The 57,360-nt window shown below is 68.1% G+C and carries 52 protein-coding genes and 1 pseudogene (2 of these 53 running past the window's edge); 27 read left to right on the top strand and 26 right to left on the bottom strand.

What is annotated here, in order from left to right:
- From AC5Y30_RS08055 to AC5Y30_RS08045, 3 genes are all read right to left on the bottom strand, one after another.
- Positions 1–425: the beginning of a flavin-containing monooxygenase gene (locus tag AC5Y30_RS08055; protein ID WP_499917536.1), read on the bottom strand. Its footprint begins 1,432 nt before the window's first position; only the first 425 of its 1,857 coding nucleotides appear in the window; its start codon is at positions 423–425; its stop codon lies off the left edge, out of view.
- 63 nt (positions 426–488) lie between these two features.
- The gene (locus AC5Y30_RS08050; protein ID WP_499917535.1) at positions 489–1,865 is read right to left on the bottom strand and encodes an aromatic ring-hydroxylating oxygenase subunit alpha; all 1,377 of its coding nucleotides are present in this window, start codon (positions 1,863–1,865) and stop codon (positions 489–491) included.
- On the bottom strand, positions 1,865–2,728 hold the full coding sequence (locus AC5Y30_RS08045; protein ID WP_499917687.1) for an SDR family NAD(P)-dependent oxidoreductase: 864 nt from the start codon (positions 2,726–2,728) through the stop codon (positions 1,865–1,867). Before AC5Y30_RS08045 ends, AC5Y30_RS08050 begins: the two co-directional genes overlap by 1 nt.
- A gap of 219 nt (positions 2,729–2,947) precedes the next feature.
- Between AC5Y30_RS08045 and AC5Y30_RS08040 the strand changes: the two genes are divergently transcribed.
- The 5 genes from AC5Y30_RS08040 to AC5Y30_RS08020 are packed head-to-tail and all read left to right on the top strand — an operon-like array spanning position 2,948 to position 9,170.
- Positions 2,948–4,570: an SMP-30/gluconolactonase/LRE family protein gene (locus AC5Y30_RS08040; RefSeq protein WP_499917534.1), complete on the top strand. Its 1,623-nt coding sequence runs from the start codon at positions 2,948–2,950 to the stop codon at positions 4,568–4,570.
- Positions 4,570–5,310: a GntR family transcriptional regulator gene (locus AC5Y30_RS08035; protein ID WP_499917533.1), complete on the top strand. Its 741-nt coding sequence runs from the start codon at positions 4,570–4,572 to the stop codon at positions 5,308–5,310. The genes AC5Y30_RS08040 and AC5Y30_RS08035 overlap by 1 nt, the downstream gene beginning before the upstream one ends.
- Positions 5,307–6,926 (top strand): AMP-binding protein, encoded by a 1,620-nt coding sequence (locus AC5Y30_RS08030; protein WP_499917532.1) that lies wholly within the window; start codon positions 5,307–5,309, stop codon positions 6,924–6,926. Before AC5Y30_RS08035 ends, AC5Y30_RS08030 begins: the two co-directional genes overlap by 4 nt.
- Complete coding sequence (locus AC5Y30_RS08025; protein WP_499917531.1) at positions 6,919–7,701, top strand: SDR family NAD(P)-dependent oxidoreductase; 783 nt, start codon at positions 6,919–6,921, stop codon at positions 7,699–7,701. The genes AC5Y30_RS08030 and AC5Y30_RS08025 overlap by 8 nt, the downstream gene beginning before the upstream one ends.
- Positions 7,698–9,170 (top strand): AMP-binding protein, encoded by a 1,473-nt coding sequence (locus tag AC5Y30_RS08020; RefSeq protein ID WP_499917530.1) that lies wholly within the window; start codon positions 7,698–7,700, stop codon positions 9,168–9,170. Before AC5Y30_RS08025 ends, AC5Y30_RS08020 begins: the two co-directional genes overlap by 4 nt.
- A 15-nt stretch (positions 9,171–9,185) precedes the next feature.
- On the opposite strand, the gene AC5Y30_RS08015 is transcribed toward AC5Y30_RS08020, so the two are convergent.
- The gene (locus tag AC5Y30_RS08015) at positions 9,186–10,328 is read right to left on the bottom strand and encodes an NDMA-dependent alcohol dehydrogenase (RefSeq protein ID WP_499917686.1); all 1,143 of its coding nucleotides are present in this window, start codon (positions 10,326–10,328) and stop codon (positions 9,186–9,188) included.
- A gap of 14 nt (positions 10,329–10,342) precedes the next feature.
- Positions 10,343–10,813: an SRPBCC family protein gene (locus AC5Y30_RS08010; RefSeq protein WP_499917529.1), complete on the bottom strand. Its 471-nt coding sequence runs from the start codon at positions 10,811–10,813 to the stop codon at positions 10,343–10,345.
- Positions 10,814–10,877: 64 nt separating this feature from the next.
- Between AC5Y30_RS08010 and AC5Y30_RS08005 the strand changes: the two genes are divergently transcribed.
- Together AC5Y30_RS08005 and AC5Y30_RS08000 are read left to right on the top strand one after the other, a co-directional pair.
- Positions 10,878–11,249, top strand: a complete 372-nt coding sequence (locus AC5Y30_RS08005) for a nuclear transport factor 2 family protein (RefSeq protein ID WP_499917528.1) — start codon at positions 10,878–10,880, stop codon at positions 11,247–11,249.
- Positions 11,250–11,292: 43 nt separating this feature from the next.
- A complete protein-coding gene (locus AC5Y30_RS08000) occupies positions 11,293–11,517 on the top strand; it encodes a hypothetical protein (RefSeq protein WP_067122006.1) in 225 nt (74 codons plus the stop codon).
- 145 nt (positions 11,518–11,662) lie between these two features.
- On the opposite strand, the gene AC5Y30_RS07995 is transcribed toward AC5Y30_RS08000, so the two are convergent.
- Positions 11,663–12,433, bottom strand: coding sequence for an SDR family NAD(P)-dependent oxidoreductase (locus tag AC5Y30_RS07995; RefSeq protein WP_499917527.1), 771 nt, complete (start codon positions 12,431–12,433; stop codon positions 11,663–11,665).
- 157 nt (positions 12,434–12,590) lie between these two features.
- On the opposite strand from AC5Y30_RS07995, the gene AC5Y30_RS07990 reads away from it, so the two are divergent.
- A complete protein-coding gene (locus AC5Y30_RS07990) occupies positions 12,591–13,544 on the top strand; it encodes a sigma-70 family RNA polymerase sigma factor (protein ID WP_499917526.1) in 954 nt (317 codons plus the stop codon).
- A 159-nt stretch (positions 13,545–13,703) separates the two neighbouring features.
- Positions 13,704–18,554 (top strand): cation-translocating P-type ATPase, encoded by a 4,851-nt coding sequence (locus tag AC5Y30_RS07985; RefSeq protein ID WP_499917525.1) that lies wholly within the window; start codon positions 13,704–13,706, stop codon positions 18,552–18,554.
- Between the two features lie 3 nt (positions 18,555–18,557).
- On the opposite strand, the gene AC5Y30_RS07980 is transcribed toward AC5Y30_RS07985, so the two are convergent.
- The gene (locus tag AC5Y30_RS07980) at positions 18,558–20,126 is read right to left on the bottom strand and encodes an AMP-binding protein (RefSeq protein WP_499917524.1); all 1,569 of its coding nucleotides are present in this window, start codon (positions 20,124–20,126) and stop codon (positions 18,558–18,560) included.
- Positions 20,116–21,012: an SDR family NAD(P)-dependent oxidoreductase gene (locus AC5Y30_RS07975; protein WP_499917685.1), complete on the bottom strand. Its 897-nt coding sequence runs from the start codon at positions 21,010–21,012 to the stop codon at positions 20,116–20,118. Before AC5Y30_RS07975 ends, AC5Y30_RS07980 begins: the two co-directional genes overlap by 11 nt.
- Before the next feature lie 304 nt (positions 21,013–21,316).
- Here AC5Y30_RS07975 and AC5Y30_RS07970 point away from each other — a divergent pair, with 304 nt between their 5' ends.
- Positions 21,317–22,054, top strand: coding sequence for a cutinase family protein (locus AC5Y30_RS07970; protein WP_499917523.1), 738 nt, complete (start codon positions 21,317–21,319; stop codon positions 22,052–22,054).
- 9 nt (positions 22,055–22,063) lie between these two features.
- On the opposite strand, the gene AC5Y30_RS07965 is transcribed toward AC5Y30_RS07970, so the two are convergent.
- The 4 genes from AC5Y30_RS07965 to AC5Y30_RS07950 form a co-directional block, all read right to left on the bottom strand.
- Entirely contained in the window at positions 22,064–23,428 is a 1,365-nt protein-coding gene (locus AC5Y30_RS07965) for an aldehyde dehydrogenase family protein (RefSeq protein WP_499917684.1), read from the bottom strand.
- Positions 23,429–23,464: 36 nt separating this feature from the next.
- A complete protein-coding gene (locus tag AC5Y30_RS07960) occupies positions 23,465–24,568 on the bottom strand; it encodes a phenazine antibiotic biosynthesis protein (protein ID WP_499917522.1) in 1,104 nt (367 codons plus the stop codon).
- A 132-nt stretch (positions 24,569–24,700) separates the two neighbouring features.
- Positions 24,701–25,465, bottom strand: a complete 765-nt coding sequence (locus tag AC5Y30_RS07955) for an SDR family oxidoreductase (protein ID WP_499917521.1) — start codon at positions 25,463–25,465, stop codon at positions 24,701–24,703.
- Between the two features lie 144 nt (positions 25,466–25,609).
- Positions 25,610–26,569 (bottom strand): oxygenase MpaB family protein, encoded by a 960-nt coding sequence (locus AC5Y30_RS07950; protein ID WP_499917520.1) that lies wholly within the window; start codon positions 26,567–26,569, stop codon positions 25,610–25,612.
- A gap of 125 nt (positions 26,570–26,694) precedes the next feature.
- On the opposite strand from AC5Y30_RS07950, the gene AC5Y30_RS07945 reads away from it, so the two are divergent.
- The 3 genes from AC5Y30_RS07945 to AC5Y30_RS07935 all read left to right on the top strand — a co-directional run bounded on the left by AC5Y30_RS07945 (position 26,695) and on the right by AC5Y30_RS07935 (position 29,596).
- Positions 26,695–27,300 carry a TetR/AcrR family transcriptional regulator gene (locus AC5Y30_RS07945; RefSeq protein WP_499917519.1) on the top strand — a complete coding sequence of 202 codons (606 nt, stop codon included), beginning with the start codon at positions 26,695–26,697 and terminating at the stop codon, positions 27,298–27,300.
- Positions 27,301–27,340: 40 nt separating this feature from the next.
- Positions 27,341–28,717: a bifunctional lipase/adenylate cyclase LipJ gene (gene lipJ / locus AC5Y30_RS07940; protein WP_499917518.1), complete on the top strand. Its 1,377-nt coding sequence runs from the start codon at positions 27,341–27,343 to the stop codon at positions 28,715–28,717.
- A gap of 138 nt (positions 28,718–28,855) precedes the next feature.
- Positions 28,856–29,596, top strand: a complete 741-nt coding sequence (locus tag AC5Y30_RS07935; RefSeq protein ID WP_499917517.1) for a methyltransferase domain-containing protein — start codon at positions 28,856–28,858, stop codon at positions 29,594–29,596.
- Positions 29,597–29,630: 34 nt separating this feature from the next.
- Here the strand turns inward: AC5Y30_RS07935 and AC5Y30_RS07930 are convergent, their stop codons facing one another.
- Positions 29,631–30,080 (bottom strand): SRPBCC family protein, encoded by a 450-nt coding sequence (locus AC5Y30_RS07930; RefSeq protein WP_499917516.1) that lies wholly within the window; start codon positions 30,078–30,080, stop codon positions 29,631–29,633.
- 65 nt (positions 30,081–30,145) lie between these two features.
- Complete coding sequence (locus AC5Y30_RS07925; RefSeq protein ID WP_499917515.1) at positions 30,146–30,841, bottom strand: SDR family oxidoreductase; 696 nt, start codon at positions 30,839–30,841, stop codon at positions 30,146–30,148.
- 85 nt (positions 30,842–30,926) lie between these two features.
- On the opposite strand from AC5Y30_RS07925, the gene AC5Y30_RS07920 reads away from it, so the two are divergent.
- Complete coding sequence (locus tag AC5Y30_RS07920; protein ID WP_499917514.1) at positions 30,927–31,535, top strand: CGNR zinc finger domain-containing protein; 609 nt, start codon at positions 30,927–30,929, stop codon at positions 31,533–31,535.
- A gap of 43 nt (positions 31,536–31,578) precedes the next feature.
- Here the strand turns inward: AC5Y30_RS07920 and AC5Y30_RS07915 are convergent, their stop codons facing one another.
- The 5 genes from AC5Y30_RS07915 to AC5Y30_RS07895 form a co-directional block, all read right to left on the bottom strand.
- Positions 31,579–31,743, bottom strand: a complete 165-nt coding sequence (locus AC5Y30_RS07915; protein ID WP_499917513.1) for a hypothetical protein — start codon at positions 31,741–31,743, stop codon at positions 31,579–31,581.
- Between the two features lie 154 nt (positions 31,744–31,897).
- Positions 31,898–32,743, bottom strand: a complete 846-nt coding sequence (locus tag AC5Y30_RS07910; RefSeq protein ID WP_499917512.1) for an SDR family oxidoreductase — start codon at positions 32,741–32,743, stop codon at positions 31,898–31,900.
- Positions 32,744–32,804: 61 nt separating this feature from the next.
- Entirely contained in the window at positions 32,805–33,569 is a 765-nt protein-coding gene (locus AC5Y30_RS07905; RefSeq protein WP_499917511.1) for a DUF2127 domain-containing protein, read from the bottom strand.
- 51 nt (positions 33,570–33,620) lie between these two features.
- Entirely contained in the window at positions 33,621–35,009 is a 1,389-nt protein-coding gene (locus AC5Y30_RS07900) for an MmgE/PrpD family protein (protein ID WP_499917683.1), read from the bottom strand.
- A 79-nt stretch (positions 35,010–35,088) separates the two neighbouring features.
- Entirely contained in the window at positions 35,089–35,946 is an 858-nt protein-coding gene (locus tag AC5Y30_RS07895; protein WP_499917510.1) for a helix-turn-helix domain-containing protein, read from the bottom strand.
- A gap of 124 nt (positions 35,947–36,070) precedes the next feature.
- Between AC5Y30_RS07895 and AC5Y30_RS07890 the strand changes: the two genes are divergently transcribed.
- The 5 genes from AC5Y30_RS07890 to AC5Y30_RS07870 all read left to right on the top strand — a co-directional run bounded on the left by AC5Y30_RS07890 (position 36,071) and on the right by AC5Y30_RS07870 (position 40,787).
- Positions 36,071–37,114: a zinc-binding dehydrogenase gene (locus AC5Y30_RS07890; RefSeq protein ID WP_499917509.1), complete on the top strand. Its 1,044-nt coding sequence runs from the start codon at positions 36,071–36,073 to the stop codon at positions 37,112–37,114.
- Positions 37,111–37,524 carry a nuclear transport factor 2 family protein gene (locus AC5Y30_RS07885; RefSeq protein WP_499917508.1) on the top strand — a complete coding sequence of 138 codons (414 nt, stop codon included), beginning with the start codon at positions 37,111–37,113 and terminating at the stop codon, positions 37,522–37,524. The genes AC5Y30_RS07890 and AC5Y30_RS07885 overlap by 4 nt, the downstream gene beginning before the upstream one ends.
- On the top strand, positions 37,525–38,343 hold the full coding sequence (locus AC5Y30_RS07880; RefSeq protein WP_499917507.1) for an SDR family NAD(P)-dependent oxidoreductase: 819 nt from the start codon (positions 37,525–37,527) through the stop codon (positions 38,341–38,343).
- A 246-nt stretch (positions 38,344–38,589) separates the two neighbouring features.
- Complete coding sequence (locus AC5Y30_RS07875; RefSeq protein WP_499917506.1) at positions 38,590–39,891, top strand: sodium/calcium exchanger protein; 1,302 nt, start codon at positions 38,590–38,592, stop codon at positions 39,889–39,891.
- Between the two features lie 59 nt (positions 39,892–39,950).
- The gene (locus AC5Y30_RS07870; protein ID WP_499917505.1) at positions 39,951–40,787 is read left to right on the top strand and encodes an SDR family oxidoreductase; all 837 of its coding nucleotides are present in this window, start codon (positions 39,951–39,953) and stop codon (positions 40,785–40,787) included.
- Here AC5Y30_RS07870 and AC5Y30_RS07865 read toward each other — a convergent pair.
- From AC5Y30_RS07865 to AC5Y30_RS07840, 6 genes and pseudogenes are all read right to left on the bottom strand, one after another.
- Positions 40,784–42,559, bottom strand: coding sequence for a SulP family inorganic anion transporter (locus AC5Y30_RS07865; protein WP_499917504.1), 1,776 nt, complete (start codon positions 42,557–42,559; stop codon positions 40,784–40,786). The genes AC5Y30_RS07870 and AC5Y30_RS07865 overlap by 4 nt on opposite strands.
- Positions 42,560–42,576: 17 nt before the next feature.
- Positions 42,577–43,650: a sulfate ABC transporter substrate-binding protein gene (locus AC5Y30_RS07860; protein WP_499917682.1), complete on the bottom strand. Its 1,074-nt coding sequence runs from the start codon at positions 43,648–43,650 to the stop codon at positions 42,577–42,579.
- A 177-nt stretch (positions 43,651–43,827) separates the two neighbouring features.
- The gene (locus tag AC5Y30_RS07855; RefSeq protein WP_499917681.1) at positions 43,828–45,351 is read right to left on the bottom strand and encodes a flavin-containing monooxygenase; all 1,524 of its coding nucleotides are present in this window, start codon (positions 45,349–45,351) and stop codon (positions 43,828–43,830) included.
- 38 nt (positions 45,352–45,389) lie between these two features.
- A complete protein-coding gene (locus tag AC5Y30_RS07850) occupies positions 45,390–47,189 on the bottom strand; it encodes a flavin-containing monooxygenase (protein ID WP_499917503.1) in 1,800 nt (599 codons plus the stop codon).
- Positions 47,190–47,322: 133 nt separating this feature from the next.
- Positions 47,323–47,781, bottom strand: a pseudogene (locus tag AC5Y30_RS07845) (DUF417 family protein); the annotation flags it as partial.
- 69 nt (positions 47,782–47,850) lie between these two features.
- Positions 47,851–48,465 carry a TetR/AcrR family transcriptional regulator gene (locus tag AC5Y30_RS07840; protein ID WP_499917680.1) on the bottom strand — a complete coding sequence of 205 codons (615 nt, stop codon included), beginning with the start codon at positions 48,463–48,465 and terminating at the stop codon, positions 47,851–47,853.
- A gap of 160 nt (positions 48,466–48,625) precedes the next feature.
- On the opposite strand from AC5Y30_RS07840, the gene AC5Y30_RS07835 reads away from it, so the two are divergent.
- Complete coding sequence (locus tag AC5Y30_RS07835; RefSeq protein ID WP_499917502.1) at positions 48,626–49,186, top strand: pyridoxamine 5'-phosphate oxidase family protein; 561 nt, start codon at positions 48,626–48,628, stop codon at positions 49,184–49,186.
- Here AC5Y30_RS07835 and AC5Y30_RS07830 read toward each other — a convergent pair whose 3' ends face one another.
- Positions 49,187–49,657 (bottom strand): SRPBCC family protein, encoded by a 471-nt coding sequence (locus tag AC5Y30_RS07830; RefSeq protein ID WP_499917501.1) that lies wholly within the window; start codon positions 49,655–49,657, stop codon positions 49,187–49,189.
- A gap of 147 nt (positions 49,658–49,804) precedes the next feature.
- Between AC5Y30_RS07830 and AC5Y30_RS07825 the strand changes: the two genes are divergently transcribed.
- From AC5Y30_RS07825 to AC5Y30_RS07795, 7 genes are all read left to right on the top strand, one after another.
- Positions 49,805–50,626 carry a mycofactocin-coupled SDR family oxidoreductase gene (locus AC5Y30_RS07825; RefSeq protein WP_499917500.1) on the top strand — a complete coding sequence of 274 codons (822 nt, stop codon included), beginning with the start codon at positions 49,805–49,807 and terminating at the stop codon, positions 50,624–50,626.
- Between the two features lie 107 nt (positions 50,627–50,733).
- A complete protein-coding gene (locus tag AC5Y30_RS07820) occupies positions 50,734–50,946 on the top strand; it encodes a heavy-metal-associated domain-containing protein (protein ID WP_499917499.1) in 213 nt (70 codons plus the stop codon).
- Entirely contained in the window at positions 50,943–53,234 is a 2,292-nt protein-coding gene (locus tag AC5Y30_RS07815; RefSeq protein ID WP_499917498.1) for a heavy metal translocating P-type ATPase, read from the top strand. The genes AC5Y30_RS07820 and AC5Y30_RS07815 overlap by 4 nt, the downstream gene beginning before the upstream one ends.
- A gap of 171 nt (positions 53,235–53,405) precedes the next feature.
- Complete coding sequence (locus AC5Y30_RS07810) at positions 53,406–54,809, top strand: alpha/beta hydrolase (protein ID WP_499917497.1); 1,404 nt, start codon at positions 53,406–53,408, stop codon at positions 54,807–54,809.
- 258 nt (positions 54,810–55,067) lie between these two features.
- On the top strand, positions 55,068–55,877 hold the full coding sequence (locus AC5Y30_RS07805) for a polysaccharide deacetylase family protein (protein ID WP_499917496.1): 810 nt from the start codon (positions 55,068–55,070) through the stop codon (positions 55,875–55,877).
- A gap of 127 nt (positions 55,878–56,004) precedes the next feature.
- A complete protein-coding gene (locus AC5Y30_RS07800; protein WP_499917495.1) occupies positions 56,005–56,631 on the top strand; it encodes a TetR/AcrR family transcriptional regulator in 627 nt (208 codons plus the stop codon).
- A protein-coding gene (locus AC5Y30_RS07795; RefSeq protein WP_499917494.1) for a glycosyltransferase crosses the window boundary here: on the top strand, positions 56,628–57,360 show its 5' portion. The gene runs 389 nt beyond the window's last position; the window shows 733 of its 1,122 coding nt (coding positions 1–733); the start codon lies at positions 56,628–56,630; its stop codon lies off the right edge, out of view. The genes AC5Y30_RS07800 and AC5Y30_RS07795 overlap by 4 nt, the downstream gene beginning before the upstream one ends.

Here is a 57,360-nt window from a genome sequence, read left to right as displayed (position 1 = left end):
AACTTCTTGCTCGGCAGGAAATTGAGCTCCTCGAGCATCGGGATGTAGCAGTAGGAGTCATTGTCGCACTGGATGCCTGGGAAGCGGTTCCAATACCACACTCCGCCGAAGTCTCCGGCCATATCGATGATCCGAACATCCTGTACGCCGGCCTTTTTCAGGTAGGCACCGGACAACAATCCGGCGAACCCACCGCCGAGGACGGCCACCTCTAGGTCCTCGTTGATCGGCGCGCGGTCGGCGATCGGAGTGTACGGGTCTATCTCGTAGAAGTCCGCCAGGTCACCTTCGAGTTCGAGGTACTGCGCGCCGCCGTCGACGCGTAGGCGCTTGTCGCGCTCCTGGGCGTACTTGGCCCGCAGCGCGTCTATGTCGACGTCTTGCGCTACGTCGGTGGGCCCGCAGGGCTCGTCAGCGGTGGTCATGCGTCTCCTTCTGATAGTGCCGACCCGCGGCGCCCGGCGCCCGCGCCGCGCTTGCGATCGGCACTAAAGCTCCTGCGGTTCGCCGGTACCCATGTACTTCGACAGTTGATGATGGAGATTGACGGTGCTGCGCTCGCGGTACGGGTTGGGTTTGGTGCCCGGGAAGGCAAGAGACTTCATGCCCTGCTGCACGGCGGCCATGTTGGAGAAGTCCTGCGGTAGGACCGAGCGCCACCGGGGGTCTCCGACCGGCGTGTACTCCCACTCCGTCTGCGGCTCTTGGCCTTTCGGGTACAGCTCGAAGACGGACACCTCGAAGATGCACTTGTCCGGGTTGTAGCTGGGATGCGGCCGCGCGCCGTAGCACAGCGCGCTGGTCAGACCCTGGCCGATCTGGAAGTTCGGGAAGATCTGCCATGCGGTGCCGGCCTGCCCGAGTATGTCGGCGGGGATCGTCGGCCAGATCACCCCGCGGGCCTCGTCGTCGCGGCGTGCCGACGCCAGCCAGTGCTCGAGCACCTTGTCGGCCGGTGTCCCCTCGGGCAATTCGTCGACCAGCCGCCTGGCGGCATTCACCAGCGTCTGGGTGGTGGTGGCGTTGGTCTCCTCCATCGTGTACACCTGCATCTCCGCGGTCGACACCCGCGGATCGGCGCCGATGCCCAGGCGGATCTTGGACTTGGTGGCCTCCATGTCCTCGGGCGCGTCATAGCCGATATTGCTGTGCCTGCCTTGGGCTTTCGCCCAGCCCTTGAACTCACCGAACTTGTTGAACTCCGGATGGGTGGTGTAGACGTGGTAGGTCTCGTTGAAGGCCTCCAGCGCGACCTTCCAATTGCAGTCGAAGATGACCCATTTGCGCCACTTGTAGCGCATGTTCTCACACCCGAACGGGTCGAGGATCTTCGCGGCGGGAAACAGGAAGTCGGCCAGCGGCTCGCAGTCGGGGTCCATGTTGATCCACAGCCAGCCGCCCCACGTGTCGACTCGGACGGGTCGAAGGTGGGTGTTGTCGGGGGTGAGAGCGCCCTGCCAGTCCTGTTGTTCGCGGATATGCGTGCACGCGCCGTCCAGGCCGTAGGTCCAGCCGTGAAAACCACAGACGAACGACTTTCGGGTTCGCGCGCAGGCGTTCTTGGCTCCTTCGGGTGTGTCGATCAGCCGGCGGCCGCGGTGCATGCAGACGTTGTGGTGGGCGTGAAACTCGTTGTCACCGGTGCGCACAACGATGATCGAGTCGTCGAGGATGTCATAGGTAAGGTAACTGCCCACCTCGGGGAGCTCCTCGACGCGGCCGACCTGCTGCCAGACCTTGCGCCACAGCTTGTCGCGCTCGGCGCGGGCATAGTCCTCGGAGATGTAGGCCTCGACTCCGATCGTCATCGGCTGCGAGAGTTCTTCGGCCGCTTCGGGATTCGCGCCTTTCGCCGGGCGGGTCATCATAACCTCCTCATCGCCGCGCGGAAGGATTCGTCATGCAGGAACAGCGACGTGTTGTCGGCGCCGAGGTGACTCCACTTGAGGCCCAGGCCGCCGTCGACGAGCAGCGTCTGGCCGGTGATATAGCTCGACAGCTTCGAGAGCAGGAAGAGGATGGCACCGGCCTGCTCCTCGGGAAGCCCACGTCGGCCCATCGCGATCGCCTGGCGGTCGCGCTCGGGGTCCTCGTCGACATAGGTGCGCGAAGCCGCCGTTTCGGTGACGCCGGGCGCCACCGTGTTGACCCGAATTCCGGCCTGCGCCAACTCGAGTGCCATCGTGCGGGTCATCGCGGTGATCGCGGCCTTGGCCGTTCCGTAGGCGATGTGAAACGGCGCGGTGTTCATGCCGCTGATCGAGGAGATCGACACGATCGATCCCTGCCGGTGCTGGGCGACGAGTTCACGCGCGACGGCCTGGCTCATGAAGAACGCGGTGTCGAGGTTGTCGGCGAAGATCTTGCGCCAGTCCCCACGCGTCACCCGGGTGGACGGCATCCAGGTCGACGGCTCGGCGCCGCCGGCGACGTTGACCAGGCCGTACAACCCGCCGTCGGCTTGGCGCGTGTGGTCGATCACCGTGGCGATACCCTCGTCGGTCGACGCGTCGGCCGCGACAGGCACCACGGCCAGTCCCTGGTGTGCCAGCGGGGCGATGTGTTCGTCGAGGTTCTCCTTGGATCGGCTTACCGCGATCACGGTGGCTCCCGCCCGGGCGGTCATGGCCGCAACGGTCGTGCCGATGCCGCCCCCGCCGGCGCCGGAAACCACCACGACGCGGCCGTCGAGACCTAGAAGGTTGACGTGATCCTGGTGATCGGCCATGACCTGCTTTCCCCGCCGCCGCCGCGCCAGCGATCGCAACGAGCTCGATTTACTCATTTTGTCCGGACAAAATGTGGCATTCTGCCCGTTGGAGAACACTATTCCGATCCGAAGACTTCGCTGTCAAGGTCCGTTTGCGCGCCGATGACAGCTATTGTCTGGACTAAGAGGAATTGATAGCGTCCAGCCCAACCGGCTGACGGAAGGACCTCGGCGAGCATGTCCATCTCAAGGGCCATCCCAACGCTGCCCTCGCGGTATGCGCCGCCGCACCCCGTCGACGTGGCCGAGGGCTGGGAGCTCGAACGGGTCACCGCGCCCAGCCGGCTGTTCGGCGCCAATGGCCTGCGCACCGGCCCGGACGGGCGCATCTACATCGCCCAGGTGACCGGCAGTCAGATCAGCGCGCTCGATCACCGCACCGGGGACATCTTCACCGCGAGCCCCAAGGGCGGCGACATCGTGGCGCCCGACGACGTCGCGTTCGACGCCGGCGGCAACCTGTACGCGACCGAGGTGATGGACGGCCGGGTGAGCGTGCGTGACACCGGCGGCCGCACGCGAGTGCTGCGCGACGACGTGCCGTCAGCCAACGGCATCACCTTTCATGCGGGCCGGTTGTTCATCGGAGAATGCCGTGAGGGTGGGCGGCTGCTGGAATTCGACCTGGCGGGCGGGCCGCCGCGGGTGCTCCTGGAGAACGTGCCCTCGCCGAACGCGATGGAGGTCGGCCCGGACGGCCTGTTGTACTTCCCGGTGATGGGGGCCAACGAGATTTGGCGCATCGACCCTGATGGCGGCGAGCCGCACTGTGTGGCAACCGGTCTCGGTGTGCCCGACTCGGTCAAGTTCGACGCGCAGGGCTACATCGTCTCGACGCAGGTGGCCAGCGGGCAGGTGCTGCGCATCGATCCGCGCAGCGGCGATCAACGCGTGCTCGCCCAACTGAACCCCGGCCTGGACAACTGCACCTTCGTCGACGACCGGCTGTTCGTGTCCAACTTCACCGGCGAGATCACCGAGATCTCACCGGACGGCACAACGCGATCCGTGTTGGCGGGCGGCCTCAACTGGCCGATGGACCTGGCGATGGGCCACGACGGCCGGCTCTACATCGCCGACGGCACCTACTTCTACGTCGCCCAGCCAGATGGGTCCCTGCGCACCGCGGGAATGTTGTTCAGCCCCGGCTATCCCGGCTTCCTGCGCGGCCTCGCCGCGAGCGGGCCCGGCGAGTTCGTCGTCACCACGTCCGGCGGCCAGGTCGCCCGATACCGTCCGGAGGCGTGCGAAACCGAGGTATTGGCAGACGGTTTCGACCAGCTCTACGGTATCGCCTTGAGCGCGGGCGGTGTGGTGTTCGCCGAGCTGGGCACCGGACGGGTGCTGTCGCTGCAATCGGGCGGTGTTGAGGTGCTGGCGAAAGAGCTGCGTGAGCCCGTCGGGGTTGCGGTCGACGCGGGCGGGGCGTGTCTGGTGGCCGAGGCCGGAGCCGGCCGGGTGCTGCGGGTGAGCGGGTCAGGGATCGACACCGTGATCGCCGATCTGCGACGCCCGCAGGGCATTCTGGTCCGGGGCGGCGTGCTCTATATAGTCGATGCCGGCGCCAAAGAATTGGTCGAGTTCGATCTGACCACCAGCGCACGGCGGACGATTGCGGCCGGGCTGCCCGTCGGCCCCCCGCCGGGTGTCACGCCCAAACCGCTGCGCGGCATGCCACCGTTCTCCGGGCCGCAGGGTCCGTTCGCCGGCATCACCGCGTCGGCCGATGGGACGCTCTACCTCTCCGCCGACGGCGAGGGCAGCGTGCTGGCGGTGCGCGCGAGGCCGGACGGACCGTGATGCCGCAGGCGATCGCGGGCGACCACCGCTACCTCCAGATCGCGCGCACCCTGCGCAAGGAGATCGTCGACGGGGTTTACCCGGTGGGTTCGCAGTTGCCCACCGAGCACCAACTATGCGAGCGCTTCGCGGTCAGCCGCTACACCATCCGTGAGGCGCTGCGCCGGCTGCGCGAGGACAACTTGGTGGCTTCCCGGCCGCGCGCGGGCACCCGGGTGGTTCCCCGGCCGGCATCGAGTTCCTATGCGCAGGACGCGATGTCGATCGACGACCTCCTCGCGTTCGCGGCCGGCGCGCAGCTGACCATCGAATCCAACGCGATGGTGACGATCGACGACGACCTCGCCGAACTGACCGGCCTGGAGGTCGGCACCCAGTGGCTGTCGGTCCGCGGCTACCGGCAGGCCGAGGGCGCGCCGGTTCCGCTGTGCCGGACGGAGTACTACATCAACCGCAGTTTCGCGGCGGTGGGCAGGTTGCTGCAACGCCACGCCGGCCCGATATTTCCCTTGATCGAGGACCTTTTCGGGGTGAGCGTCGCCCAGTTGCACCAAGAGATCGCCGCCGTCCTGCTCGCACCGGAGTTGGCGGATGGTCTCGGTGCCGAAGCGGGCACGGCCGCGCTGCAGATGCGGCGCACATACACGACCTCCGACGGCGAGGTGGCCCAGGTGACGGTCAACACCCACCTGTCGTCGAGGTTCCGGTACGCGATGACGATGCGTCGCGTGGATGAATGACGGCGCCCCGAGATGAGGTCGTGGTGATCGCCCGGGCCAGCGGGGCGCATGCGGCGGAGGCATACCGGCGCGGGTGGTGGGTGCGCACGACGCTGGCCGATGCGCTCCGCGAGGCCGCATCCGAAACGCCCCACCGAACAGTTCTGGTGGACAACGACGTTCGTTTGGACTGCACCGCCCTGTACAACCGGGCCGGCGCGCTGGCCGGCGCGCTGCTGGCGCGCGTGCCGACAGGCAGCACCGTGTCGTTCATGTTGCCGAACTGGCACGAGAGCGCTGTCATTTACCTGGCCGCGACGCTCGCGGGGATGGTGGTGAACCCGATCCTGCCGTCGCTGCGCGACCACGATCTGCGGTACATCCTCGAAGACGCCGGCACCGCAGTGATTTTCGTTCCGAGGCATCACGGCGGCCATGACTACGCGGCGATGCTCGAGCGCGTGGCGGCCGCGATGAGCCGCGCGCCGGAGGTGGTGGTGCTGCGCGGTGACGCCGGGCCGCACACGCCGTATGCGGCCCTGGTGCAGGAGCCACCGCACGCCGCGACCCTTCCGGTGCTCGATCCCGATTCCGTGCGGATGATCCTCTACACGTCCGGCACCACGAGCCGGCCGAAAGGCGTCCTGCACAGCCACAATTCGATGCACGCGCTGATCCGTCAGATCCGCGACCACTGGATGATCACCCCGGGTGACACGTTCCTGGTGCCGTCGCCGGTCGCCCACATCGGCGGCTCGATCTACGCGTTCGAATGCCCGCTGCTGCTGGGCACCACCGCGGTGCTGATGGACCGGTGGGATGCGGGTAGGGCGGTCACCCTGATGGACTCGCAGCGGTGTACCCACATGGCGGGGGCGACGCCGTTCCTGCAGCAGCTGTTGTCCGCGGCCGGACGCGCCGGCACCCGGCTGCCCGACCTGAAGATGTTCATCTGTGGTGGCGCCTCGGTGTCGCCGTCGCTGATCCGCAGCGCCACAGCCTATTTCGACCGCGCCGTGGTCACCAGGGTGTACGGCTGCACGGAGGTGCCCGTCGCGACGATCGGTGCGCCCGGACCCGGGGAGGCCGGTTACGCCGCGGACACCGACGGCAGGCCCGGGATCGCCGAGATCAAGCTCGCCGCACACGACTCCGCGCCCGACGGCGACGGGGAGATCTGTGTTCGCGGCCCGCAGATGCTGCTGGGTTACCGCCACCCCGAGGACGACTCCTTCGATGCCGCAGGGTTTTTCCGCACCGGCGACCTGGGCCGCTGGGTCGACGACACGTACCTCGTGGTGACCGGCCGGGCCAAGGACGTCATCATCCGCAGCGGCGAGAACATCTCGGCCAAGGAGGTCGAGGACCTGCTCGCCGACCACCCCGGCATCGCCGAGATCGCGGTCGTCGGGCTGCCCGACGAGCGCACCGGAGAACGCGCCTGTGCGGTGATCGTGCCCGCCCGCGGCGCGCGCCCGGACGTCGCGAGCCTGCTCGACATGTTGGTGAGCAAGGGCGTGGCCAGATTCAAGGCCCCCGAACAGGTTGAGATCTGGGATGCCCTGCCGAAAAACGATGCGGGGAAGATACTCAAGCATCGGATCCGGGCGGCTCTGACACCGGCGAAGGATGGGTGATATGCAGGTCGCAATCGTCACGGGAGCAAGCAGCGGCATCGGCTTGGGTTGCGCCACAAAGCTCGCCGAGGCGGGCATGGCGGTTGTCGGCATCGGCCGCGACGAGGGGCGGCTGGCCGAGCTGGGCAGGGCCGTCGGTGATCCGGAGCGCGTCGCGACACTTGCCGTCGATCTCACGGACGACGATGCGCCGCGCCGCATCGTGGACCTCGCGGTGCGCCGGTGGGGTCACATCGACTTCCTGATCAACAATGCCGGAGTCGGCAGCCCCAAGCCGCTGCACGAAACCGACGACGAAACCCTGGACTACTTCTTGGGTTTGATGCTGCGCGCGCCGTTTCGGCTCGCCCGCGACGTGCTACCGCACATGGGGCCCGGGTCGGCGATCATCAATGTGACATCGACTTTCGCGGTCGTCGGTGGCCTGCGCGGCGGCGCCTATTCCGCCGCCAAGGGCGGACTCACGGCCCTGACCACCCACATCGCCTGCCAATACGGCGCGTCCGGCATCCGTTGCAACGCCGTCGCGCCCGGAGTGACGGTGACGCCGATGGTCGAGCAGCGCCTGGAGGATGAGCGTTTCCGCAAGATCAACACCGAAATGACGCCGCATCAGCGGCTGGGCCGCGTCGACGACATCGCCAGCACCGTCGCCTTCCTGTGCTCGCCGGGCGGCAGCTTCATCAACGGCCAAACGATCGTCGTCGACGGCGGCTGGAGCTCGACGAAATATCTTTCGGAGGCCGCGCTGGCGGCGCAGTGGATCGAGCGATGAATCTGTTCGCCCTGCTCGATCAGGCCGCGACCCGGTTTCCCGATCGCGGTGCGGTGTATCACGGAGATCGACTGGTGTGCACGTGGGATGAGTTGCGCGACCGCGCCTTACGTCTGGCCGCGTCGATCCGGCAACAGCATGGTGCGGGCGCGCGAATCGCCATCGCGACCCACAACCGTCCCGAGACCATCGAGTTGATGTTCGCGACCTGGGCCGCCGAGTGCGTCCTCGTCCCGATCAACTACAAGCTGCACCCGCGCGAGATGGCGCAGATCCTCGACGATGCGGGCGCGGCGCGGGTCTTCGCCTCGTCGGCCATCGGCACCGAGCTGGCGCCGGTCACCGCGACGACGACGGAAGCCATTGATTCCGAGGGCTATTCGCGGCGATTGGGCGTCGGCCCGGCACCTCCGCCGCGCACCGATCCGGCTGCGCTGGCGTGGCTGTTCTACACCAGCGGGACCACCGGCCGGGCCAAGGGTGCGATGCTGTCGCACCGCAACCTCATGGCGATGACGGTCGCGCACCTCGCTGACATCGACGCTCCGGACGAGGACTGCAGCCTGGTGCACGCGGCGCCGATGTCGCACGGCTCCGGACTCTACGTCCTGCCGTACGTGCTGCGCGCTGCCCGGCAGGTCGTGCCGGTGTCGGGGGGTTTCGACCCCGACGAATTCCTGGATCTGTGCGAACGTCACCCAGCCGCCAGCACTTTCCTGGCGCCGACGATGGTGCAGCGGCTGGTGGATACGGGCCGCGGCCGGCCGGCCAATCTGAAGGCGATCGTCTATGGCGGCGGTCCGATGTACTCCGAAGGCCTGCGCAAGGCGATCGCGGCATTCGGCCCGGTCTTCGCGCAGATTTACGGACAGGGCGAGTCGCCGATGACCATCACCGGGCTGCGCCGCGCCGATCACGAATCCGATGACGACGCGATTCTGGGGTCCGTCGGCTATGCGCGGTCGGGGATGGAGGTCGCCGTGCTGGCTGCGGATGGCCGCGTGGCGCCGCGCGGCGAGATCGGCGAAATCGTCTGCCGCGGAGACGCGGTCATGTCCGGCTATTGGCGCAATCCCGACGCCACGCGCGCGACCCTCAAAGAGGGCTGGCTGTACACGGGCGACATGGGCTCGTTCGGCGCGCGCGGTTTTCTCACGCTGCGGGATCGGTCGAAGGACGTCGTCATCAGCGGCGGGAGCAACATCTACCCCCGCGAGGTGGAGGAGGCTCTGCTCGAGCACCCCGATGTCGCCGAGGCTTGCGTGGTGGGCGCCCCCGATGCCGAATGGGGTGAGGTGGTGGTCGCGTTCATCGTGGGCGCGGCCGAGCCGGCCGCGCTGGACGCCCACCTGCTGCGCCGCATCGCGCGCTTCAAGCGGCCCAAGCGCTACGAATTCGTCGACGAGCTACCGAAAAACAGCTACGGCAAGGTGCTCAAGCGAGAGTTGCGGGCCGGCTTGGCGCAGTGAGACCGGTCGGCTCGGTCAGAGATCGGCGAAGTCAATGATTCCGCGAATGTTGCGGCCCTCGCGCAGATCCACGAACGCCTCGTTGATCTGGTCGAGTTGGTAGTGCCGGGTGACCAACTCGTCGAGTTTCAGCGCACCCGCCTGATACATCGACAACAGCAACGGCACGCTGGTGCGCGGATTCATCCCGCCGTAGAGCGCTCCCCGAAGCTGTTTGGCCGACAGCACCATCTCTTGCAGGATCAGCGGTACCACGGGTTCGGTGTACGGGGTGATGCCGGTGACCACGCATATCCCCCCTTTGCGAAGCAGCCGCATGGCCAAGGGGATCAGCTCCACGTGCAGCACGCCGGGCGTCACGACGACGCGGTCGGCCATGACGCCGGTGGTGATGTCGGCCACCAGCGATACGGCCTCCTCGGCGGAGGCCGCGGAGTGAGTGGCGCCGAAGATCTTGGCCGAATCGCGTTTGTATTCAACGGGATCCACCGCGACCACATAGGTTGCCCCGGCGGCTCGGGCCCCCTGCAGGGCGTTCATACCGACGCCGCCGGTGCCGATGACGACCACCGTGTCGCCCGGCTCGGTGCCCGCCGATATCGTTGCGGAGCCCCAGCCGGTGCTGACGCCGCACGACACGAGTGAGGCGGCGTGGAAGGGGATCGCGTCGTCGATCTTGATGACGGACTTTTCGGTGAGCACGGCATATTCGGCGAACGTGCCGAGCTGACCGTAAGCCATGAGGTCTTCGTCGCCGAGGTGCCGGCGACAGGTTCCGTCGGTCGGCATCTCCCTGGAGAACAGACTCGCGCCGTCGTCGCAGATGTAACTCTGACCGTTTACGCAGAACCGGCAACTCCCGCATGCGGGAATGAACGACATCGCCACATGGTCCCCCGGCCGCACCGACGTCACACCCGGGCCGATCTCTTCGACGACACCGGCGCCCTCGTGACCACCGAGCATCGGGAACCAGTCGGGCTCAGGGATACCCGTTGACGCACGTACCTCGGGGGTCGGCAGCACGTCGCCGGTGACGAGGTGGTCATCGGAGTGGCAGATGCCGGCAACGGCCATGCGTACCAAAACCTCACCGGCGCGGGGCGGATCGAGTGCAACCTCGCGGATCTCCCAATCCCTGCCGACCCCTTCCAGCACAGCGGCACGACACTTCATTGCGACCTCCCAGACTCGAAGTGACTCCTGATGCCGGCCAGCATCTTGACGTGCGCCTTGACCCCTTCGCGGATGGTCACGCCGGCCAGTAGCCGCGGGGCGGTTATGCCTATCCGCTCGGTGACTCGGGTGCCGCCGTCCGCCGGATCGAAACTCACCGTGCCGCGCAGCCGAACCCCGGGCGACTGATCGGCCTCGGTCAGCACGTCGCCGCGCGCGGGCACTCGCAGCCGGGCCCGATAGCTGGTGCGTATGGTCAACGGCCCCAATGGGATTCGGTCGACCACGCGGTAGGTCTGCTGGTAGCCGTCCGGGGTTGCGCTGCGGGACACCGTTTCCACGGACACGATCAGCGGGTGCACGAGCTTGATGTTGTCGAGGTCCACGTAGAAGTTGCGGACCGCCTCGGGCGGCGCGGGCACGTGTTCGGACAGCGTCCGTTCGGCGTGCACGGTCCACCAACTCATAAGAGGAACCTAGCCGGGCAACGATTCGGCGCTTACCGTGGACTCACGAGCGAGCGGAGAAGACATGGGCACCGAAGGCCAAGTGGTCGAACGCTACCTGGAATGCCTGGCGGCTCATGACTGGGACGGACTGGCCGACACCATCGCCGAGGAGGGCCTGACCCGGGAGGGGCCGTTCTGCGACGTGGTCGAGGGCAAGGCGCACTACGTCGCCTACCTGCGCAAGGTGTGCACCAATCTGCGGGGCCACCGGCTGGACGTGCGGCGGGTCTCGCGCGTGGATTCGCGGGTGTCGTTCGCCGAGCTGTCCGAGACATTCGAGATCGATGATGTCGCGAGCACGTGGCCCGAATGCATCCGGTTCGAGCAGAACGACGACGGGTTGATCTCTCACGTCAGCGTGTTCTTCAAGCAGCGGGGCGCCGCCGCGAAGTAGCGGTCTATTCCCTCATTTGCGGAATTGACCTAACGTGTCATGCATGGAGGCAGATGGAACTCCGGAGTCGGTGTCGGTCGAGAGCTTGCACTCGGGCGACCCGATCACCGATTGTGGTCAGCGGTACATAGTTCTCGAATCGAAATCCTTCAGCGACAGCTGCGTGGTGCTCGAGCTGGAATCCAGGGTGGATCACCAACTGCAGGTCATCGAGAAGTCGTTTCCTGCCGGGTATCAGGTCGGCAGGGCGAACCACCGAATCTTATAGCCTGAATCTCTGAGCCGAACATTGCGCGAGTAGCCGGTCGACGGCTACCGCGCTTTCGTGTTTTTGGGCCATGTACCAGCGCGGCTGAGAACACGAAATCCGCTGCGCCACTGAGTTTTCGCGCGGCGGCGGATGGCGTGGGTGGTCAGGACAGCGCCGCCAGGCCGGTGGAGCTGAGTAGGTACGCGCCGCCTTCGGCGGCGGCGCCAGTGGCGATCTCCAGGACCGACTTGCCCACCAGTTCGGCGGTGAGCGCGGGTCCGGCGGCCCGCAGGAACGAGTCCACGTCGACGCCTTGCCGTTCGGCGTAGGCGGCGACGGCGACCGCGCCGAGGTCGGTGGCCGGCGTCAGCCGCGGCAGCACGGCGGTGAAGCCGATCCCCAGCCCGGCGCGTTGCGCTTCCATGGCCGCATAGCCGGTGATGAACCTGACGGTCGCCTTCGCGCCCGCGTAGCCGCCGGACAGCGGTGATCCGTTCAGCGCGGCGCCGCTGGACATCACGATCACCGAGCTGCCCGGCGCCAGCGGGCGTCGCAGCGCTTCGCGGATCCAGTGAAATGCCTGCGCCACGTCCACGTTCCAGTTCGCGCTGAACGTCTCCCAGGTCTGATCCGGTAGCGGCGTCATCCGCGGCGTCGCCCCGGCGCACAGCACAAGTGTGCGCGGCCGGTACTGGTCGATGAGCCGACGGGCCGTCCCAGGTTCGGCGGCGTCGGCCACCTCCGGGGTGAACGCGTCGCCGAGCCGGGTGCGCACCTCTTCGAGTTGCGATCGGGTACGCGCAACGCCGACGACCTGTGCGCCCGCCGCCGACAGCGCACCGGCGATGGCACGGCCGAACCCGCGACCGGCTCCGGTGATGATCGCGGTGGTGCCGACGAGCCCGTCGGCATGGGCGGTGCGGGGCTGGTTCATGGTCTTCTCACTCTCGCTGGTGTGGCGGCCGTTGCCGCGTCTTCACTGATTCAGATACGAAGCCGCATCGGGATTCATCGCGCCCGGACCGATGAATTTCGGCGGCGCGACGTCTCTAAGGAAGTAGGTTTCGCCTCGCAGCCGAGAGGAGACGGTCGTGCCGGCGCAGGAGGATTTCGTCGAGCAGGCGGCGCCTTATCGGGCCGAGCTGATCGCGCATTGCTATCGCATGCTGGGCTCGGTGCACGACGCCGAGGATCTGGTCCAGGAGACGTATCTGCGGGGCTGGCGCGGCTATCCGGCCTTCGAGGAACGCGCGGCGTTGAAGACGTGGCTGTATCGCATCGCGACCACCGCCTGCCTCCGTGCGCTGGAGAGCCGCGCCCGCCGCGTGCTCCCGATGGGGGTGGGGGACGGCTCGCTCGACCCAGACACCGATTTCGACGCGAAGGCCGGCGCGCATGCCTGGCTCGAGCCCATTCCGGACTCGATGTTCACGAGCCCGGAGGACGGCCTCGCCGCCAAGCAGAGCGTGCGGCTCGCGGTGATGACCGCGCTACAGGAGCTGCCGGCGCGACAGCGCGCGGTGTTGATTCTGCGCGACGTCGTGCAGTTCAGTGCCGCCGAAGTCGCCGAGCTCCTCGACACCACACCGACAGCGGTCAACAGTTCGCTGCAGCGCGCCCGGGCACGGCTTGCCGAACTCTCCCCCGCCGAGGAAGACATCTCCGAGCCCGGCGATGCGCAGCGCCGCGAATTGCTCGACCGGTATTGCGCCGCATTCGAAAACGCGGACATGGCGGCGGTGACGGCGCTGCTGCAAGCCGACGTCAAACTCGAAATGCCGCCCATGCCAATATGGTTCACCGGCCGCGACGCGGTGCTGCGGTTCCTCGCCCGGCGGGCTCTGACCGAGCCCGGCGATATCGCGATGGTCCCGACGGCCGCGAATGCGCAACCCGCCGTTGCCGAGTACCGGCGCAGCGCCGACGGGTCAATGGCGGCCCATTCCATTCACGTCCTGACCACCGGCGCTACCGGGATCGCCGGCATCACCGTCTTCCTCGACCCCGGCTTGTTCAGCACGTTTGGTTTGTCGCCAACCCGGTAACCTTGGTCCAGGGACGTAATCGCACCCTTGCTCTCTAAGGGAGGCCGGACCTGCATCGTCATCGGCGTCGTCGCACGGTTTCACCTTCCCGCCCGCGTGTGGACAGCTCCTCCACACGTCAGGATCATTAGGCGCGTAGACGAAGTTGAAGGGTGACGAGTGAAAATTCCCGGCGTTTCCAGCGTCGTCGCCGGCGTAGCCGACGGAGCCGCGCAGGTAGTGCGGGCTGGTGTGTCCACCGCGGCGGAGGCCGTGGGCGCGCTGCAGACGCTGACCAATCCGGTCACGGAATTGGCCGGTCCGGTGGTTCAGTCGGTGGCTGAAACTACTGGCCGCGCCATCGGATTCGGCGGCTCCACCAACGGTTCGTCGGCCCGCGTCCTGCCCCCGGTGCGCTGGCAGAGCGGACGACGGGTGCATCTGGACCTCGACCCGCTGCTGCCGTTCCCGCGGTGGGACGAGTACGCGGCCGTCGTCGAAGAGCCGGTTCGCCGGATCGCCGGCGTGGCCAAGGCCCATGTCGAGGGCTCGCTGGGCCGATTGGTGGTCGAATTCACCAACGACGCGGACCCCGGCACCGTCCTGGACGAGGTGCGGGAGGCGGTTGTCACCCTGGCCGACGACATCGCTCCGGCAACCTCGGTGTCGTCGCCGCTGTCCGCGCCCTTCGCCGACCCGGGTAACCCGCTGGCGGTTCTGGTGCCCCTGACTGCCGCCGCCCTGGACATCGTCGCGGTGAGTGGCGCGGTCACCGGCTGGGTGACCCGCCTGCCCGCCGCACCCAAGACCACCCGGGCCGCGGCCGCCCTGATCAACCATCAGCCGCGCATGGTGGCGATCCTGGAATCGCGACTGGGCCGGGTGGGCACCGATATCGCGCTTGCCGCCACGACGGCCGCAGCTTACGGGCTGACCCAGGCGATCGGCACTCCGCTGCTCGACCTGACCCAACGCACCCTGCAAATCTCGGAGGCCACCGCCCACCGCCGGGTGTGGCGGGACCGCGAGCCGGCGTTGGCCTCGCCTCAGCGGCCGCAAGCTCCGGTGGTGCCCGTCATCTCATCCGCCGGTGCCAAGTCCCATGAGCCGCGGCACAGCTGGGCGGCCGCCGCGGCCGGTGAGGCTTCGCACGTGGTGGTTGGCGGGTCCATCGACGTCGCGATCGACGCCGGGAAGGGGTCCATGGCGGGCCCCGTCGAGAGCTATGTCGACTCCGCGGCCAACGGCGCGCTGATCGCCGCGGCGAGCGCGCTGGTCGCGGGGGGCGGTACGGAGGACGCGGCCGGCGCGATCGAAGCCGCTGTACCGCGGGCGGCGCACATGGGCCGGCAGGCGTTCGCGGCGGTGTTGGGCCGCGGGCTCGCCAACTCCGGGCAACTGGTCCTCGACCCTGGCGCGCTGCGCCGGCTGGACCGCGTGAAGGTGGTCGTCATCGACGGGGCCGCGCTGCGCGGCGATCATCGTGCCGTCTTGCGCGTGCGCGGCGACGCGCCCGGCTGGGACGACGACCGCGTCTACGAGGTCGCCGACGCGCTGCTGCACGGTGAGGAGGCGCCCGAGCCCGACCCGGACGAACTCCCGGCCACCGGTGCGCGCCTGAGATGGGTTTCGTCGGAGGGCAGGCCGTCGGGCAAGCCCGCGGAGGGTCTGGAAAACGCCGACCTGATCGTCGACGGCGAATGCGTGGGCAGCGTCGCCGTCGGCTGGGAGGTCGACCCCTACGCGATTCCGCTGTTCCAGACCGCGAACCGGACGGGTGCGCGGGTGGTCTTACGCCACGTCGCCGGCACCGAGGACCTCTCCGCCAGCGTCGGCGCATCGCATCCGCCGGGCACGCCGCTGCTGAACGTGGTCCGCGAGCTGCGAGTCGATCGCGGACCCGTCCTGCTGATCACCGCCCTGCACCGCGACTTCGCGTCGACCGACACCCTCGCCGCGCTCGCGATCGCCGACGTCGGTGTGGCCCTTGACGATCCGCGCGCCGCCACGGCGTGGACCGCAGACATCATCACCGGCACCGACCTGGCCGACGCGGTGCGGATCCTGTCGGCGATCCCGGTGGCGCGGTCGGCCAGCGAATCGGCCGTGCACCTTGCCCAGGGCGGCACCACGCTGGCCGGGCTGCTGCTCGTCACCGGCGAAGAACAAGCACCCACGAATCCCGTGAGCTTTCGCCGATGGCTCAACCCGGTCAACGCGGCCGCGGCCACCGCGCTGGTGGCGGGGACCCTGTCGGCAACCCGGGTGCTGCGCCTGCCCGATCCCACCCCCCAGCCGCTCACCGCCTGGCATGCGTTGGATCCCGAGATCGTCTACTCGCGGCTGGCCGGCGGTTCCCGGCCCCTGGCGGTCGAAACCGAGCCGTCATGGCGGCGTCGTCTCGACGACCTGTCGTACAGCCCGGCGCTGGCGCCACTGCGGGGTCCGCTGCTCAACGCGGCCAGGCTGGCGTCCGCCACGCGGGCCGAACTCGCCGACCCGCTGACCCCGATCCTGGCCGTCGGGGCCGCGGCGTCGGCGATCGTCGGCAGCAACATCGACGCGCTGCTGGTCGCCGGCGTCATGACCGTCAACGCGATAACCGGTGGGGCGCAACGGTTACGGGCCGAGGCCGCGGCCGCCGAGCTGTTCGCCGAGCAGGATCAGCTGGTGCGCCGGGTCGTCGTTCCTGGTGTCGCGACGACCAAACGCCGTCTGGAAGCCGCGCGGCACGCCACCCGCACCGTCACGGTGTCCGCCAAGTCGTTGCGGCCCGGCGACGTCATCGACCTGACCGCACCCGAGGTGGTGCCGGCCGACGCCCGCGTGCTGGTGGCCGAAGACCTCGAGGTCGACGAGTCCCTGCTCACCGGCGAATCGCTGCCGGTGGACAAGCAGGAGGACCCCGTCGCGGTCAACGACCCGGACCGCGCCAGCATGCTGTTCGAGGGCAGCACCATCGTCGCGGGGCGGGCCCGGGGCATCGTCGTGGCGACCGGCGTCGGCACCGCCGCGCACCGCGCGATCTCGGCGGTCGCGGACGTAGAGACGTCGGCCGGAATCCAGGCCCGGCTGCGGGAGCTGACCAGCAAGGTGCTGCCGCTGACGCTCGCCGGCGGTGCAACGGTGTCGGCGTTGGCGTTGCTGCGCCGCGCGACGCTGCGCCAGGCGGTGGCCGACGGCGTCGCGATCGCGGTGGCCGCGGTCCCCGAGGGGCTGCCGCTGGTGGCGACCCTTTCTCAGCTCTCGGCCGCCCAGCGGCTGACGGCGCGCGGGGCCCTGGTCCGCGCGCCACGTTCCATCGAGGCGCTGGGCCGCGTCGACACCATCTGCTTCGACAAGACCGGCACGCTGACCGAGAACCGGCTACGGGTGGTGTGCGCCGTGCCCGACGATGTCGATCCGCACGACCCGTTCCCGAAGCTGACCGACCCGGAATCCGCCGGTCTGCTGCGCGCCGCCGCACGCGCGTCCGCCCAGCCGCAGGAAGGCCAGGGGCATGCGCATGCCACCGACGAGGCGATCCTCACCGCCGCGAGTTCGCTGAACGGCCAAGGTGATTCGGACTGGGCGATGCTCGCCGAGGTGCCGTTCGAGTCCAGTCGCGGCTTCGCCGCCGCGATCGGCACGGTCGGCCACGACGGCACTACCAATGGTCACCCCGCCGACGCGCCGGTGCTGGTCCTCAAGGGAGCTCCGGAAGTCATCCTGCCGCGCTGCAAGTTCGCCGACCCGAAAGCCGACCAGGCGCGGGCCGAGGCGGTGGTGCACGGCTTGGCCGAGCAGGGCTTGCGGGTGCTCGCGGTGGCGCAGCGCGGCTGGAAGCACGAGACCGACGACGATGACACCGACGCCGACGCCGTGGACGCCGCGGCGCAGAACCTCGAGCTGCTCGGTTACGTCGGTTTGGCCGACACCGCGCGGGCATCGGCGCGCCCGTTGATCGAAGCGCTGGTGGACGCCGGCCGCGAGGTGGTGCTGATCACCGGCGACCATCCCGTCACCGCGCGGGCGATCGCCCGGCAGCTGGGCCTGCCCGCCGACGCGCAGGTGGTGACCGGCGCCGAACTCGCCGGCCTCGACGAGGACGCGTGCGCCCGGCTGGTCGCCGACGTGCAGGTGTTCGCCCGGGTCAGCCCGGAACAGAAGGTGCAGATCGTGGCCGCCCTGCAGCGCTGCGGGCGCGTGACCGCGATGGTCGGTGACGGCGCCAACGACGCCGCCGCCATCCGGATGGCCGACGTCGGCATCGGGGTGAGCGGTCGCGGATCGTCGGCCGCTCGCGGGGCCGCCGACATCGTGTTGACCGACGAGGATCTGGGCGTCCTGATGGACGCCCTGGTCGAGGGCCGCAGCATGTGGAGCGGCGTTCGCGACGCCGTCACCATTCTGGTGGGCGGCAACGTCGGCGAGGTGCTGTTCACGATCATCGGGACCGCCTTCGGCCAGGGCCGCGCCCCGGTGGGGACCCGTCAGCTCCTGCTGGTCAACCTGCTCACCGACATGTTCCCCGCGCTCGCGGTGGCGGTCACGTCGCAGTACGTCGAGCCCGACGAAGCCGAGTACGAATCCGCCGAAGCCGCCGACGAGGCGCGCCGCCTGCACCGCCGCGAGGTGCTGACCGGGCCCACGCCCTCCCTCGATGCCCCGCTGATGCGCCAGATCGTCACCCGCGGCGCCGTCACCGCCGCCGGCGCAACGGCCGCCTGGGCTATCGGGCGATGGACGCCGGGTACCGAACGCCGCACCGCGACAATGGGTTTGACCGCGCTCGTGACGACGCAGCTGGCGCAGACGCTGCTGACCCGCCGGCACAGCCCGCTCGTCGTGGCGACCGCCCTGGGCAGCGCCGGCGTCCTGGTCGGCATCGTGCAGACCCCGGGGCTCAGCCAGTTCTTCGGGTGCACGCCGCTGGGGCCGGTGGCCTGGTCCGGTGTGCTGGGCTCGACGGCGGGTGCCACCGCGATTTCGGCGCTGGCACCCAACTGGCTGGCCAAGCAGGTCGCCGCTTTGGAGCCCGGCGAGGAGTAAAAGTCAGCGGGGCAGTTCTTTGCGCAGCACCTTGCCGGCGGGGTTGCGCGGGATGCTGTCGACGATGTTGATGTCGCGCGGCTGTTCGAAGCGAGAGACCCGGCCCTTCAGGTACTCGCGCAGCTCCGCCTCATCGATCTCGCCGCCGGACTGCGCGACCACGAACGCGGCCAACCGCTGCCCGAAGCGTTCGTCCGGGACACCGATGACCACGCTGTCGGCGATGGCGGGGTGCTGGGCGAGCGCGTTCTCCACCGCACGTGGATAGACGTTCTCGCCGCCGGAGATGATCATGTCGTCTTCGCGGCCGACGATGAACAGCCGGCCCGCGTTGTCCAGATAGCCCATGTCGCCGGTGCTGGTCATGCCGTCGATCACGGCTTTTGCCGCTCCGTCGGTATAGCCCTCGCTGGTCAATTCGCCGCCGACGAAGATCCGCCCGGTGACCCGCGGGCCCACCGGCTTGTCGTTCTTGTTGAAGATGCGCACAGGGCACCCCACGACGGGTCTTCCCACGGTTTCGGGAGCTTCGCGCAGATCCGCCGGCGTGGCCAGCGCACCGATGCCGACCTCGGTGGAGCCGTAGCCGTTGTAGAGGATGTCGCCGTAGGCGTCCATGAATCGCTGACCCAGGCTGGGGTCGAGGCGGTCGCCGCTGGAAATCACGGTCCGCAAGTAGGGCAGCGGGTTTCGCGCCCGCACCTGCTCGGGCAGGTCCAGGATGCGGGCGAGTACGACGGGCACCGCGGTGAAGGCGTCGGCGCGGTGCAGCGACGCCTGGGCCAGCGCGGCTTCGGCGTCGAACTCCCGACGTGTCAGAACGGTGCCCCCGAGCGCGAGTGTCAGCATCAGCATGCCCAGCCCCAGCCCGTGAAACATGGGCATTGCCACCGAAACTCGTGAGCCTGTGCGTAACCGGGTGCGATCGAGGATCGTCACCCACACACCCACCGCCGAGCGCAGCTGCGGTGTGCGCGGCACCCCTTTGGGTTTCCCGGTGGTGCCCGACGTCAGCAGTACGATGCGGCCGGGTGCGGCCACGTCGGGCCTGGGCGCGCCGTCGTCGGTGCCGACGCTCGCCGGGTCGACGGTGACAACCGATTCATCCGCGGCGCGGACCCGCTCGGCGAACTCGTCGCCGTCGACGACCACAATCGAAATGCGGTGAGCCTGCACCGCGGCCGCCAGCGCATCGCTGCGGAACTCCGTGCTCATCGGCACGACGTCGGCGCCCAGCAGGGCGGCGGCGAAAACGCCCGCCACGAAACGGCGTCCGTTGCGGCACATCACTCCAACCGCCTGTCCGGGTGCGACACCATCGGCGGACAACCGCCGAGCCAGCGACTCGGTCAGCTGCTGCAGCTGCCGATAGCTCAGCGCGCCGTCGTCGTCGACGATCGCCGTCCGGTCGGGCCAACGCGCGGTCGTCACAGCCAACAGCGTGTAGGGATTCGTGCCGCCCCGGCGCGCCTCGCGGAGCAGCCGGAAACCCGCAAGGGGCGGCGGCGGATTGAGCAGACCGGAGTGCAGCAGGGCCCGGGCGGCGGTGGTCACCACGCGGTCATTGGTCATCGTCGGCCTCGTCGTTGTCGGGCTCGCTGAAGAGCCGGCGGTGCCATAGCCGGGCGGCGTAGTCGGCCGGGCCGGCCAGTAGCACGGAGGCCAGCTCGGCTGGCAGCACCCAGGGCGGTTCGATGGTGCGCGGCCGCTCGATGATCGCTTTGGCGATGGCGTCGGCGGCTTGGTCGGGCGACATTCCGGGAAGGCGGCCCAAAAGTGGGGTGGGCGCGATCATCCTGGTTCGGACCAGCGCGAAATAGACCGTGCTCACATCGACACCGTCGGTGTGCAGCTCCGGGGCCACACTGCGCAGCCACCGGTCGAAGGCGCCCTTCGACGCCTGATAGGCACCCCATTGCGGGCCCGGCGCCACCCGCACGGCGACACTCGACACGTTCACGATGTGCCCACTGCCGTTGCCGCGCATGGCCGGTAGCAGCCCCAGCAGCAGCCACACCGGTCCCAGGTAGTTGATGTCGATGGTGCGCTGGAAGTCGTGCGGCCGGTCGTACTGCTCATGCAGCGAGCGGCGCAGTGACTTGCCGGCGTTGCTCACCACGATGTCGAGCGGGCCGTGCTCCTCGGTGATCTGTTTGGTCAGGCTGCTCACCGCGGATTCGTCGGTGAGGTCGGCCGGATAGGCGACCGCTTTGCCCCCGCCGGCGTTGATCGACGACGTGACGTCGCGGAGCCGTTCCTCGGACCGGGCGACCACCAGGACGGTCGCCCCGGCGGCGGCCAGGCTGCGTGCGGTCGCCTCGCCGATGCCGTAGGAGGCGCCGGTCACCAAGACGGTCTTGCCGAAGACGGTGCGGCGCAACTTATCGGGGTCCGACACCCGCGCCGGGTTGGCCACGCGGTCCGTGACCGCGTTCAGGGCCTGCGCTATCGCGTTCAACTTCGCCGCCGCATCCACTCGAGCCGCTTGCCGAGGGCGGCTGTTGCTTCACCGCGCCCCGAGCTCGTAACCACAAGTAGCAGACCACATTGCATCGTGGGCCCGCGCTCCGGCCCGGCCGTGACGGCTCCGGCGGCGGCCAGCGATGACGATGGCCCGTCGGGGATGCGATCGGCGGCGCCGGATGCGCGCCGCGCACAACCGATCTCAGCCCGTCCGCATCCGCGGCGGTTATTTTATGAGAACACGTTAATTTCGGTGTTTCCTGTGTTTAAGCGGCGTGTCGGCTGGGCACAATGGCGGCATGATTGCGCGTCACATCGTTCGTTTCCTCGGTTCAGCAGTAGTTCTCGCAGCGTCGGGCGTGGCCGTTTCGGCCGTGTCCACGTCGATCGTCCCCTCCGCCTCGGCCCAGTGTCCGGACGTGCAAGTGGTGTTCGCCCGCGGCACCGGCGAAGCACCCGGCGTCGGCCCCACCGGCCAAGCCTTCGTCGACTCCCTGCGCCAGCGCGTGGGCGGACGCTCCTTCGACGTCTACCCGGTCAACTACCCCGCCAGCGACCAATGGGACACCGGCATCGACGGCGTCAGAGACGCAGGCGCCCATGTCAATTCGATGGCCCACGACTGCCCCAACACCAAGATGGTGCTCGGCGGCTACTCCCAGGGCGCGGCCGTGATGGGCTTTGTCACCTCCGCCGCCGTACCCGAAGGCATCGACCCCAACACCGTGCCCAAACCGCTGTCCCCCGACGTCGCCAGCCACGTTTCCTCGGTCGTGCTCTTCGGCATGCCCAACGTGCGTGCGATGAACTTCCTGGGCGAACCCCCCGTGGTCATCGGCCCGCTCTACCAAGACAAGACCGTCAAGGTGTGCGCCACCGAAGACCCCGTCTGCTCCGACGGCATGAACTTCTCCGCCCACGACACCTACGCCGACGACGGCGCCATGATCGACAAAGGCGTCTCCTTCGCCTCCAGCCACCTCGGTATGGGCGGGCCGGCTCCGGTCGCGTCGCCGCACGGCGGCTTCGGCGAATAACATCGCCGGTCAGTCCCTGATGAAGCCCTTGTTGCGCATCAGGGCGTCGGCCAGAAAGCCGTCGTGCGGAATCTGCGGTGCCTGGAACCACGTCGGATGGTGCCCGCAGTAGACGTTGCCGACGGTGGGCTCGGCGACCAGGTCGTCGATCAGCGTCTCGTCGCCGGTGATCGCGGCGACGACCAGCGAATGCCGCAACGGAGCCCAGCCGGCCTGGCGCGACCATGCCGACACCCACACACACGGGAAGGGCAGCTCGAGGTTGAGTTTGTCCACATCGGGTTGGGTCATCAGATGGACGGCCGGGCGCAGCACGGCGTAGCCGTCGCCGAGGTCGGCGACCACCTGATCGGCGCCGAGCAGCGGGGTTGACCCAGCGGCTCTGGCCGCCAGGAAGTTCGCGAGCGCGCGCGCCTTCTCGACCGGCTGGGTGGGCAGGCTCGCCCGCTCGTCGTCGCTGGGCAGCGGTTCGATCGTCGCCAATCGTTCGGCGATCGCTCGGGCCAGCGCCGTGGGATCGCCTTCGTAGAGCACCGCGGTGGTGTTGACGCACGCCATGCCGCCGTGACTGGCGATCGAATCGACGATGAGGTCGAGATAGTCGCGCCAGTCCCGGTCGGCGGTGATCGCGATCTTGCTGCGGCCCGGCCCGTTCACGATCACCGCCGGATCACCGGCATACTTGTCCACCACCTCCTGGCCGCCGTACACCATCGCGAGGTCGGCGCGCCGGATGAGTTCGTCCGCACCGGCATGGTCGGTGGGCAGATAGGCGGCGTCCTCGGCGCGAAAGCCCGCCTGGCGCAGCGCGCACACCAGCCGATGCGCCGTGAGCGGCTCGCGCCGCGACGGGCGCACCGCGACCCGGTAGCCCAGCGCCAGCGCCTGGGGCCACAGCCCGTGGACGCCCGGACCGTTTCCGGCCGCGTGCACGCCGAACACCTCGCCCCGGCGCACCCACAGCGCACCGCCCCCGCGGGTGCGCTCCTCGCGCCAGTCCAGCGCCGCACCCAAAGGCTGAGCCGGCCGGACGGCATCGAAAGCTTCGGTGACGGCGTCGGCCACATCGCTCGCCGCGGCCCGGGTGATCGCGATCGGCATGCCCGAAATCCGGCCGGCCAACCCGACGTAGGCCTCGAAATCCAGACCGGCGATCACGCCGTTGACAAATATCTCGGCGGCGCGGGCCAGCGCGGCCGCGCGCTGGGCGACCGGAAGCGGTGCGACGTTGCGCTGCGCGCCCAGCGTCTGCGAAACGTAGAGCGGCGGAACCATACTCATCTCGGCGACCGGGGTTCCCGCGGTCGTGGTGATGACCTGGCGTTTGCGGGTTCGATATTCGCCGTCCGGGCCGAGTGCGTCCAGGTTCACCAAATCGGTTGCGGGGCAACCGTGTTCGACGGCCACGCTTCAGTACACGCCTTCGATGACGGCCTCGCCCTCAAATGTGGTCACCGGTCGCACCTCGCTGACCGAATCGCTGAGGTCGCCCGCGGGTCCGGGCATCCTGATCGCCAGGTCGCGCTCCAGATTGTTCGGGATGAACATGCCCTTGCTGACGTGGTTCATCACCACCTGGCCGCGCTGCCCGTACGGCACGCGTTGCCCGGTGTCGGGATCGACCACCCAGAACACCACATACGGGGTGCGGGGGTCGAAGACGAACGCGTCGCCGTCGACGATGCGGGTGACCGCCTGCGACAGCACCATGGTGCTGCCGAACGCCATGACGACCGTCGTATTCGGGAAGATGCCGCGCAACAGGTCGAGCGTGTCGGCGTCCACATGCGCGCCGCTGAGCAAAAGGTAACGGATCTTGTCGTTGACCAGGTCGACGATCCGATCGTTGCGGGCGATCGCCTCCAGCAGCGGCGGGGTGGTGTGCAGGTTCGCGACATTCTGCGTCCGCAACACGAAGGCGGCCTGTTCGACGACGTGGTCGACGTAGGCCGCCACCTCGCCGGCGGCGCCGCGGGCGGCGATCTTCTTGACCCAGCGGGGATCGATGTCGATCGCGTGAAAAACCGCGCCCAGTCGCTGCGACACCAGCCGGGAGAAGTAGCCGACACCGTGCGGCCCACTCGGCATCAGGCAGAGAAAGCCCTGCCCCCGCCGAAACCCGCGCGCCGCGAAGTCCTCGGTTTGCCATTCGACGACCTGTGCGACCCAATCCGGCATCTGCACAGTGCGTTTCGGGGCTCCGGTGGTGCCGCCGGATTCGAAAATCTGGGGCAGCGGCGGCGCAGCTCCTTCGGCCGCGTAACCGCGAGGAATGAGGTCCTCCACGGCAACACTGCGCAATTCGTTGATCAGGTTGGGAAACAGCCGAAGGTCGGCGAAGGTGTTGATGTCGGTCAGCGGGTCGAAGCCCAGTGTGTGGGCGGCCCTCAACCAGAACGGCGAACCGGTGTCGTCGCCGAAATGCCAGGCGATCGCCGCGCGCAAATAGGCGTCGGCATCATCGACCGGTGCCGCGCGCGGGACGTCCAACAGCGAGAAGTCGACATCGGCCATGTCCTCGATCCTGTCCCATCATGGACCGGTATGCCAACGACACGGGGCGTCTGGTCAGGCGCGCGTGCCACCGTATCGCCTTATTTCACAGGGAGTTTCATCTGTGTGCACGCGATGTTCAGCGCGCTGCCCCTACGTGCCGAGCATCGCTGTGATCGTCTCGTTGAAACGGGGATAGATGTCGTCGTAGGTGCCGTCGCGCTCGGCGAACCGGAACATCTTGACGCGCTCCACCACGATCTCCTTGGCCTGCGGCTTGGTCTGCAGCAGGGTCATCGTCTCGGTGATGTAGTCCTCCAGCGGCATCGCCCGGGGATCGAATCCCCGCTCGCCCTGCAGGGCGGTCTGCACGTGCGGGGGAATGATCTCGATCACCTGCACCGAGGTGTCCCGCAGCTGGAACCGCAGCGATTCGGTGTAGGAGTGCAGCGCCGCCTTGGCGGCGCAGTAGGTCGGGGTGAGCGCGCTGGGCATGAAGGCCAACCCGGACGTCACGTTGAGGATCGTGGCGTGCCGCTTGCGCAGCAGCGCCGGCAGCAGCGCCGACGTCAGCCGGATGGGGCCCAGCAGATTGATGGCGATGCTCTGCTCGGCCAGGCCGACGCTGCTGCCGGTCAGGTCCTCGACCCGCTGAATCCCGGCGTTGTTGATCACCACGTTGAGGTCCGGGTAGTGGTCGGTCAGCTCGGTGGCGAACCGCCGGATGTCGGCGGGGTCGCCCTGGTCGAGCGACAGGGTCTGAATGCCCGGGTTGGCCTCCGCCACGGCACGTAGGTGGTTGCTGCGCCGGCCGGCGATGATGACCTGGTTGCCCAATCGGTGGAAAGATTCCGCCAGGCCGCGGCCGATGCCGCTGCCGCCGCCGGTGACCAGAACGGTGTTGCCCGTCATCTGCATCGCGGTTCTCCTTCGGGGTCGCCCTGCCATCGGCCAGCTCGACCGGCCACTCGGCCGACAGAGCGGAATGCCCCAATGCGGAGCCGGCTAACCACGATGCCCTATCCGCCCGCGCGCTGTCACGAAAAACGCGACCCGATTCGGTTACGCGGCCGGTTGGTTGTGCAGCCGGCGCGGATCGACGCCCGCGCGGTGCCACCCCGCGGCGGCCCAGCTCGTGTAGAGCACCCGGACGGGCAGCCGGTTGAGCAGCGGGTTGAGCGCTCGAATCGCCGCGGCGATGCGCTGGAAACGCTTCTCCTTCTTGGCATTCCACTGCAGCTGGCACACCTCGCGCATCTGCGGCGGCAGCGTTCCGACCACGATCAGCCGGGTATAGGCGTTCAGCGGCGCCGACAGGACCTTCCAGACCGGCTTGGGAATCCGGCGCGGACCCGGTATGCCCTTGCGGATGTAGCCGGTGCCGTACAGCACGGTCTTGTGCGGGACGAACCGGTCGAGCATCTCGTCCCAGTAGGCCAGAAAGTCGTCGTAGGTCTGCGGTTGTCCCCGGTCGCTGACGCCGTACAGGCTGTACCAGAGCTTGCCCTCGGTGAAGATCTGTTCCTTCTCGGCGCGCGACAGCCGGCGGATGAATGTGTCGGCGTTGTAGATGACCTGGTCGACGAAGCTGGCGTGCGCCCAGTAGAACAGCTCCGGGTTCAGCGCGTGATATCTCGATCCGTCGCTGACCGTGCCCTTGATCGTCTTGTGGAAGTCGCGCACCTTGCGGCCCCATTCGTGGGGCTCGTCTGAGTAGACGGTGTTCATCAGGGGCGGCGCGGTCCGCTTGGCCCGGCCCAGCGTGTCGCTGAAGATCACGGAGTGGTCCAGCACGCCCTGGGCGAGCTGTTCGATGCAGTTCTCCACCCCGGCGGTGCGTTGGAACCCGAACAACTGAGTCCGGACGTCGCCATAGAACTTCCAGATCAACGAGTCCGGCCCCAGCCGCGTCGCGGCGTCGGCGACCTCGTCGTCGACGGGCATGGGCATCGCCTCGCGAACGCCGGTGTCGAAACGCGAGCCGGCGGTCGCCGCGGCCCACCCGTCGTTCTGGGCGGTCATGCCCACCTCCTTGTCGCCCGGCGCTGTGCTGGCGTGGCGCGTCGTGGAACGCCGACACAAAAGTGTATCTTTGTTCCAAGGCTAGCATTCTGTGTACCGCGAGATTGCCGTGAAGGTCGTGATACATGCAGAACCGCAGCCTTGAGCGCAATTTCGACGAAACCACCGATCTCGACCGCACCATCCTGGACACCGCGCGAAGCGTGTTCGAGACCTACGGGGTGCGCCGCGCCAACATCGACGACGTCGCCGCCCGGGCCGGGGTCAGCCGCAGCACCATCTACCGGCGCTTTCCGACCAAGGAGAAGCTGTTCGCCCAGGTGGTCAGGCGCGAGGCCGGACTGTTCTTCAGCACCCTGGATCAAGCGACCGCCGGCTGTGACCCGCAACAGGCTGTGGTCGAGGCCTTCGCGCTCGGGGTGCGGCTGGTCCAGGATTCACCGCTGTACTCGCGGATCGCCGACAGCGAACCCGAACTCTTCGGCATGTTTTCCCGGTCGCATGCCTTCCCGATTCGCCAGTTCGCCGACGGAATCGCCCATACCCTTCGGCGTTGCGGGGCCGACCTACCCGAGCCGGACCTGGACAACGTCGCCGATATCCTGCTTCGCGTCGCCCTCGGCATCATCGTCTTTCCCACCGACCGGCTCGACACCTCGGACCCGGCCGCGGTGCGCGAGTACGCCGCCCGCTATCTGGTTCCGATCATCAGCCGGGAGCAGGCCCGCTAACGGCGCTCACATTGTCGGCGTCCTGAACTAGCCTTGACCCGTGGCTGGGAGTTCTGCGGCTCCGCGGACCCGGTACGCCAGTTGCGGCGAGATCGACATCGCCTATCAGGTCTTCGGCGATGGCCCGATCGACCTGCTCATGCTGCCGGGCCCGCTGATCCCGATCGACTGTGTCGACCTCGAGCCCTCGATGTATCGGTTCCATCGACGGCTGGCCTCCTTCTGCCGGGTGATCCGCTTCGATCAGCGCGGCATCGGCCTGTCGTCCCGGATTCCCTCGCTGGACATGCTCGGCCCGGAATCGTGGGCGCAGGATGCCCTCGCGGTGATGAACGCGGTCGGTTGCGAGCGAGCTACCGTCTTCGCCCCGGGTTTCACCACGCTGGCCGGGGTGGTTCTCGCGGCCGACCACTCCGACCGAGTGAGCAGTCTTGTCATAGCCAACGGTGCGGCACGCACCCTGCGGGGCCCCGACTACCCCATCGGCGCTGAGCTCGACGCCGCCGATCGCTTCACGTCGATCGGGATGGAGCCCGACGCCGTCGAGCAGGGCTTCGACATGCTCGGCATCATCGCCCCCAGCGTCGCGCACGACGACGCATTCCGCTCGTGGTGGGACATGGCCGGTAACCGGGCCGCGTCACCCAGCATGGCGCGGGCGTTCATCAACAAGGTCAGGCAGGGCGACGTCCGCGACCGGCTGCCCCGGATCACCGTGCCGACCCTGATCCTGCACCGCGACAATCCCGGCTTCAGCCCCGTCGAGCACGCGCGCTACCTCGCCGAGCGCATCCCCGGCGCGCGCCTGGTCGAGTGCCCCGGCGGCGACACCCTGTACTGGGTCGGCGATACCGCGCCCATGCTGGACGAGATCGAGGAGTTCATCACCGGCGTGCGTGGCGGATCCGACGCGGAGCGCCTGCTCACCACCATCGTGTTCACCGACATCGTCGGCTCCACCGAGCGCGCCGCGATGCTCGGCGACCACCGCTGGCGCGACCTGCTGGACAACCACGACACGATCGTGCGTCACGAACTGCAGCGGTTCAGCGGACGCGAAGTCAACACGGCCGGAGACGGATTCGTCGCGACGTTCAGCAGCCCGAGCGCGGCGATCGCCTGCGCGGACGCCATCGTGGACGCCGTTCGCGTTCTGGGCATCGAGGTGCGGGTCGGCATTCACGCGGGCGAAGTCGAGATGCGCGGTGCGGACGTCGCAGGCATGGCCGTCCACATCGGCGCGCGGGTGGCGGCGCTCGCGGGGCCCAGTGAGGTACTGGTGTCATCCACGCTGCGCGACATCGTCACCGGGTCGCGGCACCGGTTCGGCGACCGCGGTGAGACCGCGCTCAAGGGCGTCCCCGGTTACTGGCGGCTATACGCCCTGGTCCGCGAGCACGCCGTCGCCCACCGGTAACCCACCCGCCAAATCGCGGCGGTCGAAGTGTCACCGGCCCCGGCGTAGGCTGCGGGCGGGGACTTACCGGAGCCGACGCTACGCGGCTTTCCATTCGATTTCTGGCGTCTGGCTTGGCATTTGATCGAAGGAGTACGCATGAACGACGTGCACATCTCGCTGCCTCCCGCTCTGCGGCGAGCGCTGGACCTGCTGATCGACCCGCCGGCCGATCCAGACGTGGGCCACGGTTATCTGAACCTGCTCGGCGCCGGCAACGACGGCCCAGTCGAGAAGAACACCGGCCCCATCCAGGCGGCCTGGGCATCGCCGATCGGATCGATGCTCTACGACAACGCCCAAGCGCTTTCCCGGCGCTGGATCAGCGCGTGGCAACTGCCGCTGGAGTGGTTGGACGTCCCGCAGGGCGGTATCGCGCTGGACGTCGGTTCGGGTCCGGGCAATGTCACCGCGTCGCTGGCGCGTGCCGCCGGACCGAACGGGCTGGCCCTCGGCGTCGATATCTCCGAGCCGATGCTGGCCCGCGCCGTGCGCAACGAGGCCGGGCCGCAGGTCGGCTTCATCAAGGCCGACGCACAACGACTTCCGCTGCGCGACAGCACTATTGACGTGGCGGTGTCGACCGCGGTGTTGCAATTGGTGCCGGATCCGGCGGCCGCCCTTGCCGAGATCGCGCGGGTGCTGCGGCCTGGCGGCAGGCTGGCCGTGATGGTCCCGACCGCCGGGCGCCTGGCCCGCTATTGGCAGCTGCTGCCCAATGTCGGGGCGCACGCGTTCGACGACGACGAAATCGGCGATGCCTTGGAAGACAACGGTTTTGCGAGCGTACGGGTGAAGAACCTGGGCACGTTCCAGTGGGTCCGCGGTAAGAAAGGCTGATCCGCCGGGCTTTTCCGACGGCCGCGGGCCGGTCCTATTCCGGCGATTGCGCCAGGACGGCGAGCTTGTCCATCGACTCGCGCAACATGTCGGGCGTCGTCGCACGGGCTCGTTCGATGCGGGTGGGGTCGTTGAGCGCCGTCCAATCGTACGTGTGGGTCACGGTGGTCAGCGTGGGGTTGATCTGGCTGACCTCCCAGCGCCACCGGTGGCCGGGCGGCTGCTTCTTGGGTTCCGCCGGGCACCAAGCGATTTTGCTGCATTCGACGAATTCGACGACGTGGTTTTCGCGCACCGCGCCATTGGTCAGGGTCGTGGTGAACACGTCACCGACTTGGTGGACGCGCTGCCCCGGAGCGGCCGAGGCGAGGTTGTCGTTGCCGTCCCAGCTCGGCTGCCGAGCCGGGTCGGCGATGAGTTCGAAAATGCGAGCCGCGCTGGCCGAGATGACGCGGGTGGCGCTCACGATGCGTTCCTCTTCCATGCCGCTATCCAAACACGTCGGCGGGTCCGCCGGTTGGTGACTGTGGGCCGGGCCGCAGCGGCGGTTCACCCCATCCGCGGCAGCGCCTCAATCGGCCCGGACAGCGCCGCCTTGACGTAGCGGGTGTCGTCGTCGGCCAGCACCTCGGTGGCGTCCCCCTCGATGCCGTCGACGATCGCGCGCGCCACCTGGCGCGGGTCGTTCTTGGGTGCGTCGAAGCCGGAGGTCATCTCGGTGTCGGTGAAGCTCAGGTGCGCGGAAGTAACCAGGGTGCCTTGTTTTTCGAGTTCGATACGCAGCGAATTCGTCGTGGACCACAGCGCGGCCTTGGAATCTCCGTATCCCCCGGATCCGGGCATCCAGGACAGGATCGAGGCGATGTCGACCAGCGCCCCGCCGCCGTTGTCGGCAAGTATCGGCGCGAACGCCTTGGCCACCCGCAGCGCGCCGAAGTAGTTCGTCTCGAAGACCGCTCGCACCTCGTCGATGTCACTGCTGAGCAGGCTTCGGGCGCCGAGCACACCGGCATTGTTGATCACGATGTCGGCGTCCGGCGCCGCGGCCGCCAGGGTGGCCACCGATTCCGGTTCGGTGACGTCCAATTCGACGCTGACGACGCACGGATCCTGGCTGGGCTTGGGCGCCCGCGCTGTGGCGTAGACCTTGGCCGCGCCTCGTTCCAACAACTCGGCCACGATGGCCTTGCCGAGTCCGCGCTGTCCACCGGTGACAACCACCGTCGACCCCTTGACGTTCACCATGTGCCTACTCCCTTGACTGAATCAAAACTGTTTTGCTTACGTCACGGTACTGGCCGCATGTGACATAGGCAAGTAATATTTGGGTATGTCTTCGCCGTGGGGTGCGTCACAGCGATACGGGTGCGCCGCGGCGCCCGGCGGCCTGGGCCTGGTCCAGGACTTCCTCAACACGAGGGCCATCGACGGGTATGGACCGGACCTGCTGGCCGACCCGATCCTCGCCCGCGACTGGGCCGCCGCCGCGGTGCGAGCGTGGTCGTGCGCGCGCGGCGTGACCCTGCACCCCCCGAAGCTGGGCGATGCGGATCTGGCCAGGCTTCGCGGCTTGCGGGCCACCGTCGAGCAGCTGGTGGCCGGCCAACCGCCGAGTGGGCCGGGCGCCGGCGGCATTACCGCTTCCGTCACGCTGTCCGATTCGGGCGAGGTGCTGCTGGAACCCAGCGCCAGCGGCTGGCGCTGGCTGGCGTCGGCGTTGTGGGCCGAGGTGCTGCTGAGCCAGCAGGCCGGCACCTGGCGGCGGCTCAAGCGATGCCACAACCACCGGTGCGGATCGACGTTCTACGACCGTTCGAAAAACAACAGCGGGGTCTGGCACGACGCCAAAACGTGCGGTAACGCCGTCAATCTGCGCGCCTCCCGGGCGCGGCGGCGGGAACGCGATCGGGCGGCGCAGTCGGCCGTTCCGCCGGATTAGGCGGGCATCGGCGATAAAGCCCGGCGGGACGTCGATGCGCCCGTCAGCAGCGTTCGACGCCTTTGGGCATCAGGCGCGGACCCGTGGCCGCCGGTCGCCGCGAGCTTCTGAGCACCGCGTGCACTACGTGGGAGGCGCGCGTCTTCAGCGGCGCGACCACGTCGAAAGTGGCGGGAGCCTGGCTGACCCAGGCCGGAAGTGTGGCCACAATGTGTTCCTTTGTTCTTTCGGCATGTGCGCCGACTCAGTCAATTGCACCGCAGCGGATTTACGGCGGCGCCGCGCCGCGGTAAACGTCACGAAAAGCCCGGTTGTGGCGTACGGCACATTCGTGACGCAACGAAGGGCACGCAACAGTGCGTCTAGTGAAAACCCTTGAACCGGCGCAGATAACCCGGCAATCGGTGTGCCGGTACCGCCTTTGGCCAGTCATCGGGGCGGAAATACGCGTCGGTACCGCCGTCCACGAATACTACACTGCCGCAGAGAAAGTCGGCGGCGTCCGACAGCATGAAACACATCCAGTCCGCCATGTGTCCCGCGTCTCCGAAGCCCCCGAGGGGGACCGGGAACGACCGGACGGCCTTGGCTTGCCTCGGATTCGACAGCTGTTCCTGCAGAAGCGGCGTCATGATCGCACCGGGAGACAATGCGTTCAGTCGCACCCCCGACCCTGCCCACTCCGGAAGCACGGCGTGTCGCCGCACCCAACGGCTGACCGCGATCTTGGATGCCCCGTACATCATCGTCGGCGCCGCAGGACCCAACAGCCGCACGGTCCGCACCGCCCTATCGGCATCGTGGGCAAGCAGCGCCCTGACCGCCCGGCGCGGCACCGCGGGAACCGTCGTCGTCGAATTACTGGCTACGACAACGGCCTTCGCGCGTTCGGCGGCGGCCAGCGCGGCGCGCCAGGCGGCGAGCAGTTCGACGACACCGAAGTAATTGACCGCAGCGATCTGGCGGATGCGGTCGCGACCGGGGCCCGGACCCAGGCCGGCCGCGAGCACGGCACCGTCGAGCCGGTTGCCCGAGGCCGTCAGGACGCGGTCGGCCGCCGCTTTGCGTCCATCGGGTGTCGACAGGTCGGCGACGATATCGGCGTCCTTGATGTCGACACCGATGATCTTGTGCCCGCTGTCCCGAAGGCGCGCGGCGGTCTCGCGTCCCATCCCGGAAGCCGACCCGGTGATGGCATAGGTGCCCATTGATTCCTCCGTTCCGACGGGCAGTATGCCTGTCACTTCGGCGGGCCTGCCGGGTGCGGGGTCAGTTCGCCGCGGCGGCCTTCTCGACGTCGAGCAGTTGCTCGCCGCGCCGTTCCTCGTCGTAGGCCTTGCGCCCGCCCCGCAGCCCGAACAGCCGTTTCGAGACCAGCAGGTAGATCACCGCGGCGACGTTGATGGCGAAGGTCACCGCCCGGGTCATGGTGATGCCCTTGGCCAGGTCGTGGATCTCGAGCGGCAAGAAGACCGAGGTGGCTATCACCGCGAAGTATTCGCCCCACCGCTTCAGCAGCCAGAGGCCGACCCCCTCGACGACCTCGATCAGCGCGTATCCCACCAGCGCCAGGGTCAGCAGGGCCAGGGTGGACGGCTTGGCGGCCAGCGCCTTCTCCAGTTCGTGCACGATGGTCATCTGATCGACCTTGAATCCGGCGGCGCGGAAGATCGGCAGGTCGCGATCGAGGGTGGCCTGGATGGCGCCGCGCGCCCCGCGGAACTTCCACACCGCGTAAGCGGCTAATCCGATCACCACCGCCCGCAACAAGCGTTCCACCGCCAAGGCACGGATGATGATGGCCTGGCGTAAGGCCTTGCCGCGCATGATCATCGGCGCGTCTTCGGCGCGGCCGCGGCCGTGCGGTTCGCCCACGGTGAATTCGCCGCACCGCAGGCAGCGCCACACTTCGCCCAGTCCGGTGCTGCCGCTCAACCGGTCGGCCAGCGACTTCTCGTCCGGTGCATAGGTGGCGTGCCCAGCCACGGCGCAGGTGACCAGCTCCCACCGATTGTGGCGGTGTTCTTTGCCCATGGCCGGATCATTCATGGCCGACGGTCGGCCACGCAAGGGGGCGCGCGGACGTCAGAAACGCGGCTTGCTGCGAGCGCACCGGGCGGTGGGAGGCACCGACCCGAGGAGTCCGGTGAGTTCGGCGATTCCGATCTCGTCGAGACGCGCGACGGCGGCGACGATGTCATCGCGCAGCGACTCGTCGCAGAAGGGTTCGGCGAGCCAGGCGAACTTGTCCACGACGCGTTCCCAGGACATCGGGCGGGTGGGCGATCCCTCGTAATCCGACTGCTCGCGGCTGAACTCTCGCCCGTCGCTGGTAATCACGTGCACCCGCGCCGCGGTGCGTTGCGGATAGTCGGCGGTCAGGTCGTCGGCCGCCTCGACCCGCACCCGCGACAACAGGTCTTGGACGTCAGCCCGCGAAACCCGGCTATTCTCAAGCTGTTCGGGGCCGACTCCCCCGTCGAGCAGCGCGGCCGCGGTCAGGTACTTGAGGTTGTAGTCTGCCTGCTCCTTGGTGATCGGGTGTTGCTTGTCGCCATACGCGCCCCCACCGGCGAAGTCGTACGCCCCCTGAAAGACCTCGAGGACCACCCGGTCGACATCCGCACCGCGCAAACCGTTTTCGCTGCGAACGGCCAGGACCGCGTCGATGACGACCTGGCCGTGGATGAGCGAGCAGTACTGCTTCAGGTAGGTCTGCTCGACACAGGTGAGGCCGCGGTCGGCCGGGTGGAGATCGATGGGCTGATCGAACAACTGCACCAATCCGTGCGGGCCTTCGAACAGCGACCTGGGTCCGGTGATCCCGCGCGCGGCGAGCATCGTCGTGTACACGGCGCGCATGCCGGTGCTGGCAGGCGAGATGCCCTTCCAGTTTGACACCGGTTCGGCATGGACCGTCGCCAGCGAAACGTTGTCGGCCGCCGCGGCCGCGATGGCGTTCGCGGTCTGTCCGGCGCTCAGCCCCAGCAGCTTCGCGCTGCCCGCCGCGACCGACATCGCCAGCTGCAGCGCGTGGTTGAGGCCGCGCGCCATCACGGGAACCTGTGCGCTGAAACGGCATTGGATCTCATAGGCGACCGCGAGCGCCAGCAGGAAGTCGGCTCCGCTGGCGCCGGTGTGCTCGGCCACGGCCAGCAAGGCGCCGAGGTTGTCGGCGGGGTGGCAGAGCCCGCCGACGGTGAGGTAGGTGTCGAGCAGATCGGGGTAACGCACCAGCACCGCGTTGAAGAAGGCGGCCTGGTCCACCGATGCTCGCCCCCCGCCGACCAGCGTGGCCGTCGGGGCGCCACCGAACGCTGCGGTGTGGTCGCGGATCGTCGGGACGAGCTCGCCGTCCAGCGAGCCCACGGCGCACGCGATGCTGTCCAGGACATTGCGTTTCAACAGTTCGCGCGGCCGCCCGCTCAGATCCCCCTGCCGCGCGCCGACGACGAAATCGGCCAACTCGTCCACAACGTAGTTATGTGCCACCACTTTTCGCCTCCCAGGCGAGGCTACCCCGACGCACGCCCCCGTTCCTGTGTGTGATGCGCTACACGGCGGTATCGGTCTGTGGCCGCGACCCGCTGAGGGCGGCGGTCTCGTCGGTCAGGTGTTTGCCGATGTCGCGGATCTGTCGCGCGGTCAGCGCGCACAGCGGGTGCACGGCCACCATCAGGGCGACGCGGGCCCGGTCGTCGAAAACCGGCGCGGCGATGGTCACCACGGGCTGCTTGCGCCGGCCCGGGTTGTCATCGGACAGAAATCCGATGGTGGTGAACTCGACCAGCAGCTGATCCATGATGTGCCGCACCGGGGTCGGCATTTCGCTGCTGTCCAGCGTGCCGACCACCTGCACCGCCTGCGCGAGCGCCGGAGTCGTCCAGTCGACGTCGAACCCTCGATCCCGGGTGTGCGCCAACACCTGCTCCAGGCGCTGAGTGCGGTCGGCGTTGTCGCCCGCGCCCCGCCGGACCCACGCGCGTTGCTCCTCCTCGGTGTCCCAGGCCGCCATGGCCACCCCGAACGGCGGCGCGTACGGAATGCGGTCACCCGGTATCCCCGACGGCTGCGTGGCCGGCTCGCCCTCGAAGGCGGTGACCACCAGGGAATCACCGAACTTTTCGACCACCGAACAGGCGTAGTCGACCTCGCGGGACAGCCGCAGCGCCGCGGACCGCGCCGCATGCGCGAGCGGGCGGGCGGTGTCCGTGCGGGCGGCCACCACGGCGAGTGCGGGACCGAGCGCGAACGTCTTCGCGATCGGATCGCGGCTCGCCCATCCGCGGTCGCACAACGTTTTCAGGATCGCGTGCGCGGTCGCCTGGGTGAGATCCAGCTCGCGCACGACGTCGGAGAAGCGCAGCCGCGAATTTCCGGACCGCGCCAGCAGCTCGACGACATCGAGCACGCGGGCGGTCGGCGCTGACGTCGAACCGCGAATTGCTTGACTCCTCTACCACTCCGTTTTTACAGTTGTACGAACATTCGAGATCTTATATCGATTATCCGAGAAAGCTAGTTCATTGCGCGCTGTGGTATTGCGAGACGGCCGGTTGCAGGTCCGTGCGATACCGGACCCGAAGCCCGGGCCGGGTGAGCTGTTGCTGCGCACGTTGAGCACCGCGATCTGCGTGTCCGACGTGCATTTCATGGATCATCCCGAGCTCGCCATCGACGACCCGACCGGCCGCTCGCTGTACGACACCGAGCGCGACATCGTGCTCGGCCACGAATTCGTCGGCGAGGTCGTCGGACACGGGCCCGGCTGCACCGACCAGTTCGCCGTCGGTACGCGCGTGACGGCCATGCCGGTGCGCCTGGTCGACGGCGGCGCCGGCGGAATGCGCATCATCGGTCAGCATCCCGAAGCCCAAGGCAGTTTCGCTGAGCTGCTGGTGGTTTCGGAAGTGGCGGCCAAGCCGGTCCCCGGCGACGTGTCCAACGATGCCGTCGCATTGACCGACGCGTTCGCGGTCGGCGAGTTCTACGTGCGCTCGGCGCAACTGAACCACGGCGAGATTCCCATCGTCATCGGTGCGGGAGCGATCGGGCTCTCGGCCGTCGCGGCGCTGGCCGGCCGCGGCATCGAGCCCATCGTCGTCGCCGACTTTCACGCCGACCGGCGCGAACTAGCCCGAGACCGGTTCGGCGCGCACGTGCTGGTCGACCCGGGCGAGAAGTCCCCGTTCGACGCGTTCAACGAGGTGCGCGCGCAGCGCGGATTGCCCGGGCCGGCAGTCGTATTCGAATGCGTGGGCGTGTCCGGACTGATCCAGGAGTTGGTCGAATCCGCCGAACTGGGCACCCGCATCTACTGCGCGGGCGGCTGGTACACCGGCGACACCCTCGACATCACCACCGCCACCCGCCAGGGTGTGACCATTCAGTTCGGCGGCGGTCCGCACCCCCAGGACTGGTACGGCACGCTCGACGCCATCGTCGCGGGCCGACTGGATCCGCTGCCGAGCGTCGGCAAGATCATCGGCCTCGACGAGGTGCCCGATGCCCTCGATCAGGCCCGCAGGTCCGACGGCCCGCCCCGGATCGTCGTCCGTCCGAATGGAGACGTCACGTGAGCGAACGCGATGACCGGCAAGACATCTCCGAACTGCTGGTGCGCTATGCCACCGGGATCGACCGGCGCGACTGGCCGCTGTTTCGCACCGTCTTCACCGACGACTGCCGACTGGACTACGGCGAGATCGGCACCTGGAATGGCGTCGACGCCGTCGCCGACTTCATGGAGCAGGTGCACGCCCTGGCGGGGCACACGTTGCATCGCCTGACCAACCAGGCCATCACGCTCGACGGCGACAAGGCCACGGCACGCACCTATATCGACGGCTTGATCATGGCTAGCGACAACAACTCTGGCGTCAATGCGATCGGTTTCTATGACGATGACCTGGTGCGCACGCCGACGGGCTGGCGCATCGCCCGCCGGCGCTACACCCAGGTTCGTATCGCCACGGTCGGGGGCGAGTAGATGACTTTCGCGACGAAATACGGGCCATGGGCACTGGTGGCCGGCGCCTCGGATGGCGTGGGCGCGGCGTTCGCCGAAGGCCTCGCCGAGCGCGGCGTCAACGTGGTTCTGCTGGCCCGCAGGCAAGCCGTGCTCGACCGCGTCGCGGCCGACATCGAGGCCAAGACGCCGATGCAAACCCGCACTGTCACAATTGATCTCGCGCAGCCCGGTGCCGCCGCGGCGGTGGCCGCGGCAACCGGTGACCTGGAGATCGGCATGCTGGTGTACTGCGCCGGAGCCGACCCGAATTTCGCACCGTTCCTTGCCAATCCGATCGAAGCCGTCGAGGCGATGGTGCGACGCAACTGCATGGTGCCCATGCAGTTGTGCCATCACTTCGCGCCCGCGATGGTGGAGCGAGGCAGCGGCGGCATCGTCATCTTCGGGTCGGGCGCCGGGCTGGCCGGCGGACCGAACATGGTCGCCTACGGCGCCTCGAAGGCGTTCGACATGGTCTTCGCCGAGGCGCTGTGGGCCGAATTGCACGACAAGGGCGTCGACGTCCTGGGCCTCATCCTGGGCAAGACCAACACACCGGCGTTGCGCGAACTCGAATACAGCCGCGGCCTGATCGGCTCCCCCGACGAGGTCCCGCCGGACGCGGCGGCCGTGCCTGACGTCATCGCCGAGGCCTTCGAGAACCTCGGCAACGGCCCCACCCTGATGGTGGGCGACACCATGCGCGCCGCAGCGCAGTTGCTGGCATCGCTGAGCCGCAATCAGGCCGTTGAGCTGTTCGCCCAGGCCGCCGCCGCTGCCATGGGACCGGACGCCTAGGGCGAAACGGCGGAACCGCGATGGTTCGCTGCGCGTCCTACTAGATGGCAGCGAGGTTTGCCAAAGTTCGAAATCAGGGCAGCCTAACTCTTGCTTTCCCAGTCCCCTGTGCAGCAAATATGGGCTTGCACGCACTGTTCTCACGGCCGACCCGCTGCGTTGCTGAGCGTGTAGGCCGCGCGTACTTTGGGTAACCGGATCGCCACGGCATCGAGCCGAACTAACCACCGATCAGCAGCGCGAAGGATGACGATGCTCGCCATAGACAGGCCCGCAGCGACCGTGTCGACGACGCGCTGGCGCCGCCGCACCCTGACCCGCTCGGGGTTGATCACCGGCGCGTTCGTCGTCCCAGCCGTGGTCGTCCGCATCGCCGGACTGCACACCGGCGCGGTGCTCGCCCTGCTGATCTTCGGAGCGGCAGTGGTGGCGGCCAGCTTCTTGCTGGCCTGGGCGGCCGAGGCGGCGCAAATCGATGTCTCCGGCGGGCTGGCGACGGCGCTGCTCGCCCTGATCGCGGTGCTGCCCGAATACGCCGTCGACCTGTACTACGCCTACGTGTCCGGCCACAACGCGGATTACACGCAATACGCCGCCGCCAACATGACCGGATCCAATCGGTTGCTGATGGGCCTGGGTTGGCCCGTCGTGGTGCTGGTGGGCATCATGGTCGCGCGCAAGACCGGGTCGGCGAAGCCCACCGGTCTGACGCTGGAGCCAGCAAACCGGGTCGAACTCGGATTTCTGTCGATCGCCGGCGTCCTCGCGTTCGCGATCCCGGCGAGTGGCCAGATCCATCTCGGGCTGGGGCTGGCGTTGCTGGCCTGGTTCGGGTTCTACCTCTACAAGATCAGCCACGGCGAGGTCGAAGAGCCCGACCTGATCGGCACCGCCGCCGCGTTGGGCGACCTGCCCGACGGCCGGCGGCGCGTCACCGTAATCGGCCTGTTCTTGGTTTCGGGCGCGGTGATCCTGCTGTGCGCCAAGCCGTTCGCCGACAACCTGGTCGCCGCCGGCGCCCAACTCGGCATCAACCGCTTCCTGCTGGTGCAGTGGCTGGCCCCGCTGGCCTCCGAGGCACCGGAGTTCATCATCGCGACCATCTTCGCCGCCCGGGGCAAGGGCACGGCCGCCATCGCCACGCTGCTGTCCTCCAAGGTCAACCAGTGGACCCTGCTGATCGGGTCACTGCCGCTCGCCCACCTGCTGGGCGGGGGCGGGGTCTCCCTGCAATTGGATTCCCGCCAGGTGGAGGAGGTGCTGCTGACCGCCACCCAAACGATGATGGGGGTGGCGCTGATCCTGGCGCTGCGGTTCCACCGGTTCGCCGCTTGCGCACTGCTCGGGCTCTTCGTCGTCCAGTTCCCGATCTTCTCGACACAGGGGCGGCTGCTGCTCTGCGCCGTCTACGTCGCGGTGGCCGTCGTCGGGCTGGTCGTCAACCGCCGCCACGTGGTCGCCACTCTCCGGGCGCCGTTCTTCGGGACGGCCATTCGGCACAGCGGTCACCCACATCACGAACCTGGAGATTCAGCCCACCCGCGGTAGCTGCCGCTGCACGGTCACCCGCCCGCGCCCGAAAACACACTGCGTATACGGTCCCAGGTATGAATCGAGTGTCGGTGATCACAGGCGGGGCGGGCGGCATGGGTCTGGCCACGGCGAAAATCGTCGGTCGCGACCACACCGTGGTGCTCTGCGACGTCAGGCAGGACCGGTTGGCGGCCGCGGCCACGACCCTGCAAGACCTCGGGATCGCCGCGACTACCGTCGACTGCGACGTCACCGACCGGCGCGCCGTCGCGGACCTGCTCGCCGCCGCGACCGGCCTAGGGTCCGTTGTCTCCGTCATCCACACCGCCGGGGTCAGCCCGAGCATGGGCGCCGCCGACTACGTCATTCGGACCAACGCCGTCGGCACCGTCAACGTCAACGAGGAGTTCTTCGCGGGCGCCGACGAGGGCGCGGTGATCGTCAACGTGGCATCGATGGCCGCGCACATTCTACCCGCCGAAGTCATTCCGGCAGAACAGTTTCCGCAAGCACTGAGCGACACATCGGCCTTCATGGACGCCATGCTGGCGGCGTGCGGCATCGCTCCCGAGGACGCGCGATCCGGCCTCGCCTACGCCATCAGCAAGAGCTTCGTCAAGTGGTACAGCCAGTCGCAGGCCGAGCGCTTCAACACCCGCGGCTTGCGCATCGTCTCGGTGTCGCCGGGGTCCATCGACACCGAGATGGGCCGGCTCGAGGAGCAGGCCGGCGCGGGCGCCATGGTGGCCAACGCCGCCGTCCCGCGGTGGGGCAAGCCGGAAGAGATGGCCGAGCTGCTCGCCTTCTGCGCCAGCGCGAAGGCCGGATATCTCACCGGCACGGACATTCTCAGCGACGGCGGCGTGATCGCCTCGATGACCGAACGCGCCAGGGTGTCGGCCGCGGGTTAGACGAGGTAGTACAACTCGGAGTGCGGGGCGAGTTCGGGCGTGCCGGTGAACGGCTCCTTCACTTTGAGGTCGGCCAGGCGGTTGTGGGCGTAGCGCACCGCCTTGAGGGTGGCCGAGAACTCCTCGTCCTCCTCGGGGAAGACCTGCTCGGCGGGAAACCAATTCCGGAAGCCGACATTGTTCAGGACGCCGAGCGTGTCGGGGCGCACCCCGGCGAGCAGGACCGTGACACCCCGCTCGGTCACCTCGCGCAGGAAGTGCTCGATGCGCTCGATGCAGACCACGTCCGGGTGGCGCACCCGTTTGAGGCGCAGCACCACGAAAGCGAGATCTTGTTCGGCGATGCGATGGTTGATCGCCGTCAGGTAACGGTCCAATTCCGGTGCGGCCCCGAAGAACAGCTCACCTTCGAGATCGTAGATGGCGATCGAGGGGTCCGCGGCGTCGCCCGGAATACGTTCGCGCACTACACGTTCGGGTGTGACGACGAGTTCCTTGGATTTCAGCTTGGCCGCCCGCGGCACGAACAGCAGGATCGATAGGACCACCCCGAGCAGGACCGACTTGTCGAGGTCGACGGCGATACCCGTGCAGGCCGTGACGAGCACCAGCCCGGCGTCATAGCGGGACGCCTTCAGGGTGTAGATCAGGCGCTTGAAATCGACCAGGCGCGCCGCCGTGACGAGCAAGAGCCCCGCCAGCGCGGGCTGCGGAACGTAACGCAGCAGCGGGGCGAACAGCAGCAAGGCCGCGGCGACCGTTGCGGCCGAGACGATCCCGGAGAACCGCGTTACGGCGCCGGACTGGAAGTTGATCGCCGACCTCGACAGTGAGCCCGACCCGGGCAGGCTCTGGAAGAAGCCCCCGGTCAGGTTCGCCAGGCCTTCGGCCATGATCTGGCGGTTGTAGTCGATCTTCTGTTGTGTTTGGTAGGCAATGGCTTTGGCGATCGACAGCGCCTCGATGATGCCGACGAAGGCGATGGCGAGTGCACCCGTGGACAGATGCGGCAGCCACTCCGTGTGCACCTCGGGCACATGCGGGCCGGGCAGGCTGCGCGGGATCTTGGCGGCCACCGACACCGCGGTGTGCCCGCCCCGGCCCGGGGTCGACCAGCCGGCGAGGTAGGCGATGAGCGCCGTGATGACGAGCACCGCGAGCATGTCGACCTGCGGCCATCCGTACCGCTGGACCAGCTTGCGCAGCACGACGGCCAGGATCACCGCGGTGACACTCAATGTCAGTGCGCGGTAATTGATGTGATCGCCGTGGGTCAGGGTGAGCCAGACGCGCCGGAGTACCTGCATGTGGCCGTTGCCCTTGTCACGGACGCCCAGGGCGTTGCCCAGCTGTCCGATGGCGAGCAGGAAGGCCGCGGCCGCCATGAAGCCGATGATGACCGATTCGGAAATGTAGCGGGTGAGGTTGCCGAGCTTGAACAGGCTGATCACGATCTGGAATGCGCCGACGAGCACGGCCAGCAGGAAGAGCGCCTCGAAGAGTTCCTTGGCGTTCTCGGAGTCGATGAAGGCCAGCGCGGTGAACACCAACAGCGAGATGGCGCTGGTAGGCCCGTTGATCAGGTGTGAGGACGACCCGAAGATCGACGCGACGATGGTCACGACGATCGCCGAGTAGACGCCGAATCTCGGATCCACCCCGGCGATCAGGGCATAGGCCATCGCCTGGGGAAACGAGATGGCGGCGACGGTCAGGCCGGCGATCACATCATGCCGGCCCTTCACCAGGTCGTAATTCACACGCACACCCACGTTTCCGAGTCTTTCCGCTAAGCGCCCGACGCCGCGTTCGGCGCCGAGATCGTGTCCAGGATTCCGTTGGTGCCGAAGAACTGTTCCCGGGCGTCGCTCCAGCTTTTGGCGATCGCACTGATCGGGAACAACGACAGGGGCCGCAGCCGGAGGGCGTGCTTGGCCAAGATCGCCGGCTTGTACGGCCGGTACCCGAATTTCGCCACCAGCTCCTGGGCGGCGTCGGTGAACAAATAGTCGAGGTAGGCCTTCGCGTGGGCGGCCGCCCGGGGGTCGGTCACGTTCGCGTCGACCCAGGCGACGGCGGGCTGGGCGAGGATGCTGACCGGCGGATACACGAGCTCCAGTTCGTCCTTGTTCGCGGCGACCTCGCGCAGCGCCTCGTTCTCCCAAGTCAGCTGGACATCGCCAATCTTGGCCAGGGCGAAACTATCTCCGGCGCTGCGAGCTCCGGCGTCGGAAACCACGACGTGCTGCAGCAACGACTTCACGTAGGCGGACGCCTGCGCCGGGCTGCCGCCGCGGGTTGTGACCGCGCCCCAGGCCGCCAACACGCTCAGCTGACCGTTGCCCGAAGTCCGCGGGTTGGGCGACACCACGGCCACGTCGGGATTGATGAGGTCGGGCCAATCGCGAATTCCCTTGGGGTTGCCCTTGCGGACGACGAAGACGATCGTCGAGGTGTAGGGCACCGCGGCGTTGGGCAGCCGCTGTTGCCAGTTGCCGGCGATCAGACCCCGCTTGCTGAGTGTGTCGATGTCGCTGATCAGGGCCAGCGACACGACGCTGGCTTTTTGACTGCCATCCAGCACGCTGCGGAGCTGGCGTCCAGAGCCGCCGTGAGACTCCTTGATGCGCAGCGTGTTTCCGCTCTGCGCGTGGTATTCGGCAACGAATTCCTTGTCCAGCGCCGAATACAATTCGCGCGTCGGGTCGTAGGAGACGTTGAGGATTTCGTCGGAGCCACCCGTCGGTAGGTTTTTCAGCACGATCGCGGCCGTGGCGACGACGATGGCGAGGACGCCCAGGATGCTGAGCCAGGGCAGGCGAAGCGACGGGCGGGCCGCGCCGGGCGGCAGCAGTTTCACCACGCCGGCCACACCTCCGCTCACCGCTCCTGCTGATCTGCCAGACGGCCCCGTCTGGGACCGGACATTCTTAAGAATGTTAACGATCTGGCCAGCCGTCGACAGCCGTGAAAATCACTCTGAAGATAAATACGCTCAGTGTGTTTGGCCGGCGCGAGCACGCGCGTGGACTCCGGTTGGCTATTGCCGCGCGCCGATGCCGGCCTTTGTCAGTCCCGCACCATCACGCGTCCCGCCGTGTATCCACTCTCGTGCCCTGAGCCGCCAGGTCCGGCGCGCGTACTCCAGCTCGGTATACGGCCATTGCGTGACGATTCGGCCGGACGGTGAGCGGAAGTAGCTGTCGCACTGCGTCCAGATGGTGCGCTCCAGGTCGCCGGAAAGTGCGTCGTTGTAGCGCTTTTCGGCCTCGGGCCGCACGTCGAGGTATCCGCCACGGCGTGCCAGTCGGCTCACCGCGCTGGCGACCAGTCGCGCGCCGGCCTCGAGGATGTAGACGATGGAGTTGCCGCCCTGGTTGGTGTTAGGGCCGTAGAGCATGAAGAAATTGGGGAATCCGCTGACCGCGACCCCCAGGTAGGCGGACGGGTCGTCGCCCCAGTGCTCGTGTAGCCGGCGTCCACCGGCGCCGACGACGTCGATCCCCGACAGATAGCGAGACGTCTCGAAGCCGGTGGCCAGCACGATCGCATCGATGTCGACTTCGGCGCCCGATGCGGTGGTCACCGACGTCCGGCCGATGCGTGCGATGGGGTCGGTGATCAGTTCGACGTTGTCGCGCTGCAGTGCTCGGTAATAGTCGTCACCCAGCAGCACCCGTTTACAGCGGAACGGATAGTCCGGTGTCAACGCCCGGCGCAGCTCCTCGTCGTCGACGGTGCGCTCCAGGAACGACGTCGCGATTCGCGTGCGCGCCGTCACCACGGGGTCGTCGGCGAAGGTCGCGGTGTTGTCGTGCTGGAACTTCCAGATCTGCCAGCGGGTGTGGCGCAACGCCAGGACGCTTCGCTGGAAACGGGCCAATTCGGTTGCGCTATATGGGCGGTCGTCCTTGGGCACCATCCACGGCGGCGTGCGTTGGAAGACCATGACGCGCCCGGCGGACTTCGCCAGCTCGGGCACGAGCTGCACCCCGCTTGCGCCGGTGCCGATCACCGCGACGTTGCGGCCGGCCAGATCGAGGTCGTGATCCCAACGCGCGGTGTGCAGCACCGGGCCGGCGAACTCGCTCACGCCGTCGATGTCAGGAAGCTTGGGCGAACCGAACAGGCCAACCGCACACACGACGACGTCGGCGGTCAGGGTGGACGGCTGCCCGTCGCGGCTCAGCTCGCAATGCCACGCTGCGGCGTGCGGGTCCCAACGGACCGAGCGCACCGTGGTGTCGAGCAGCAGATGGCGGCGCAGATCGAAGTCGTCGGCCACCGACTCGAGGTAGGCCAGTATTTCCGGCTGGCGCGCGTAGGTGCGGCTCCAGGATGCGTTGGGGGCGAAGGAAAACGAGTACAGGTGGCTCTGAATATCGCAGGCGGCGCCGGGGTAGGTGTTGCGCCGCCAGGTGCCGCCGACGCCGTCGCTGCCCTCGATGATCACCAGGTCGTCGATGCCCGCGCGGCGCAGCGCGACGGCCGCGCCGAGCCCGCCGAAGCCGGCGCCGATGATGGCCACCTTCGGTCCGCGGCGCCGCCGGGTCGCCGCTCGCATCCGCCCAATGGCGTAGAGCGCTCGCGCTTTTCGACTCGTCACGGTCCGTCTCCGGCGCGACGGACCAGCAGGCCGTCCAGGTTGCCGTCGGCGCGCCACTGCTGCAGGATGTCGGCGTACTCGGTCGGTGCGCCGAAGAAGAAGCTGCCCTGCCGAGTTTTTCTGTCGGCCTTGCCTTCCCGGTTGTAGTAGCCGGGCGTGCACGTCTTGGCGCGCTCGGCACTCGCGACCGACCGGGCGACGACCGTGTCGACCCAGGCGGCTTCGGCGGCCGGTGCGGCCTCGATTTCGGTGATGCCTTCGGCGAGTGCGGTCGCGATGATCCACGCAACGTGGCCGGCCTGAACGTCGAGCAGGTAGGGGAAGTTCACCGTCAGCCCGGCCTGGGCGATGCTTTCGATGAAGCAGTTCGGGAACCGGGTCGTACACAGGCCGTGAAGGGTGCGCACGCCGTCGTTCCAGTGTTCGGTGAGCGACACACCGTCGCGGCCGATCAGCGCGAATCCGGTGCGGCGACAGTAGTCGGTGCCCACCTCGAATCCCGTTGCGAAGATGAGGCAGTCGAGTTCGTAGGCCACGTCGTCGACCACCACACCGGTGTCGGTGATGCGCTGCACCCCGAGGCCGCGGGTGTCGACCAGGGTGACGTTGTCCCGGTTGAACGTCGGCAGATACTCGTCGTGGAAGCAGGGCCGTTTGCAGAAGTATCCGTACCACGGTTGGAGCGCCTCGGCGGTGGCGGGATCGGAGACGATCGCGGCGACGCGCGCCCGGATCTCGTCCATCTTCGCTAAGTCGGCCAGCTCGATGTCGCGGCCCCGCTGTCCGGGATCGGCGAGGCCGTCGGGATTCTGACGCATGACCGGTAGCTTGCGGGTGATGCTCGTCCAGGCATCGGCGACCAGGTCCTGGTCGGCGTGGCCTCCGGCGGTGAGGATCTGGAAGTTCTGTATCCGCTCGCGCTGCCAGCCGGGCTGTAAAGCGTTGGCCCACTGCGGGTCCGTGGCGCAATTGGCCCGAACGTCCACCGACGACGGGGTGCGCTGGAAGACGTAGAGCCGCTGGGCGGCAGCGGCGAGGTGCGGTACACACTGGATCGCCGTGGCGCCCGTTCCGATGATGCCGACGCGCTTGTCGATCAGATTCTCCAGCTCCGCACCGGTGTACGCGTAGTCCCAGCGGCTGGTGTGAAACGCATGCCCGCCGAAAGCACCGAGTCCTTCGATGCCCGGCAACTTCGGTTTGGCCTGATAGCCGTTGGCCATCGAGACAAACCTGGCGCGCATTTCGTCGCCGCGGTCGGTGCGGATGATCCAGCGAGATTCGGCTGAATCCCAACGGATTTCCCGCACCTCGGTTTGCAGGCAGGCGTCGCGGTACAGGTCGAAGTGCTCGGCGATGCGCCGGCAATGCGCAAAGATCTCCGGCCCCTTCGCGTACTTCTCGGTGGGGGTGTAGCCCAGCTCCTCGAGCAGCGGCATGTACACATACGACTCGACATCACAAGCGATTCCCGGATAGCGGTTCCAATACCAGGTGCCGCCGACGTCGGCCGCCCGGTCGATCAGCCGCACGCTTCGAACGCCGAGCTGTCGTAACCGCGCCCCGGTCAACAGGCCGCCGAATCCGGCGCCGACGACGGCGACGTCCACCTCGTCGGTGAGCGGCTCGCGGACCAGGTTTCCGTCCGCCCACGGGTCTTGGGCGTATCGGGCGAATGCGCCGGCCATCTCGACGTATTGATCGATGCCGTCCGCGCGAATACGGCGCGCGCGTTCTTCGGCGTACTTGCGTCGTAGCGCGTCGACATCAAGCGCCTGGCCAACGGTCTCGGTCACGGCGTCGAGTTCCTCTCCGTGGCCTCGACCTTACAATGGGCGCCGCGGTGATTGCGATCCACGCGCTGACGCGCGGCCTGACGGACCGCGGCGTTCGGCCAAGTGAGTACTGCGGCGAGCGACGTTCATCGACGGCCGACAGCGAGTCGCCCAGCGTCCACAACGCGACGCCGAACAAGGCCAGATCCTTGAGCAGGAATTGGCCCGGCAGCGCCGAGAGCACCGGAATACCGTGGGCGTACGTCACGACCACCCCCGGGGTGGTGAACAGAAAACTGAGCGTGCCCGCAAACAGCACCACCGCCAGCGCGCTGCCGGCAGCTGAGAGCCGCGGCCACCCCGGCCGTAGCGTAATAAGAAGGGCCGCAACGATTTCCATCGTTCCGAGTGCGCGCGCGACGAAGGTGGCACTGAAGACGTCGTAGACCCAGCTCATCAGCGGACTGTGCGCAATGAGCACGCGGGCTTCCATTTTCACGTACTTGCCCACCCCGATCCACGCCAAGACGAGCGCCAGGCCATAGCGGCTCACCAAATGACCCCACCGGGTCAGCGCCGGCGCCGCAAATTGCGCGGGGGTACGTTCGATCATCGGGCCAAGTCCTTTCTGGAGCGGAAACGCGACCAACCACCCAGCCCACGGTTCAGGTCCCCGTCGCGTTCACTTCCGCAACCGCTCGAGCCCGGCGACGATGAGCCGCAACCCGAAAGCGAATTCGTCCCCCAGCGGGACGGGCAGATCGTCGGCGACGGTGACCGTCGCGGGAAAGCGGGACGGATCGAGCCGGTGAAAGGCCACCGAGAGTTCGGCGTCCCGTTGATCGCCCTCCGCCGGCACCGACGACAGTTGTATCGCGAAGCCCAGGACGTAGCGGGCCAGCGTCGCGTACGCGCGGGCCGCGACCGCCGTCGAAAACCCGTTGTCGAGGAGCATGGCCAGGCAGCGCTCGCGATGGGCCAACGCGTTCGGGCCCATCGGCGTGTACTCGATCAACAGGGGCGCGACATTGCCATGTCGGCTCAGCGCGTCAAACATGTGTTGCGCGAACAGAATGCAGGCGTCCTGCCACCGCATTGCGGCGAGCTTGTCCGCGCCGAGGTCGACCTCGCCCAGAATCTTGTCGATGACCATCGAGACCAACTCGGACCGGCTGGAGAAGTGGCGGTACAGCGTGGCGGTGCCCGACCCCAGGCGCTGCGCCACCGACCGCATCGACAATGCCTCCGGCCCCTGATCGTCGACGAGCTCGACGGCCGCGGAAAGGATGCGGTCCACCGGGAGGGCGGGGCGGCCGCGGGAACGGCGCGGCCCGTCGCTGTCGCCCGCGTCGCGCAAGGTGGCTCTCCCTCCGCTTGACACCCGCACTTATTACGGAGACACTGTATCCATAATTAGCCTCGAGATTCAAGCACTCTGGCAGAGAGGAACATTCGCCATGCTGCTGCCCCTGGCGGCGGAAGCCTTCACCGTTCCCACCGACCGCGACATGCTCCCCTCCGAACGACGCGAGTTCGTGCGCACCCATCGCACCTGCGTCTTCGGCTACCGTCGCCGCAACGACGGCCCGGGCATGTCGATCGTGTACTACATCCCCACCGATACCGACGAATTGCTCGTTTCCACCATGGCCGGCCGGGGCAAGGCTCGCGTCGTCGAACGTGACGGCAAGGTCAGCCTGTGTGTGCTCGACGAGCGGTGGCCCTTTTCCTATTTGCAGGTCTATGCCGACGCGATCTTGGACCAGGACCGGGATCTGGCCGTCGACGTGATGATGGCGGTTGGCGGCCGGATGTCCGGCCAACCACTGGGCGACGAAGCCCGGCCACACATCCAGGAAATGTGTGAACGCGAGAACCGCGTGGTCATCCGCTGCCGGCCCTACTCAACCTTTGCGACCCCGCCCCGCCATCTGCACCGCAACGACCAGGCCAAGGAACTCAGCCATTGGGTATCCGGCGTGATGCCTTGGGACGCGGCCGATCCGGCGGAGTATTGATCAGCCCGCATACCGGTCGCGCAGTTTGGTCAAGGTCGCTTCGATGCCCGAGGCGTTCGCCTTGGCGAACCCCATGCGCTCGTAGTACTTCAGCTTGTTCTTCAGCGCACCGGCGTCGCGGTAGTCGAACGTCTCGGTGACCGTGGTCTGGGTCGGAGACACCGCCTCGAATTCCCAGCGCCAGCGGTGGCCCAGCGGGTGGCGCCATTCCACCAGTTCGTTCGGCATGAGTGCGGTTATCGTGCTGGTGATCCGATACGGAAGGCCGAACATCTTCATGTGCGTCGAAAACTTCGAGCCCTCAACGAGTTGCGGCGGCACGCTGATGTTGTCGCGGACCGTGCCCGACCCGTCCAGTTCGTGGTGACGGCGTGGATCGGCGACCATGGCATACAGCTCCGCGGCCGGGGCGGCCACCTCGACCCTGCGGCTCACCTGGCGAGGCCCCCGTTCGACGACAGTGACGGTCATGATGTCTCCTTCCACTACCCGGCAGCGTAATCCCACTGGCTCTGCGGTTCGGGAATGTTCGGATCCCAGGCGACGGCACGACTAGGGCATGCTTGGACGCCGGAACCCGCTCGACGAGGACGCCGGCGACTGAAAGGACCCCCGCTGATGAATCAGTCACTTTCGGGAAAGGTCGCGCTGATCTCGGGCGCCGCCCGCGGCCAAGGCCGGGCACACGCGGCACGCCTCGCCGCCGAGGGAGCCGACATCATCGCGGTTGATATCGCCGGCCCGCTGCCGCCGAGCGTTCCCTACGACTCGCCAACGCCCGACGATCTGACCGAGACCGCGCGGCTGGTAACCGCACGCGGACGCAGGGTCTTCGCCGCACAGGTCGACATTCGCGACCTGGATGCGCTCAAAGCAGAAGTGGAAGTCGCCGTGCGCCAGCTCGGCCGGCTCGACATCATCGTCGCCAACGCCGGGATCTGCAGCCCCTCTCCTTGGAATCAGATATCCGCACAGGCGTTCCGGGACACCATCGACACCAACGTCATTGGCACGTGGAACACCGTGATGGCGGGCGCGCAGCACATCATCGACGGCGACCGCGGCGGCTCGATCATCTTGATCGGATCGGCTGCGGGCATAAACATGCAGTCGTTCATGATCCACTACACGGCCAGCAAACACGCCGTGGTGGGGATGGCACGCGCTTTCGCCGCCGAACTCGGCCGGTACAACATTCGCGTCAACAGCCTGAACCCCGGGGCGGTCGCCACCCCGATGGGGACCGGCCGGATGCGGGATGCACTGCGATCGGCCGCGGACGACTACCCGCATCTGCGAGGCCTGCACAAACCTCTGCTACCCGACGGTATTGCACAGCCCGAAGACATCGCTGACGCCGTTGCGTGGCTTGCCTCCGACCAATCCAGACTGGTCACCGCAAGCCAGGTATCGGTCGATATCGGTGTCGGCTACGTCTGACGTGAGCTCCTTCGCCAGGCGGCAGATCGCACCTGCGCCAATAGCCCGCTCGGCCGAGCAGGCAGAATGGGGTGGTCAAGACTGCCGGGGGATCGAGAAGGAGCGGCATGCCCACCAGCGAGTATCGGGTGAGCGGGATGAGCTGTGGCCACTGCGAGGCCGCTGTTCGCAGTGAGGTGACCCAGATCCCGGGCGTCGACGACGTGACGGTCAGCGCCACCACCGGCAGGCTCGTCGTCACCAGCACGCACCCCGTCGACGCGGACGCCGTCCTCGGTGCGGTCGACGAGGCCGGCTTTGAGGCCGTCACGGTCGCATGAGCACGCCCCCGCGCGAGATCCACGAGGGCGCCCTACCCACCACCGCCCCCCGGATCGAGTTGGACATCACCGGGATGACCTGCGCTTCCTGCGCGGCGCGGATCGAGAAGAAGCTGAACAAGCTCGACGGCGTCGCCGCGACCGTCAACTACGCCACCGAAAAGGCCGCTGTCACGGCTCCCGCCGGCTATGACGCGCAAATTCTCATCGGCGAGATCGAAAAGGCCGGCTACAGCGCCGCCTTGCCACCGCGCGAGCCGGAGCGCGGCCACGACCAGGTGGCCCTGCAGACATCAGATGATCCCGAGCTGACCTCGCTGCGTCGGCGTCTGGTCACCGCCGTCGTGCTGGCAGGCCCGGTCATCGCGATGGCCATGTTTCCCGCCCTGCAATTCCCCCACTGGCACTGGGTCTCACTGGCGCTGACCACCCCGGTCGTCGTGTGGTGCGGCCAGCCGTTCCATGCGGGCGCATGGACCAACCTCAAACACGGCGTGGCCACCATGGACACCCTCGTCTCGCTCGGCACCTTGGCGGCATTCCTCTGGTCGCTGTACGCCCTGTTTCTCGGGACGGCGGGCCAACCGGGCATGCGGCATGACTTCGAGCTGACCATCGGGCGCGACGGCGCCCCGTGCCACGTCTACTTCGAGGTCGCCGCGGGCGTGACCCTGTTCGTCCTTGCCGGGCGCTATTTCGAAAGGCGGTCCAAGCGGGCGGCCGGTGCCGCCCTGCGCACGCTGTTGACCCTGGGCGCCAAGGACGTCGCCGTGCTGCGAGCAGGCGCCGAGGCCCGTGTCCCGGTCGAACGGCTCGCGGTCGGCGACGAGTTCGTCGTGCGCCCCGGGGAACGGATCGCCACCGATGGGATCGTCGTCGCGGGTTCCTCGGCCGTGGACGGCTCCATGCTGACCGGCGAGTCCGTCCCGGTCGAAGTGGGCGAGGGTGACGCCGTCACCGGCGCCACCGTCAACGCCGGCGGTCGGCTCGTCGTCCGCGCCACCGGCGTCGGGGACGACACCCGGCTCGCGCAGATGGCCAAGCTCGTCGAGCGGGCCCAGTCCGGCAAGGCCCGGGCGCAGCGCCTCGCCGACCGTGTCGCGGGGGTTTTCGTCCCCGTCGTCATCGCGCTTGCGGTGGCGACCCTGGCCGGCTGGCTCGCGGCGGGCTGCTCGCTCACGACCGCCTTGACCGCGGCCGTCGCGGTGCTGATCATCGCGTGCCCGTGCGCCCTGGGGCTGGCGACTCCGACCGCCCTGCTGGTCGGGACCGGGCGCGCCGCTCAGCTCGGCGTGCTCATCAACGGGCCCGAGGTGCTGGAGTCGACCCGCGGCGTCGACACCATCGTGCTGGACAAGACGGGCACCGTCACCACCGGCCGGATGACCCTGGTCGACCTCATCGCCGGCGTCGACACCAAGCCCACCACGCTGTTGCGCTACGCCGGCGCCCTGGAAGACGCCTCCGAGCATCCCGTCGCACAAGCGATCGCGCGCGCCGCCACGGCGAAGCTCGGCGTACTTCCGACGCCCACCGAGTTCACCGGAATCCACGGCAGGGGCGTGCGGGGCAAGGTCGACGGAAGCGTCGTCGTCGTCGGGCGTGAGAGCCTGCTGACCGAGTGCGGGATGCTGCCCGACCCCGCCCTATCCGCGGCGAAGGCTCGCGCCGAGAGCGAGGGCAAGACCGCCGTCGCCGTCGGCTGGGACGGCCGGGTCCGGGGCATCCTGGTGGTCGCCGACACCGTCAAACCGTCCAGCGCCGAGGCGGTGCGGCAGTTCGCCGGGCTGGGCCTGACGCCGGTGCTGCTGACCGGCGACAACGCCACGGTCGCCGCCGGTATCGCCGGCGAACTCGGCATCGCGCGGGTCATCGCCGATGCCACGCCCGCCGACAAGGTCGCCGCCGTCGAACGCCTGCAAGCCGAGGGCAAGGTGGTCGCCATGGTCGGTGACGGCGTCAACGATGCCGCGGCGCTGGCCGCCGCCGACCTGGGGTTGGCCATGGGCACCGGCACCGACGTCGCGATCCAGGCCGCCGACCTCACGGTGATCCGCGGCGACCTACGCGCCGCCGTGGACGCGATCCGGCTCTCCCGGCGAACGCTGACCACCATCAAGACCAACTTGGTGTGGGCGTTCGGATACAACCTCGCCGCGATCCCGCTGGCCGCGCTCGGCATGCTCAACCCGATGTTCGCCGGCGCCGCGATGGCCGCCTCCAGCCTGCTGGTCGTCGGTAACAGCCTGCGGCTGCGCTCGTTCGCCAGCGTCATCACCAACGTGTGAACCTGGGCGGCCGGCTCGCCCATCCGGTGGGCCCACACGCAGAAACGGTCGGGTGACGGGCCGTGATCGTATGGGATAGTTGGTCCGGCCGCCGCCTTCGGTGACCCCGAACGGCCCCTCGATACTCACCTCACCGCGCGCAGCGAATCGATCTAGCAGAGGTCACGACCGTTGGAGCAGTTCTTCGGACAGCTGTCCCTGCTGCACGGCTGGTTTCCGCCGGCCGTGCAGGGCCTGGCGCTGCTCGCGTTGCTCGTCGCGATCCGTTGGCGTTCGCGGCGCTGGCTGAAGCTGGTGCTACCCGTGGCGCTGGTCGCGGCCGTCGCGGTGACCGGGCTGGCGTACTGGTACATCACATCGCTCGGGGTGGCCGGGGATCCGGCACCGACGGCGCTCTGGCTCTGGATCGCGTTGGGCGGGTTGGCCGCCGCGGTCACGCTGGTGGGCTGGCCGGGCACCGGCTGGTGGCGCCGCGGTCTCGCGGTGCTCTCGGTGCCGCTGTGCGTCCTGTGCGCGGGACTGGCCCTGAACGGATGGGTCGGCTACTTCCCCACCGTGCTCGCCGCGTGGAATCAGCTGACGTCGGCCCCGTTGCCCGACCAGATCGACCGGCTGCGGGTCACCGAGATGCAGGTCGCCGGAACCAGGCCGGCCAAGGGCGTGGTGGTGCCGGTCGACATCGACGACAACGCCCCTTCGGGCTCCCACTTCGCCCACCGTCGGGAATTGGTCTATCTGCCTCCGGCATGGTTCAACAGCAATCCCCCACCCCGGCTGCCGACGGTCATGATGATCGGCTCCGCCTTCAACACCCCGGCGGACTGGCTGGGTCCCGGCGGCGCATTCACCGCGATCGACGATTTCGCCGCCGCCCATCACGGGTTCTCCCCGGTGCTGGTGTTCGTCGATCCCACTGGCTCATTCGACAACGACACCGAGTGCGTCAACGGCGCCCGCGGCAATGCCGCCGACCACCTGACGAAGGACATCGAGCCCTTCATGGTGTCGAACTTCGGCGTAAGTCCGGACCGGGCGAACTGGGGGGTCGCCGGATGGTCGATGGGTGGTACCTGCGCCGTCGACCTGGCCGTCATGCATCCGGAGTTGTTCAGCGCGTTCGTGGACATCGCCGGTGATCGCGGGCCCAGCATCGGTTCCAAAGAGGCCACCCTGGCCAAGCTGTTCGGCGGCAACACCGCCGCGTGGGCCGACTTCGACCCGATCACCGTCATGAACCGGCATGGCCACTACACCGGGCTATCGGGATGGTTCGACGTTCCCTCGTCGTCGGAGGCCCGCAACGTCGCCGAGGAAGCCAGCCCCACCCTCAGCGCCGCCACCACCGATCCGGCCGCGAACCCGGAAGGACAGGACGCCGCCGCCAACGCGCTGTGCGCCGCCGGAACCGCCCACGGGATCGCCTGCGCGGTCGTTACACAGCCCGGCAAGCACGACTGGCCGTTCGCCGCCCAGGCGTTTGCCACGGCACTGCCCTGGCTGGCCTCGACGCTGGGCACGCCCAACGTCGAACCGGTGCAACTGCCGCAACGGGCCGCCGTCGGGGAACCGCATTGATTTTGCGATCGGCTCCCGTTCACCGGTGATAACCGGGTCGATGAGAATTCACAGCTGACCCTCCCGTAACGGAGCCGACATTCGGGCGCAGCGAATGGTACGGTTCGCGGCTGTGGCCTCGATGTTGTGCACCAATGGCGGTTCCTGCGGGAATCGGCTTAATGCGCAGCGCGCGGCAATAACCGGGCGACTATTCGGGCCGAATTCGCCATTTCTGTCACCGCGTGATCAGTTGATCGACGCGTTCGCTTGTCAGCCATGAACCGCCGCCAGTTCCTTGGATCGCTCGCCGCGTCAGTCGTCGCCGGCGTAGGCGCCGCGCGGCTCATCGTCGATCCGCAGCCCCGCACGTTTGCCCAAGCCCCCGCGGCCGACATACCGGCCTCCGGCCCGGCCGCCCCGCAGGCCCTGTTGCCGCCCCCGCCGCTCAGTGCCCGCATCCCGCTGCCCGGTGGCGGTGCCCTGATGAAAATCCCCGGCGAGGGCGACCTGCTCGCCCTGACCGTCGACGACGGCGTCAACAGCGAGGTGGTGCGCGCCTACACGCAGTTCGCCAAGGACACCGGCATACGGCTGACCTACTTCGTCAACGGGATCTACGACTCGTGGACCGAGAACCTGGACCTGCTTCGGCCATTGGTGGACAGCGGGCAGATCCAGCTCGGCAACCACACCTGGTCGCACCCGGACATGACCACGCTGACGAAAGAGCAAGTAGCCGAACAGCTCTCGCGCAATGACGCGTTCCTGAAGAATACCTACGGCATCGGCGCGAAGCCGTATTGGCGGCCGCCTTACGCGAAGCGCAACGCCACCGTGGACGCGGTGGCCGCCGACCTCGGTTACAAGGTCCCCACCCTGTGGTCGGGGTCGCTGTCGGACTCGACGTTGATCACCGAGGAGTACATCGTGCAGATGGCCGATCAGTACTTCACACCGCAGGCCATCGTCATCGGGCACCTCAACCATCTGCCGGTCACGCACGTCTATCCGCAGCTCGTCGACTTCATCCGCGATCGGAACCTGCGCACCGTCACGCTCAACGACGTCTTTCTCAAAACCCCGTAGCGGCGAGAGGCCGCGCACTTCCCGTCCGGCCTGTTGAGTTCGGCCGTTTCAGCCACGCGTCGCGATGCTGGTTCCCCAATCGTCCGCAAGTTGATGTCTATTGCGGGGGACATCAAATGGTGGTTTGATGTACATCATCATGGACACGAAATCGCGACGCTACGACATGCGAGCTCGCAAGGAGTCGACGGCGGCTACCCGCAACGCCATCGTGGAGGCGGCCATCGATGCGGTCGTGGCGGAACGCTCTCTGGGTATCACGCTGGGCACGGTCGCCGAGCGCGCCGGTGTCACGGTGAAGACGGTGCTTCGGCATTTCGGCAGCCGCGAATCGCTGATCGAGGCGGCGTATCTGGCTGTCCGCCAAGCCGTGCTGGCCGAAAGAGTCCCGCCACCGGGCGACCCTGAAACGGCGATGACGGTGCTGATCGAACACTACGAGGCGCGCGGGGACATGGTGCTCGGCCTGCTCGCCGAGGAAGATGACGATCCGCGAGCGCGGCTGATGTGCGAGGCGGGACGAACCCTGCATCGCGAGTGGGTGGAGGAAGTGTTCGGCACCGAGTTGCCCCTCGAACCCATCGAACGGGATCGGATCATCGATGCGCTGGTCGTGGCCACCGACGTATACGGCTGGAAGCTGCTTCGGCGCGACCGGGGTTTGACCGTCGCCGAGGTCCGCAACCGCATGCTGTTGATGATCGACGGCGTACTCACGGTGTCACAGGGCGCCGGCGCGCGGGCGGCGCCATGAAGGTTCTGTTCGTCGTGTTCGACGGCGGCGGCAACATTCCGCCGGAGCTGGCGGTCGCCCGGGCGCTGCGCGCCCGCGGCGCCGAGGTTCGTTTCCTCGGTCACCACGGCGTGCGTCAGCGCGTTGAGGCCGACGGGTTCGGATTCGAGGCCTTCACGCCCGCAACACATTTCGATCCGACGGTGCAGCGGCCGCTGCTTGGCATGATGGCCAGCATGGTCCGGGTCGCGATGGACCGCCGGCTGGGCCGGGAGGCGGTGCGAGCCGCACGCCGGCACCACGCCGACGTGGTGGTGGTCGACGTGTTACTGACCGCGGCCATTTACGAGGTTGCGGCGCAAGGCTTCCCAACAGTGGTGTTCGGACATTACTTTCATCGGACCCTGCAAGACCTCGCCGCCGGCCCGATCGGATGGCTCCTGCGCCTCAAGGGCACCCCGGCCGACCACCTCGAGCGAACCGGCGCGCTCCACATCGTCACCGCCCGCGCCGAACTCGACCCGGTGCGGGGCGCGCCCGCGGTCCGACATGTCGGCGTTGTCTGGCAAGGCATTCCGGCTGCGGCGACCCCGCTGCCGGAGCCCCGGATTCTGGTCAGCCTGAGCACCGTCGCCTATGCGGGGCAGCGGCGCATGCTGCAAAGGATCCTCGACGCCATCGAACCCCTGCCCGTGCGCGCGACGGTAACGGTCGGACCTGCCATCGACTCAGCCGGGCTGCGCGTGCCGG

The organism is Mycobacterium sp. NGS27, from assembly GCF_059813005.1.
This window is presented reverse-complemented; position numbering and strand designations above follow the sequence as displayed.

Bases quoted from the DNA above. Each gene is read 5' to 3' on its own strand.
- AC5Y30_RS08050 (WP_499917535.1), bottom strand. From the start codon at position 1,865: ATGACCCGCCCGGCGAAAGGCGCGAATCCCGAAGCGGCCGAAGAACTC.
- AC5Y30_RS08045 (WP_499917687.1), bottom strand. From the start codon at position 2,728: ATGGCCGATCACCAGGATCACGTCAACCTTCTAGGTCTCGACGGCCGC.
- AC5Y30_RS08040 (WP_499917534.1), top strand. From the start codon at position 2,948: ATGTCCATCTCAAGGGCCATCCCAACGCTGCCCTCGCGGTATGCGCCG.
- AC5Y30_RS08035 (WP_499917533.1), top strand. From the start codon at position 4,570: ATGCCGCAGGCGATCGCGGGCGACCACCGCTACCTCCAGATCGCGCGC.
- AC5Y30_RS08030 (WP_499917532.1), top strand. From the start codon at position 5,307: ATGACGGCGCCCCGAGATGAGGTCGTGGTGATCGCCCGGGCCAGCGGG.
- AC5Y30_RS08025 (WP_499917531.1), top strand. From the start codon at position 6,919: ATGGGTGATATGCAGGTCGCAATCGTCACGGGAGCAAGCAGCGGCATC.
- AC5Y30_RS08020 (WP_499917530.1), top strand. From the start codon at position 7,698: ATGAATCTGTTCGCCCTGCTCGATCAGGCCGCGACCCGGTTTCCCGAT.
- AC5Y30_RS08010 (WP_499917529.1), bottom strand. From the start codon at position 10,813: ATGAGTTGGTGGACCGTGCACGCCGAACGGACGCTGTCCGAACACGTG.
- AC5Y30_RS08005 (WP_499917528.1), top strand. From the start codon at position 10,878: ATGGGCACCGAAGGCCAAGTGGTCGAACGCTACCTGGAATGCCTGGCG.
- AC5Y30_RS08000 (WP_067122006.1), top strand. From the start codon at position 11,293: ATGGAGGCAGATGGAACTCCGGAGTCGGTGTCGGTCGAGAGCTTGCAC.
- AC5Y30_RS07995 (WP_499917527.1), bottom strand. From the start codon at position 12,433: ATGAACCAGCCCCGCACCGCCCATGCCGACGGGCTCGTCGGCACCACC.
- AC5Y30_RS07980 (WP_499917524.1), bottom strand. From the start codon at position 20,126: ATGACCAATGACCGCGTGGTGACCACCGCCGCCCGGGCCCTGCTGCAC.
- AC5Y30_RS07970 (WP_499917523.1), top strand. From the start codon at position 21,317: ATGATTGCGCGTCACATCGTTCGTTTCCTCGGTTCAGCAGTAGTTCTC.
- AC5Y30_RS07960 (WP_499917522.1), bottom strand. From the start codon at position 24,568: ATGGCCGATGTCGACTTCTCGCTGTTGGACGTCCCGCGCGCGGCACCG.
- AC5Y30_RS07955 (WP_499917521.1), bottom strand. From the start codon at position 25,465: ATGCAGATGACGGGCAACACCGTTCTGGTCACCGGCGGCGGCAGCGGC.
- AC5Y30_RS07950 (WP_499917520.1), bottom strand. From the start codon at position 26,569: ATGACCGCCCAGAACGACGGGTGGGCCGCGGCGACCGCCGGCTCGCGT.
- AC5Y30_RS07945 (WP_499917519.1), top strand. From the start codon at position 26,695: ATGCAGAACCGCAGCCTTGAGCGCAATTTCGACGAAACCACCGATCTC.
- AC5Y30_RS07935 (WP_499917517.1), top strand. From the start codon at position 28,856: ATGAACGACGTGCACATCTCGCTGCCTCCCGCTCTGCGGCGAGCGCTG.
- AC5Y30_RS07930 (WP_499917516.1), bottom strand. From the start codon at position 30,080: ATGGAAGAGGAACGCATCGTGAGCGCCACCCGCGTCATCTCGGCCAGC.
- AC5Y30_RS07925 (WP_499917515.1), bottom strand. From the start codon at position 30,841: ATGGTGAACGTCAAGGGGTCGACGGTGGTTGTCACCGGTGGACAGCGC.
- AC5Y30_RS07920 (WP_499917514.1), top strand. From the start codon at position 30,927: ATGTCTTCGCCGTGGGGTGCGTCACAGCGATACGGGTGCGCCGCGGCG.
- AC5Y30_RS07910 (WP_499917512.1), bottom strand. From the start codon at position 32,743: ATGGGCACCTATGCCATCACCGGGTCGGCTTCCGGGATGGGACGCGAG.
- AC5Y30_RS07905 (WP_499917511.1), bottom strand. From the start codon at position 33,569: ATGGGCAAAGAACACCGCCACAATCGGTGGGAGCTGGTCACCTGCGCC.
- AC5Y30_RS07880 (WP_499917507.1), top strand. From the start codon at position 37,525: ATGACTTTCGCGACGAAATACGGGCCATGGGCACTGGTGGCCGGCGCC.
- AC5Y30_RS07875 (WP_499917506.1), top strand. From the start codon at position 38,590: ATGACGATGCTCGCCATAGACAGGCCCGCAGCGACCGTGTCGACGACG.
- AC5Y30_RS07870 (WP_499917505.1), top strand. From the start codon at position 39,951: ATGAATCGAGTGTCGGTGATCACAGGCGGGGCGGGCGGCATGGGTCTG.
- AC5Y30_RS07855 (WP_499917681.1), bottom strand. From the start codon at position 45,351: ATGCGAGCGGCGACCCGGCGGCGCCGCGGACCGAAGGTGGCCATCATC.
- AC5Y30_RS07835 (WP_499917502.1), top strand. From the start codon at position 48,626: ATGCTGCTGCCCCTGGCGGCGGAAGCCTTCACCGTTCCCACCGACCGC.
- AC5Y30_RS07830 (WP_499917501.1), bottom strand. From the start codon at position 49,657: ATGACCGTCACTGTCGTCGAACGGGGGCCTCGCCAGGTGAGCCGCAGG.
- AC5Y30_RS07825 (WP_499917500.1), top strand. From the start codon at position 49,805: ATGAATCAGTCACTTTCGGGAAAGGTCGCGCTGATCTCGGGCGCCGCC.
- AC5Y30_RS07820 (WP_499917499.1), top strand. From the start codon at position 50,734: ATGCCCACCAGCGAGTATCGGGTGAGCGGGATGAGCTGTGGCCACTGC.
- AC5Y30_RS07815 (WP_499917498.1), top strand. From the start codon at position 50,943: ATGAGCACGCCCCCGCGCGAGATCCACGAGGGCGCCCTACCCACCACC.
- AC5Y30_RS07805 (WP_499917496.1), top strand. From the start codon at position 55,068: ATGAACCGCCGCCAGTTCCTTGGATCGCTCGCCGCGTCAGTCGTCGCC.
- AC5Y30_RS07800 (WP_499917495.1), top strand. From the start codon at position 56,005: ATGTACATCATCATGGACACGAAATCGCGACGCTACGACATGCGAGCT.